The sequence below is a fragment of the Bacillus cereus genome (assembly GCF_015071065.1).
Classification (GTDB): domain Bacteria; phylum Bacillota; class Bacilli; order Bacillales; family Bacillaceae_G; genus Bacillus_A; species Bacillus_A cereus_BA.
Window position 1 is genome coordinate 922,743 of sequence record NZ_VOVA01000001.1, and the last position, 57,671, is coordinate 980,413.

Genomic DNA, 57,671 nt, shown 5'->3' on the forward strand with positions numbered 1-57,671 from the left:
TATTAGCAAAAATAGCACCTACCACACCTGAGGGCATCTTAATCGACCAATTCACACAACCTGATACATACTATAAATATTTAGCAAAACAAAAACAGGTACAACGTGAAAATGTTTATTTCGCTACAAAAGGTGAAAGTGTCCATTTAGCAGTAGCCGCCGCTTCCATTTTGGCTCGTTACTCATTCGTAAAACAATTTGACGAACTAAGCAAAAAAGCTGGTATGCCACTTCCAAAAGGTGCTGGTAAACAAGTTGATATCGCCGCTGCTAAATTAATTCAAAAGCTTGGTAAAGAACGATTACCTGAGTTTGTGAAACTGCATTTTGCTAATACGGAGAAGGCTTTTCGTTTATTAAAAAAATAACTACTTTTTAGTATCGACAGGATTTGTATGAACTAAACAAGGCGAAAAGAATTCAATTCTTTTCGCCTTTCATGGATGAAAAATGAGTAAATAGGATCTCACACGTTCCTATTTTCGTCGCATTCCTTCGGTATATCGATATATTTCAATTTCGGCCGATATCCGTTCATTTACTATTCACATAAAAAAGGGATCCCTTTTTTATGTTTAACTTCGCTTCTGCTTCTTATTTGATGAAGGTACTTTATGAGAACCCGTTTCATGCGCAGTTGTTCCTTGTCCTTCCACCTCTGGAGAACCTAGGCTTGATCTAGAATGATTTGTTTTCACTTTTTTACTCATTGCACTCACCCCCAAGATTACTTTTTACTTAAGGGTAAAAAACTATTCAACATAATACTCTGAACAGACACTCGCTACTCTTTTACTCTCGTGTCTGTTTTTCACTAATGTCCCATAGACGTTTTGCGGCACCCTTATCCAAGGCGGCTTCAGACACTTTTCCTATTTGCTTATCGGCATAGTAACAGCCACTATGGTCAATGAATCCGTTTGATTCTGCTAGCCATATTAAAGTTTCAGCACCTTCCTCGGGCGTACGAGAAAAAGGTTTCATTGCTGCCATAGTTAAGCGAGAAACGAGACCATTGTCCTGGTTGAAATTCGTAGCCACTAGCCCCGGATCAAAGCTATAAGCACTAACACCCGTCCCCTCCAACCGCTGTGCCAATTCAGCGGTGAATAAAATGTTAGCTAGTTTTGTTTGCGCATAACGCATTGTAGGACCACCCATGAACTTCTTAACACCGCGATACAGTTGTTCTGCATCTAGATCACCGAAATCAATTCCCTTTTTAGCCATTTTGTGACCGTGAGATGCGGTAGTAATGACACGAGCAGGAGCACTTTCCTTTAAACGCTCCAATAGTAAATTAGTAAGTAGGAATGGACCTAAATGGTTGACCGCCCAAGTCATCTCCAAACCGTCCTCCGTAAGCTGCCTTGTTTGAAATAAAGCACCCGCATTATTCACTAATATATCTATTTTAGGACACCTTTCTAAAATATCAGCAGCTACCCGGCGTATAGATTGTTGGGAAGCCATATCAGCTAAAAATAGATCTATCACCGCATCCCCATTCGTTACATCCTTAATTTGAGTCATAGCATCATTCGCTTTTGCTTCGTTGCGTGCAATAATTCCTAGTTTGGCGCCGCGTTCTGCAAATGCCTTAGCTGCCGCTAATCCAATACCACTTGTTGCACCAGTGATTACTACATACTTGTCATGCAATGTCCACTTTGTATGACTTGGAATTTCCCCCATTGTACCAAAACCCCTTCCCTATAAATGTCGCATTCGTTTTACTTATATATGAAGTAGGAAGGGAACTATGAACAACATCTTTTCCAATCGTGAAATACTTTATAAAATTCGGGTTGTAGTTACACCCTCTTCCAATAAAAAAAGCGAGAGCAGTTGCTCTCGCTTTTTTTATCTTAAAACTCCGAAGAACCTGGAGTTCTTGGGAATGGAATTACGTCACGGATGTTAGCCATACCAGTGATGTACATTAGGAAGCGCTCGAAACCTAGGCCGAATCCAGCGTGTTTTGTACCGCCGTATTTTCTAAGTTCTAAGTACCACCAGTAGTCTTCTTCGTTCATACCTAATTCTTTAATTCTGTCTACTAAAACGTCCATTCTTTCTTCACGTTGGCTACCACCGATTAATTCACCGATACCAGGAACTAGAAGATCAGTAGCAGCTACTGTTTTACCATCTTCGTTCATACGCATGTAGAATGCTTTAATGTCTTTCGGATAGTCAGTTACGAATACAGGGCGTTTGAAGATTTCTTCTGATAAGTATCTTTCGTGCTCTGTTTGTAAGTCAATACCCCATTCTACTGGGTATTTGAATTCAGCACCTGATTCTTGAAGTACTTTAATTGCTTCTGTATAAGTGATGCGACCGAAGTCAGAGTTGATTACGTTGTTCATGCGCTCTAGAACTGTTTTATCAACGAAACTGTTGAAGAAGTCCATTTCTTCTGGTGCATGCTCTAATACATATTTCATTGCATATTTCAGCATATCTTCTGTAAGATCCATTACATCGCCTAATTCAGCAAATGCAATCTCAGGCTCAACCATCCAGAACTCAGCTGCGTGGCGAGTTGTGTTTGAGTTTTCCGCACGGAATGTAGGTCCGAATGTGTAAACATCACGGAACGCTAATGCATAAGCTTCAGCATTCAGCTGTCCACTTACTGTTAAGTTTGTTTCTTTACCGAAGAAGTCTTTTGATTCGTCAACTTGTCCATCTTCACCTTTTGATACGTTGTTTAAATCTTGCGTTGTTACGCGGAACATTTCGCCTGCACCTTCTGTATCACTACCAGTGATGATTGGTGTGTGAACATGTACGAATCCACGCTCTTGGAAGAACTGGTGAATCGCAAATGCTGCGATAGAACGTACACGGAACGTTGCAGAGAATGCATTTGTTCTTGGACGTAAGTGAGCGATTGTACGTAAGTATTCAAACGTGTGACGCTTCTTTTGAAGTGGGTAATCAGAATCTGATAAGCCCTCGATATCAATTTTTTCTGCTTTAATTTCAAATGGTTGCTTCGCTCCAGGCGTTGCAATTACTTTACCTTCTACTTTAACTGAAGAGCTAAGTGGAAGCTTTGCAATTTCTTTGAAGTTCTCTAATTCTGTATCGAAAACGATTTGAACACCTTTGAAGAAGCTACCGTCGTTTAATTCGATGAAACCAAATGCTTTTGAATCACGTAAGTTACGAATCCAACCTGATACTTGTACTGTTTGATCTGCGTATTTATCTGTATCTCTATACAGACTTTTTACTAATGTGTTTTCCATAGTAAAATTCTCCTTTACTCATATATTTAAATACAAAAAAACCTTTCATCCATAAAGGGACGAAAGGTTAAACTTCGCGGTACCACCCAATTTGTCATAAAGACCAACTTTAACTCGTATGTAATACATACTTCCCGGTTTGTAACAGGCCGGATTCCCGTCTAAGTCTACTCTTGAATACAAGTTTCAATTTCGGTTAGCAACTCCAAGGTGTTCTTCACATATACCGCCTCATCAGGCTCTCACCGCCCCTGACTCGCTTTGGATTATAGTATATACTACTTTTCCTTATCATCGTCTTTCGTTTTGTTAAACTAAAATTAATGTACTACATTCGAGGGAAAGATGCAAGATGCCTTGATATATATCGGCGATTTTTATAATTTATCGACCACAACTTCAAATTTATCAGCGATTCGACATAAAATATCGACTTACCGGCATCTTTCAACAACCATTGTAATAAAAAAACTGCCGGGAAAATTCCGGCAGCTGTTTTTATTACTTACGTAACTCCGCACCAAATTTCTCTTCTACCGCTGTTAATACACGGCTATGTGCTTCTGTTACTTCTTCGTCTGTTAATGTACGTTCTGCATCGAAGTAGTTCATAGAGAATGCAAGTGATTTCTTACCTTCTTCCATTTTCTCACCTTCGTATAAGTCGAATAGTGTTACTTCTTTTAGAAGTTCTCCGCCAGCTTCAGCAATTACTTGCTTCATTTCACCAGCTTTTGTTTCTGTTGTTACTACAACAGCCATATCACGTGTCATAGATGGGAAACGTGGAATTGCTAAGTAGTAAGTTTCCTCAGCGTCTGCACCGAATACTTTTGCAAGAGATAATTCGAATACGAATGTATTTTTCACATCTAATTGTTTTTCTGTTTCCGGATGCAATTGACCGATGAATCCGATCGCTTCACCATCTAATACGATGTCAGCTGTACGGCCTGGATGCATACCTTCACGTTTTGCTGGTGCATATGTGATTTGGTTTGAAACGCCAAGTACGTCGAATAATCCTTCTAATACACCTTTAACAACGAAGAAGTCTACAACTTTCTTCTCACCTTGCCATGCATGGTGAAGAGCAAGACCTGTCATAACACCCGCAAGATGTTGTTCTTCTTTCGGAAGTTCTCCTGCTTCTGTTGGTAAGAAGATAGAACCTACTTCATATAAAGCAACGCTGTCGTTTTTACGTGCAACATTGTATGAAACTGCCTCTAACAATTGTGGCACTAAGCTTAAACGAAGTTGGCTACGCTCTTCACTCATTGGAAGCGCAAGATTTACAGGAGCTTTTTCGTTTGGCTCAATCATATATTGTTTCGCTTTGTCAGCGCTTGTTAATGAATATGTGATTGCTTCATATAAGCCAGCACCTTCTAGGAAGCGACGTACTTTACGACGTTTCGTTTGTGCTGATGTTAATTTACCACGTGTCATCGTTCCAGAAGGTAATGTAACTGGAATGTGATCATAACCATACAGACGACCTACTTCTTCTACTAAGTCTTCTGAAATTGTAATATCAGGACGACGTGCTGGTACATTCACATGGAATGTTCCTTCTACTTCTGTGAATGGGAATTTCAAGTTTGTGAACATTGTACCCATTTCACTCGCAGAAATATTTGTACCTAATACACGGTTTACTTTTTCAGCAGTAACAGATACTGTACGCTCTTGTACTTGTAAGTTATCAGCTTCTACTACACCTTCAAGTGCTTCTCCGCCAGCGTATTTCGCCATTAAAGCAGCTGCATGTTGAATTGCTTCGAATGTACGTGTTGGGTCGATTCCTTTTTCAAAACGTGCACTTGATTCACTACGAAGACCTAAGTCTTTTGATGTACGGCGCACTGTTTGACCTGCAAAGTATGCAGACTCAATTAGAACGTTTACTGTATCGCTATCAACTTCAGAATCCGCTCCACCCATTACACCAGCAACAGCTAACGCTTTTTCACCGTTTGTAATAACAAGGTGATGGCTTTGTAGCGTACGTTCTTGATCATCTAATGTTTGAATCTTTTCGTCTTCTTTAGCTAGACGAACAACGATTTCTTTTGAACCTAATTTATCGTAATCGAATGCATGTAACGGCTGACCGTATTCCATTAAGATGTAGTTTGTAATATCAACTACGTTGCTAATTGGACGAACGCCAGCTGCCATAAGGCGAGTTTGCATCCACATTGGTGATGGACCAATCTTTACGTTCTTCACCATTTTCGCAATATATAATGGATTTTCTTCTTTCGCTTCTACACTTACAGAAATGTAATCAGATGTTTTTTCTTCTGTTTCTTGTAAGTTGATAGCTGGAAGTTTTACTTCACGACCATAAATAGCAGCGACTTCATATGCAACACCTAACATGTTTAAGCAATCTGCACGGTTTGGTGTTAAACCAAGCTCAAGTACTTCATCATGTAAATTTAAAATTTCAAGTGCATCTGCACCGACTTCAGCATCACTTGGGAAGATGAAGATACCGTCTGCATATTCTTTCGCAACGAATTTCCCATCAATACCAAGCTCTTGAAGAGCACAAACCATACCGTGAGAAGCTTCCCCGCGTAGTTTTGCTTTTTTAATTTTGAAGTTACCAGGAAGTACAGCGCCAACTTTTGCAACTGGTACTTTTAAACCTTTTGCAATGTTAGCAGCACCACAAATAATTTGAACTGGCTCTTCTTCACCAATGTCGATTAAGCATTTGTTTAATTTATCAGCTTCTGGGTGTTTTTCACATTCTAATACGTGACCAACTACAACACCTTTTACACCTTTATTTAATAATTCAACACCTTCTACTTCAATACCACTTTTCGTGATTTTGTCTGCTAGTTCTTGTGCTGTTACATCTTTAATATCTACATACTCTTGTAACCAACGATATGATACGAACATATTTATCCTCTCCTTCCCTTACGCTCGTTTGAATTGTTGTAAGAAACGTACATCATTTGTATAGAAATGACGAATGTCATCTACGCCGTATTTCAACATTGCGATACGCTCTGCGCCCATACCGAATGCGAAACCTTGATATTCTTTTGAATCATAACCAGCCATTTCAAGTACGTTCGGATGAACCATACCTGCGCCTAAAATTTCAATCCAGCCAGTCCCTTTACAAGTACCGCAACCTTTACCGTGACACATCATACAAGAAATATCCATCTCTACAGATGGCTCTGTGAATGGGAAGAAACTTGGACGAAGACGGATTTCACGATCTTCACCGAACATCTTCTTCACGAATACTTGCAGTGTACCTTTTAAATCACTCATGCGAATGTTTTTATCAATTACAAGACCTTCAATTTGCATGAATTGGTGTGAATGCGTCGCATCATCGTCATCGCGGCGATACACTTTACCAGGACAAATAATTTTAATCGGTCCTTTTTCTTTATTCTTTTCCATCGTACGTGCTTGCACAGAAGATGTATGTGTACGTAGTAACGTTTCTTCTGTAATGTAGAATGTATCTTGCATATCACGCGCTGGGTGATCTTTCGGTAAGTTTAATGCTTCGAAGTTGTAGTAGTCTTTTTCTACTTCTGTTCCTTCAGCTACTTCATAACCCATACCGATGAATACATCTTCAATTTGTTCAACAACTGCTGTTAATGGATGATGGCAACCTGTTTCAACAGGACGACCCGGCAGTGTAACATCAATTGTTTCAGTAGCTAATTTCGCTTCAATTACTGCTTTTTCTAAGTTGCCAATTTTGTCTTCTAGACGAGTTTGAATCGCTTCACGTACTTCATTTACTAATGCTCCCATACGTGGACGCTCTTCTGCTGATAATTTTCCCATGCCGCGTAATACTTCTGTAATTGGACCTTTTTTTCCTAAATACGCTACGCGTACGTCGTTTAAGCCCTTTAGCTCTTTCGCTTCTTCAATAAGCTCTAACGCTTTTTGCTTTAGCTCTTTTAAACGTGCTTCCATTTGGAATCCTCCTAATTTTTAAAATAAAAAAACCTCGCTCCCAAAAAGGGACGAGGTAAATTCGCGGTACCACCCTAAATTGACAGAACAAGTCTGCCCACTCATTAGTTATAACGATCAATTCTGACCGGAACGCCTTTACATATAAATGGTCCTGGCGCCAACTCCAGAGGTGAATTCACTTCCATCTACCATAAGAATGCTTTCAGTCTACGGCACTCTCTCCCTATATGGCGATTTTGTAAGCTACTCTTCTCTATCAACGTTTTTCGTTATTTAACTTTTATTGTATGTTCATTACAAACATATACTTCAACTTATTATAAGAAGTTTTTTATTTGTTCGCAACTGGGCTTTGTAAATAATACGTTAAAATCCCTGCTGCAACCGCAACATTTAATGATTCTGCCCCGCCGTAAATCGGAATATACAAGTTTTGATCACTTTTCGCAAGAATTTCTTGGCGTACGCCGCTTCCTTCATTTCCTACAATTAATGCAAAACTTCCTATCGGTGTTACTTCACCAAATGGAACTCCATTTTCAAGAGCTGTTCCATATACAGGGACGTTATTTTCTTTTAACTTGTCTACCCATTCTTCTAAGTTCCCTTTTACAACCGGTAAGTGGAAAATAGAACCTTGTGTAGATCGTAGTACTTTACTATTATAAACATCAACGCACCCTTCTCCAAGCACAACGGCATGAATACCAGCTGCATCAGCTGTACGAATAATCGTTCCCAAATTACCTGGGTCTTGAAGGCCGTCTAATAAAAGAAATTTCCCATCAGTAAGAGCTACTTCTTTCTCATGTTTCTCACAAACAGCAAATACACCTTGTGTTGTTTCTGTTTCGCGAAGTACTTTTACAATTGCTTCAGGCACGATATACATTTCAACATCATTAACTGTCCAATCTTTCGGAAGATCTGTCTGATTTGAAACGATAAGTTCTGTTACAACTCCTGCCTTTAAAGCTTCCTCTACTAAGTGGAACCCTTCAACAAAAAATAACCCTTGCTTATCGCGTTCTTTTTTCGTTTGCAGCTTTTTCCACTGCTTCACACGCGGATTTTGTACTGAATCAATGTTTTTCATAATATGTATTTCCCTCTCTTCTTGTCTTATCATTATAGCCTATTTTTCATACATATTTACATAAAAAAGAACAAAAACTAACGTCAGTTTCAATTCTGAAGAAGAGGTGAAAGTGATGAGTTTTAATCTACGCGGCGCTGTATTAGCGAATGTAACTGGAAATTCACAAGATCAATTACAAGAGACAATTGTCGATGCAATTCAAAGCGGTGAAGAAAAAATGCTTCCAGGCCTTGGCGTTTTATTCGAAGTCATTTGGAAAAATGCTGATGAAAATGAAAAACACGAAATGTTAGGAACACTGGAGCAAGGATTAAAAAAATAATCAATAAAAAATCACCTTAGAAAAAAACTAAGGTGATTTTTTTATGCACATAAAGTGAAACTATAATCAGTGGGGTTTTTGTTCATCCCCCACTGATTATTAGCCTTCACCAATCGGGCGTTTACGGGCAGTTAATCTCCCACCTAACTTCTTTGCTCCAGCCGAATTTTGAGGTGGGAGTTTTACTGCCCGTTAATGCGGGATAAAAATTTTATTCCCCTAAATATTTCTACTTTACTAACGTTGTATGATGGAGTACAATGTTCAAAATACATTTAAACCGATCGTTTTTCTTTAAATACATCAATAGATAAAAGGAGTGAATGTTTTATGCGTCCTATTACGCTTGAACAAATTTTTAAACATCACATTACACAAAAATATGTAAACCGTTCTGGAATGGTCCACGCGATTGCTGTCGCTTATCATGCGTTTCATTTAGCTAAAAAGCATCACGCCTCAGTCGATGCTGCGACAAAGGCTGGTTTCCTTCATGATATCGGACATCACACATGGTACAGTGAGGGAGAATGGGACTATGACTTGTATAAAAAGAATGATATACATGCGATTAAAGGAGCAGAAAGAGCTCATAAATTGCTTATTAGATTAGGAGAACATCCGAAACTAGCAAAAGAAATTTCTGTTGCAATTCTTCTGCACACTGATTCTTTCCTACTAGAACAAACGCTTGAAAGAACACCTCTACAAAACGTTATTAAGTGGGCGGATGAAGCCGACGAAGAGCCAGGCGGAGCGCACCATTATAGAACGATTTCTTATGAAAAAGCACTAAAAGCAATGCAGCAATTAGACCGATTGGTAGAGCGTGAATTACAAATAGAGCAATCGAAATCGAATAACAAGGCAAAACATAGTTACCAATGAGAAAGAGGCATCACTACAGAGTGATACCTCTTTTATTATTTTATAACAACTTCAAAATCTTCTTCTGTTAACACTTTTCGATAAACCGTTTTCTTGTCTCCTTCTTCACCAGAAGTTATGACTGGAGTCAATATAATTTTCGTTACGCTGTCCTCTAGCTTTTCAAAACGCCAATAACTATTTTCCGCTAATGTATGACCTGAAACTGGTTTTAACTCTTTTCCATCTTGATCTTTTGCGGTAAATGTCACATCTAACTTTGTTCCATTCATCATTTTATAATTTAACTTCGTAGATACAGGAGAAACTTTTAAATCTTCCACTTCTATCTTTTGACCATTTTCCAGCTTAAAATGTTTATGGATTGGGATTGTTTTCGTTTCAGCTTTTAATTTGTCTCCAGATGCTTTGAACGAAAAGCCCCATTCTCCTTTTATTGGAGTTTTATTATTTAACGGCGTAAGTCTTCTATATACAACTTGTATATCTAGATCTCCGTCCAGATCCATTGGATTCATTTGTGTATCTTTCAAATCTGTAGTAGTAAAAAAGGTGTATGTATAATCGTTTACTTTTTGATTATCTCCACCCCCACTACCATTTAACTCTTTTCCATTTATATAAATATTGGGGTTCGGTAAAAAAATGTCTCCTAGATTAACACCGCTAGACTTAAACGTACTATTAACAATAATCTGTTCTTCATCTATCATCACTTCATCTAATCTTACTTCTACACCATTATCATAAACTGTTTGTCCAATTGTCGTTTTATACTCTTTTAACGGTTCTCCCCTACTATTCACATAGTCCTCCATTTTACTACCGATTAACGGTATATCTGCAATCATCCCTCTCATATCTACCGTCATCGTGATGATAAATAACGCCGCAGCCGATGTTACAATAGCTATATTACGCTTCTTATGTCCTTTTTTCTTTTTTAATCGTTTACTAATTCTCTTCTTCATTATCTTTTTCTCTATATCACTTAATGTAACTTCCCTATACTCATTTTCATCAATCACTACTTCATTTAACATTTCATACGGATCTTTCACTTTCCTCACCTCTTTTCTTAATTATTTCATACGGTTATGTAAAAATAATGCCCGTAACTTCTTTCGACCTCTCGATAGACGATTGTATATAAAAGAAGTTTTCACCCCCATTTTTTCTGCAATGTCTTCTACACTATCTTCTTCAACGTAATGCTTCATAAAGATTTCTTTATCTTTCTTCTTTAAATGACCTAATATATGTTCCATATCGTTACTAATTTCATTTTTAGAAGTATCAGTCGGCACTGCCATTTCACCTATTTGATCTAATCCTTTTTCGTTTACTGCCCTTGCATATTTCCTCGCATAATCGATAGATTTATATTTTGTAATAGCTGCAATCCAATTTTTTAATGTATTTTTCTCTTCATCATACTTTTCAATATGATTCCAAATCGCCAATAACACATCATCCATACACTCTTCTTGCACATCTTCAAAAGAAGCTAAATGCTTCTGTGTAATACTTTTTATAAGTCCGCCGTACTGGTCGATAATAAAGTATAATGCTTTTTCGTTCCTTTTCCTTAACTGCTTGGCGACGTTCTCTTCTGTAATTTTCATATGCTCCCTCCTCTCTAACGTGCTCTACACTTATTAATTCGTATCGTTACTATTCATTTCTATCAAATTATATATATTTATTAATAATATCCAAAATAAACCTTATGTAGTAAAATATAACTCATTACATAGAAGGAGATTATATATTGAGCTTACTTTGGATTGTTTATATGCCACTTCTTGTTTTATGCGGATTTTTCGGTGGTATTTTTTTAATTATCACTAGCATTAAACATCGTAAATTATTTGTTGGTTTAATGGGGCTACTCAGCTTCTCCTTTGTCACGCTACCTTTTGTTTTTTGGGGCATGGGGGTTAATGCCGATACAATCCTTCCTATTCCAACTGTTCTATACTGGACATTGTTTTCTTTAACTGGATTATTAGCAGGGGTAAGTGGATTACAAGTAAAAATTAAAAGTATACGTAATATGGGGTTTATTATTTTTATTGCAGGAATATTAGGGGTTATCTTCTGGGAACTCATGTCTGTAGGGGATTCATTCTATATCTAACTGAATCGTTTTATAACATGCAAAAAAAAGCAGGGAAATTAATTCCCTGCTTTTCTATTTGGTTTATTGCCTGATGGTAAGAAGAACGATAACACCCAAGCAATACCTGCGAGTATCGTTGCAATTAAGAAGGCATCGTTAATACCGTTAATTGCAGATAGCTTTGAAATTTGTCCGAATAATAGTTGCGTGCTCATCGCATCTCCTGCTTGAGCTGATCCAGCTAATGCCGCTAAGCTTTGGCCCATACCGTGTACTTTATCAACTAAAATCGGGTTTGACGTTGTTAACATATTGCCGTAATCCGCTACGTGAGCAGTAGTTTGTTGCGTCATAAGCGTGATTAATATCGCTGTTCCAATTGAACCAGCTACTTGTCTTGACGTATTTTGCGTTGCTGTACCGTGAGAAATTAATTTCATCGGTAACGCGTTCATACCAGCTGTCATAATTGGCATCATAATAAATGACATACCAATTGAACGTATAATATAATCCGTCATAATAACGCTATACGGTGTATCCATCGATAACGTTGTAAATTTATATGTCGCAAATGTTGTAATGGCTAATCCGACAATTGCTAACGGACGAATTCCATACTTATCAAATAGTTTACCTGCAACTGGTCCCATAATCCCCATAATTAATGATCCTGGAAGTAATAATAAACCTGATTCCATCGGTGTAAAACCGCGAATGTTTTGCAAGTATACTGGAAGTAATAACATACCTCCGAATAATGCCATCGTTACGATTGCGTTTATTACTAATGTGAAAGTGAACGTTGGATATTTAAACACTTGCAAATCAAGCATTTTATTTTCCGTTGTTAACTCTCTCCAAATAAATACAGCTAAACCAATGACACCGATAATAAGTGTTATAACAACTTCTGCACTAGTCCAGCCATTATTTCCAGCTTCACTAAATCCGTACAGTAAGCTACCTAGTCCAATACTTGAACTAATAACACCGAATACATCTAACTTTGTTTTAGACACTGGCTGAGCTAGTGTAAAGAATTTTAAAGATAAGAACGTAATAATTAAACCGATAACAAACATCCCATAGAACATTAAGTTCCAGCTATAGTTTTCAATTACCCAACCTGTTACAGTTGGTCCGATAGCTGGTGCTAAAATCATCGCCACCCCAAGTAACCCCATAGCTGCTCCGCGTTTATTAGGCGGGAATAATGTCATGAATATATTCATACCGACTGGCATTAAAATACCTGCACCAACCGCTTGAATAACGCGGCCCGTCATCATCATTGTGAAGTTTCCTGATGTAGCACAAATGATAGATCCTACAGTGAAGAATAACATTGCTGCTATGAATAATTTACGATACGTAAACCGTGAAACTAAAAATGCACTAATTGGTACTAAAATTCCGTTTACAAGCATGAAGCCTGTAATTAACCATTGTGCTGTTGAAGTTGATACGTTAAATTCGTTCATTAATGGAGGCAATGCAACATTAATGATCGTTTGGTTTAAAATAGAAACGAACATACCGAGAATTAATACAGCTACAACTGCCTTTACATTCACATTCTCTACCGGCAATTGTCTCTTCAGCATTTCTTTTTCCTGTTTTACTTGCTCTTGCTTCCCTGTTTCTAATTCCACTACGTTAGAAGCTTCTGTTTCTTGTTCAAGTTCTTTCTCTACTGTTTCTGCTTGACTTACTTCTATCTTACTTACGGCTGGGACTTGTTCTTCTCCCACATTCGTTTTTTTCTTTCGTAAAAGACGATTTATAAGGAAGAAGACGATTATACAAAATAGTGCATATCCTACAATTGCAATTGAGGACATCTCATCTCCCCCTTACTTATGAATACGAACTGACACATTCATTCCAGGAACAATATTTACTGATTTACTATGATCTAAAGAAATTTTAACTGGCACAACTTGCTTTACTTTCGTATAGTTCGCTGTTGCGTTACTTGATGGTAACATCGAGAATGTATTCGCTGTTGTTAATCCAACTTGTTCTACTTTCCCTGTTAACGTTGTATCTGGGTATGCGTCTACATACACATCTACTGTTTGACCTTTTTGAACATCATCAATATTTGTTTCTTCAATATTTGCCGTTACCCATAAATTGTTCATATCAAATGCATAAGCAATCGGGCTACCTGCTCCAACGAATGCATTAGTTGTTGCATTTGATTGTACAACTGTTGCATTTTGCGGAATTGTTACATCTACTGTTTGCTCACCATTTGCTCCTGCTACAGTAACCGCACCTACTTTATCGTTCTCATTGTAGTTTTTTCCGACTTCAGCTTTCCAGTCCGTTAATTTACCTGCTACTGGCGATGCAATCGGGATTACTTTCCCGTCAATCTTTGCATTTTCTGTCTTTAAATAATTTTCTGTTTGATTATAGTAGTAATAACCGCCAATGCCGCCGCCAACTAATACAATTAATGTGATAATGTTAATAATGACCATTCTTCGAAACTGATTCATTGCATTCCTCTCCTTATATCGCATATAATTTTTTTCTAAACTATTTACATCCTTATTGTTTACATTGTTTAATTGTTAATTATATTAACCTTTAAACAAAAAAAGCACACCTTTTACGATGCAAACTATGCTTTGTCTGCATCCTAGCGGTGCTGATTTCTAAAGGACTATCGTTTATAATTATAAATAATTATCCCGAATCTACAACCAACAATTTAAATCTATATGTTGTTTAAACAACATTAGACTATACATGTGTTGTTTAAGTTGAAAAAATTAAACGAGGTGAAGTAACAATGTCTATTAAAAATACAAATGATCCACGTGTAAAACGAACGAGACAACTCATACAGGATGCTTTTGTCGCTTTAGTAGGCGAAAAGGGCTTTGAAAATGTAACTGTGCAACATATCGCGGAACGTGCTCCTGTAAATCGTGCTACATTTTATAGCCATTACCATGACAAATATGATTTATTAGAAAAAAGCATAGAAGAAATGTTAGAAAAACTAGCTGAAGTAATTAAACCACAAAAACGAAATAAAGAAGATTTTCAGCTCACATTTGACTCACCACATCCAACCTTTTTAGCTTTGTTTGAACATATAGCAGAAAATGTGAACTTCTATAACGTTATGCTTGGTGATAAAGCCGCTGGAAATTACTCTTATAAAATGATGAAAACAGTCCAAACACATTTAACATTAAGCTTATCTATTTCACAGCCGGATGATGAAGAACTCATGGTTCCTCGTGACATTCTTATTAGTTATGTTACAGGGGCTCACATCGGAATGATTATGTCATGGTTAAAAAGAGGCATGATTTATACCCCGCATTTCATGGCAATGCAATTAACTCGCTTAATTATTTTAGGAGCCCATACTGCAGCAGGATTAGAAAGACCGTTTTAAAAATGGAAAAAGCGAAGGAAATTACCCTTCGCTTTTTTCTATTAATTAAATGTAATGTTATGTACAGCCTCTTTATCAAGACGTTTAATAACTTCTACAATTAACTTCACTGCGTTTTCATAATCATCACGATGTAACATCGCTGCATGAGAATGAATGTAGCGTGTCGCAATCGTAATTGCCATAGACGGAATACCGTTTACAGAAATGTGAATTGCTCCTGCATCCGTTCCCCCGCCCGCTACAGAATCATACTGATATGGAATTTGTAATTCATCAGCAACATCAACTACGAAATCACGTAAACCTGTATGACCAATAACAGAAGCATCATATAGAATAATCTGCGGTCCATCGCCCATTTTACTTTGCGCTTCTTTTGCCGTTACACCTGGTGTATCCCCAGCAATACCTACATCTACAGCGAATGCGATATCTGGCTTAATATAGTTTGCAGATGTTTTCGCACCACGAAGACCAACTTCTTCTTGTACAGTACCAACGCCGTATACAACATTTGGATGCTTTTCATCTTTTAATTGTTTTAATACGTCAATTGCAATTGCACAACCAATTCGGTTATCCCATGCTTTTGCAAGTAACATCTTTTCATTCTTCATCACTTGGAATTCAAAGTACGGTACGACCTGATCTCCTGGTCGTATGCCCCACTCCATCGCTTCTTCTTGGCTAGAAGCACCAATATCGATGAACATGTCTTTAATTTCAACTGGTTTTTTACGAGCTTCTGGAGGTAAAATGTGCGGTGGTTTTGAACCAATTACACCTGTTACATCTCCTTTACGCGTTACAATCGTTACACGCTGCGCAAGCATAACTTGCGACCACCAGCCACCAATCGTTTGGAAACGCAGGAAGCCTTTGTCATCAATTTGCGTAATCATAAAGCCAACTTCATCTAAATGACCTGCAACCATAATTTTCGGGCCGTTTTCTTCCCCAACTTTTTTCGCAACTAAACTTCCTAAATTATCAGTAGAAAGTTCATCTGCAAACGGCTCAATATATTTCTTCATTACTTCACGTGGTTCGCGCTCGTTACCCGCAATACCGCGTGCGTCTGTTAATTCTTTTAGCATTGTCAATGTCTCGTCTAATTTTATCATTGCCAACACCCTCCTTTTTCTTCAGTCACTTTATTATACAAAAGGAAATTGAAATATTCAAAAATTAAATTAGTATCCTTGTGTTTGACGCTGATGATTTACTTCATTTTTATCTAAATATGCCTTTTCAATCTCTTCTTGTTCAAATTCAAGCGCTTGTCCAAGGCGAAGATAGCTTGTAAATAGTTCAATATAGTTCGTAATAGAAGGTTGATCTGTAAAACGAATTACTTTCGCATATGTGTCTAAGAAAATTTCCACTTGTGTTTTATTCGTTTGCGCACATTTATAGAATAAGAAGTTTTTATCAATTCCTAAATCGATTCCGATTGATAAAATAAAATGTAAACCATCTACGTATTCTTCTAATATTACTTCACGTTCTGACGCTGGTTTATTGCTCCAATATTTAAAACAACGTGTTTCATTTGCAAGTTCTCCAATTTCTACAAGAAGAGCTAACATTTTTTCTTTTAACAATTTCTTCGGTTGTAAGTCATGTTCTTTCACAATACGGTCATCTAATTCTTTTTGTAATTTAAATAGTTGTAGTAAGTCCATTCTATTGTCCTCCTCCAACATCGCATTTTCCGCAACAATGTTGTTTCATCTCAAAGTTCATTATTATTTTTCATTTCTTATTAACAAGTCAGCTACCTACATCTTTATAAAGATAGCTTGTCCTTAATTTGCAAATACGTTTCAATCATCACTCATAGATTGTTCACTTGATGAAAGCTCCATATCATCTTTCCATTATAGCAGTGTCGTTTCTGCTAGGAAAGATACACTTCTTCACGAATGAGTTCAAATAAAAAAAGTCAGGAGGATTCTCCTGACTTTATATATATATTCTTTTATATCGCTATAGCTTTTATATTGATTTTGTCATATCGATAACGACACGTCCGTTACTCTTTCCTACTTTCATGTAAAAAAGCATCCTCGTTATCGTTACAAAAGCTCTTACAAGCACATCTTAATATACTAGAGAGAAATAACTCATTTAATTGTGACGACACTAAGCGGGAAATTTCACAAGTTATTGAATCGTTATAATGAATACAAATAAAAAAACCTTAGAAGACAGATCTTCTAAGGTTTTAAACAATTAGTTAATGTTGTTTTTTGCAACTGTTGCTAATTCAGCGAAAGCTTTTTCGTCATGAACAGCTAAGTCAGCAAGCATCTTGCGGTTAACTTCGATGCCAGCATTTTTTAAACCGTGCATTAAGCGGCTGTAAGAAAGACCATTCATACGAGCTGCTGCGTTGATACGTGTAATCCATAATTTACGGAAGTCACGTTTCTTTTGACGACGGTCACGGAATGCATACATTAGAGATTTCATAACCTGTTGGTTAGCAACCTTAAATAATGTACTCTTAGAACCGTAGTAACCTTTTGCTAATTTTATAACTTTTTTACGACGTTGACGAGTAACTGTACCACCTTTTACTCTTGGCATAATATTACCTCCTAGTTTGTTCTATATATCAGCCGAACTTATTTTAAGTTGTCAAGCATTTGACGAATGCGTTTGAAGTCACCAGCGCTAACTACACCAGCTTTACGTAGTTTACGTTTAGCTTTTGTAGATTTGTTAGCGAATAAATGGCTTGTGTAAGCGTGAGAACGCTTCAGTTTACCAGATCCAGTCTTTTTGAAACGCTTTGCAGCGCCGCGATGAGTTTTTTGTTTAGGCATAGGTATTTCCTCCTCTATCTATTACTTATCGTTTTTCGGTGCTAAAACTAAGAACATACTGCGTCCTTCCATTTTAGGCTTAGATTCAATTGTACTAACTTCAGCACAAGCTTCTGAGAAGCGATCTAAAACACGTTGACCGATTTCTTTATGAGTAATGGCACGTCCTTTAAAGCGAATTGACGCTTTAACCTTGTCGCCTTTCTCTAAAAACTTGACAGCATTACGAAGTTTTGTGTTAAAGTCATGTTCATCAATTGTTGGACTTAAACGAACTTCTTTCATGCTAATTACTTTTTGATTTTTGCGCTGTTCTTTTTCTTTCTTCTGTTGCTCAAAGCGGAATTTACCGTAGTCCATAATGCGGCATACTGGCGGTTTCGCATTTGGAGCAACCAATACTAAATCAAGATTAAGACCTGCAGCTAAGTCTAAAGCGTCATTACGAGACTTGATTCCAAGTTGATCGCCGTTTGCGCCAACTAAGCGTACTTCACGTGCACGAATTTGCTCGTTAATCATCATATCCTTGCTAATAGTAAGCCACCTCCAAGGTTTTCTTAGAATACGTTTTGCAATTGTAGAACCCGAACAAAAAAAGTGCGGGCACACGGCACCCACACTTGTAATATCTTTAGTAAGAAATACATTTACCTGCTAACTGCGAATGCGTCCATCAGGTGAGAAGCGGGTGCTTCTACTTGTCAAAACCATATTCTATTATCCTTGATGAGTTTATCATAGGACATGACGTCTGTCAAGAAGACGCGATGTGTTTTACTAACAACAAGAAATATTGTAACAAACAACCAGCATACTTGCAATACTTTTTTATGATAAGTATTGTTTGGTTATTTTTTCTAGATTTTCTTTTTTATAATACATAAAAAAGCCGCGGTATACCGCGGCTTTTTCTTATCGTTTTCCTTCTACTTTAATCATGTCAACAAACGCATCTAATGCGATTGTTTCTGATTTTTGTTCACCATACTTACGTACGTTAACGCCATTTTCAGTAACTTCATTGTCACCTACTACAAGCATGTACGGAATCTTTTGCATTTGTGCTTCACGGATTTTGTAACCAATTTTCTCTTCACGAGTGTCTAATTCAACACGGATACCAGCACGTCGTAATTCATCTTGTACTTTCTTCGCATAGTCTAAATGTACTTGCGGAGAAACTGGAATTACTTGCGCCTGAACTGGAGCTAACCAAGTTGGGAATGCGCCTTTGTATTCTTCAATTAAGAAAGCTACGAAACGTTCCATAGTTGATACAACACCACGGTGAATTACAACTGGACGATGTTGTTTACCGTCTTCACCAACGTAAGTTAATTCAAAGCGTTCTGGAAGTAAGAAGTCTAATTGTACAGTTGAAAGTGTTTCATCTTTTCCAAGAGCAGTACGAACTTGAACGTCAAGTTTTGGGCCATAGAATGCCGCTTCACCTTCAGCTTCATAGTAATCAAGACCCATTTCATCCATAGCTTCTTTTAACATACCTTGTGCTTTTTCCCACATCTCATCATCAGCATAATACTTTTTAGTATCTGCTGGGTCACGATAAGATAGACGGAATGAATAATTTTCTAAACCGAAATCTTTGTACACTTCTAAAGTTAAGTTAACAACACGTTTTAACTCTTCTTTAATTTGATCTGGACGAACGAAAATGTGCGCATCGTTTAAAGTCATTCCGCGTACACGTTGTAATCCAGATAATGCTCCAGACATTTCATAGCGGTGCATTGTTCCAAGTTCCGCAATACGGATTGGTAATTCACGGTAGCTGTGAATATCATTTTTATAAACCATCATATGGTGAGGGCAGTTCATTGGACGAAGAACTAACTCTTCATTATCCATTTCCATTGATGGGAACATGCCATCACGGTAATGGTTCCAGTGACCAGAAGTTTCATAAAGCTCTCTACTTCCTAATACTGGAGTGTATACGTGATCATAGCCTAAGCTTGCTTCTTTATCAACGATGTAACGCTCGATAATACGGCGAATTGTTGCACCTTTTGGTAACCAAAGTGGTAAACCTTGTCCTACTTTTTGGCTATTAGTAAATAGTTTTAACTCTTTACCTAATTTACGGTGATCGCGCTCTTTTGCTTCTTCAAGCATACGTAAGTGCTCATCTAATTCTGCTTTCTTAACGAATCCAGTACCGTAAATACGTTGTAACATTTTATTATTGCTATCACCGCGCCAGTAAGCACCTGCAACGCTTAATAATTTAAACACTTTAATCTTCCCTGTAGATGGAAGGTGAACACCGCGGCAAAGGTCGAAGAATTCGCCTTGCTCATAGATTGAAATAACTGCATCTTCTGGAAGATCGTTAATTAAATCTAATTTTAACTCATCGCCGATTTCTTCAAAGCGACGAAGTGCTTCTGCACGTGGTACTTCATGACGAACGATTTCTAAGTTCTCGTTCACGATTTTTTGCATTTCTTTTTCGATTTTCTTGAAGTCTTCAACTGTAATTGCTTCTTCCATATCAATATCGTAGTAGAAGCCATTTTCGATTACTGGACCAATGCCAAGCTCAAGCTTAACATCTTTATATAAACGTTTTAACGCTTGCGCTAAAAGGTGGGCTGTTGAGTGGCGTAAAATGTATAAGCCATCTTCAGAATCTAATGTAATAATAGAAACTGCACCATCTTCTTCGATTGGTGTAACAAGATCGATCATCTCATCGTTTAATTTTCCAGCCACAGCTTTTTTCTTTAAGCCTGGGCTAATAGAAGCTGCGATTTCTTCAGTTGTTACGCCTTTTGGAAACTCCTTCACAGCTCCATCAGGGAAAGTAATTTTAACTACATCTGCCATCACTGGTCACTCCTCTTTTTTTCAAAATAAAAAACACTCATCCCATAAAAAGGGACGAGTGTTGAATTCGTGGTTCCACCCTTGTTCCAATTAACATTATTGTTAATTGCTCAAGTTCAACATAACGGTGTTGTCCGTTAGCAATTACTAGAAAAACGTTCACTGCTAAAGTTTAGAGGTGGTAAGTAATTATCCCGTACTAGGAAGCTCACACCCTAAGGCTTCCCTCTCTGAAAATCGTAGAAAACTACCCATGTCCTCATCATAACATTTCGATATATTTCATTTATGTAGGTAATTATATGCTCAAAAACTTAGAAAATCAAGGGCGTTACCTTTATTTTTTAAATTTTTCACGTTGCGCTCAAATTCATGTAATCCATGTAGTTGCACTCGTTCCTGAAATACATTTCGCAATGTAATAATCATATTATGATCTTGTTCTTTCGTATATAAATAAATCTTTTTCGGCGAAATAGAAAGAAGTGGTGCAATTACTTTCGTATCGATATATACATCCTGGTTCTTTAATAATTCTTCATCTATATATTGAACCAATTTCTCCTGTTTTAAACGTCTACCTTTATCATCATAGAAAATAAAACTTTCATCAAAAATAAGATGTACACAGGACAAACGTGATTTCCGGCTACTTACTTGTTGGCGAAGTGTCTCAATGAACATTTGATATTCCTGCTCCATCTTATACTCATCAATTGCAACTTCAGCAAGCTTAGCTACCATTTCCCTATATGTACGAAGACGAAAACGAACGTATGATGAAAACGAGAATGAGAGCGGATCACAAAGCCAATCATTCAAAGACGACGCAATATAAGATTCAAATTTTTGACGTGTTAAATCACGAGCTACTCCTTTTCTTCTTTCCTTTAAAATCTCATGTGCCATATGCAATATTTGATGGCACTCTTCTTGTTCTTCATAAAAAAACTTTTCCTTTAAAATGGTATGAATCCATTCATTTTGTTTCACATTCATAATGAAATATAGTAATACTGGCAATAAAATCTTTTCAATATAATTCGATTCACATAATGGTATATGAATAACAACCTTTTGTTCGTTTAAATATACACTTGTTTCCTTATATAAGGATTCCGTTCTTTTCGTTAGTTGTCTGTATACGTGTACAGCATCATTTTTTTCTTCGAAGCAAATTTCAATCACTTTTGTCCCCCCTTTTATCCCTGCTCTAAAGGATTGCATCTATACGTTACAAATCCTATAAGAGTCCGATCTATGGAAGTTCACTCTTAGTAGAAACCTATCTCCCATCGTTAGAACATCCACTCGATATGGCTTGCTAATTTTATATATATTAAGGGAGGGAGAAAAAAATGATACAAGCTACTCTGAAAAAATGTTTAAAATAAAAAGAGCAAGCTTCTCAGCTTGCTCTTTACTTATGACGACGGTTCTTTCCACCAATAGAAATCGGCTTCGCTAAATATTGAATTCGTTCCATAATACGGGCTGCTTTCATCTCTTCTGCTTCACCGCGCTGTGTATATGTTAAATGATGTTCTAACTGTTTGAAATCAAAGTTAGACGTAAAGAACGTCGGTAAATTTTCTAACATACGGAATTGCAAGATTGCACCGAGAACATCGTCACGTACAAAACTTGACATTGCTTCCGCTCCGATATCATCTAACATTAATACTTGTACGCGTTTTACCGCATCAATCTTTTCCCCAATCGTATTATTTTGAATCGAACTTTTAATTTCACGTAAAAATTCCGGGAAGTATACAATCATCGAACTTATTTTCTTTAGAGCAAGCTCATTTGCAATCGCCCCTAAAAGATATGTTTTCCCTACACCAAATTTACCGTAAAGATATAAGCCCTGCACTTTTTTCCCCGGTTCATATGCACGTAAAAATTCATTCGCTGCACCAATCGCCTCAATACGTGCATCTAAACCTGAAGGGTCTAAGTTTTCCATAGATGCCTGTAAAATATCATTTGGCATATACACACTTTGAACGAGTTTTTCATGTTTTTTTCTCTCATCATACGCTACTTTTCTTACGCAGCGATCATATTGAATATCAATCATCTTACCTTGAATGACAAGCTTCGGCTCATATCCTTGCAGCATATTTTTACATGACCCTAAATTTGGACAATCAGCGCACCCTACACTTTGTCCAATGTATTCATATAACTTCACAAGACTTCGTTCAATCATCGAAGTCGTTACTTCACCTTTATGTTCGTCTATAAATTCTTTCACACGTGGGTGCGCCATTACTTCTGCTTTTAACACTTCATATCTATTTTTAAAATTTTTATTTTCCATTAACTTCGCAAACGAATTTTGAATATGCTCCATTTCCTCACCTCAAAGAGCGTTCATTCTCTTCTATTAATCACGCTTATATTTTTTCAATACTTCTTCTAATCGTTTTCGTTCATCATCTAACGTACTTGCCTTTTTTTCCACACTTATGTCATTTTTCACAGTTTCTTCCGCTTGTTCTTTCGGTTCTTCTTTAAGCCAATCAGGCACCATTTCTTTACGCACCGTTCTCTTAGCTGTTCGGCCTTTCTTCTTCGTCTCAGCCCACTCTTGATATTGACGATTCTCTTCTTTCGCTAGCGCCATCGCTTCGCCTACTGTACCGACCTTTTTTCGCGCCCAATGTCCAGCAATCTTCTCGACATACGTTTTAGCAAGCTTCATATCTGAGCGTAGCATAACGTAATAAATAAGTACATTCACAACCCCTGGCGTTAATTTTTGGTTTATCATTACATCCTCAACGATTTGCAAGTCCGCTTTCGTCGCCTCTGCACCGCCTGAAATCTCTTTCAATAGTTGTTTTGGCGAGATTTCCTCTAACTGCTTCATTAGCATCTCTTCTTGCGTAGATGGCTCTTTCTCTTTCATTGTACGAGCAGCATGAGGTTGCACCCTTTCACTTAATACAGGTAGTGCTTGACCATTTTCAAATTGATACCAATCGCGTGCTCCCTTCCGAAGCCTTTCGATATCAATAGTTTGTATCTCTGTCACTGCGCCAAGAACGATATTTTGCATCGATAACGCATCCACACCGTACACATAAGCGATTGTAATGACACATTCTCGCACTTGATCTGTAATCGCCTTTTTAGGAACAAGCGCTGATAGTCCGTCTACAAATAAAGAGAAATCAAAGAAATCATTCCAAACTTTCGGGGCATCCCCATTCTCGTTATTTGGCATAGTTGTCGTTTTCGGGATACGCAGTTCTTCTTGCGCATGTTCAAACTGACCTGGGTTAAACGAATCAAATACATCGTTGAAGGAGCGCGTAACATTTTCATAAGAAGCAAAATCGAATTCTTCTTCTAAGAAATATTGCTTTACTTGATTGTATTTTGTCCGACTCAAGCGATTATATAAAAAGATACTTAAAACAATATCATCAAAAAACTGCTTCGGAGATAAAGGTGGTTGCAATTCATATATAAACATTCGAATATCTTTTTCTTTCTTAATATATACATTTAAAAGACCAATCGCTTCTAACTTTACTCGTTCCCCATATATTTCAGGAAGTTGCATTTGCATAGTCACCATAAGGGAGTGATGTGTATTCTCTTTTCCAAACACACGATCTTGCTCTAACTCTCCCCATAGTGTCATGTATAAGCTAAAAGCTCTACTACCTATTAACGGCTGATACAACATCGTTAATACTTTCCGGTCGTAATTATGTAACAACCCTTTCGCACTTACTTTATAACGATCAATCGGCAATAGCTCCATCCATGACTGTTTTTCCATTCTTGCTTTTCCTTTCTCTCATCCAATCTAACCTATATTTCACTCGTTCTATCTTTATTATATAATTTATTAGCGAAAAAGAGCTATTAGCTTCCGCTTCTAGCTCTCTTATCTCGTTTACTTACAGTATATAAAGAGATTCCTTCTACTCTCTCTCTTTTTGCAGTATATCTTTTAATTCTTCAATAAATACATTTAAATCTTTAAATTGACGATACACAGAAGCAAAACGTACGTAAGCAACATCATCAATATCACGAAGTTCCTCCATAACAATTTCACCAATCATATCACTTTTCACTTCTGATATACCTAAGTTACGAAGTTCACGCTCCACACTTTGTGTTACTTCCTCTAACTGCCTTAAAGATACAGGTCTTTTTTCACACGCTTTAATTAAACCGCGTAAAATTTTCTCTTTATTAAACTCTTCTCGTGTTCCTTCTTTTTTAACAACGATAAGAGGTGATTCTTCCACTCTTTCAAATGTCGTAAAGCGACTTAAACAACTTTCACACTCTCTTCTTCTCCGAATAGAGCGCCCCTCGTCTACCGGACGCGAATCTAACACTCTTGTTCCATTATGAAAACAGGATGGACAACGCAATTCATTCACTCCTTTACAATATAATCTTTATTTTTTCGCTACTCGCCTACATGTGAAAATATATATACATTATTATATAACTCATTCTTCTACACTGACCACTCTAAGTTCATACATATCATGATCTCATTTTATATAAACTAAAAAAGAGGTGCATTATACACCTCTTTACATTTTAAATCAATTATGTTCTTTTTTAAAGAGCTTTTGTTTCTCTCTGCTTAATTTCGAAGCTACCAGTGCCTCGAGGAAGCTCGATGCTCTCACGCGTTTTCGCGTTTAAACCTTCTGCAATATATTCTGCAGCAACATTTGGATCAATACGATCCCCACAAGTATAAACATCAATACTTGCGTAACCGTGCTCCGGGAAGCTATGAATTGTTAAATGTGATTCCGAGATAATTACTACTCCACTTACACCTTGTGGTGCAAATTTATGAAAAGCAACCTCACGTACTTCAGCACCAGCTCTTAGTGCTGCATCCACAAATAATTGTTCAATATACGGCATGTCATTAAGCTTGTCGAAATCGCAATCCCAAAGTTCAGCGATCACGTGACGACCCATCGTATCCATAGTATCCATTCTACAGTTCCCCCTTGTAAATTTATTCTAACTGTTCGAATTGAAAACTAATTTGCAATTTGGCTTGCTCCACTACCACGGGGGAAAGTTAGTCCAGAGAGGTCCTAACCCTTTAAGTAGTGACTACGTACCTCAGCTCTTAAGTTTACGAGTGTTAGTATACTTTGTTTATTTTCATTTTGCAACACCAGTTTTTTCGATTTTCTGTCATAATTTCCTCTTTACTTTTCCCTTAAAAAAATAAATGATTCACAAATACAGTAATCACAACGTTTTTTGGTCTGTCCACTATTTGAAAATATACTCCTATAATTTTTTCCCTTTTCAGAAAAAAATAAAAAAAGAGGGCAAATATTCAATTGCCCTCCCTCTATTTCACTTAAATATGTTGTACATTTTCTTGTTTTGCTAATTCATCTACAACTAACGTTACAAGATCTACAACACGACGAGAGTAGCCCCACTCGTTATCATACCAAGCAAGTACTTTCACTTTACGCTCACCCATTACCATTGTAGATAAACCATCAATAATAGCTGAGTGTGTATTTGTATTAAAGTCGATAGACACTAAAGGCTCTTCGCTGAATTCTACAATTCCTTTTAACGCACCGTTTGCAACAGTTTTGAATGCTTCATTAATATCTTCAACTGTTACATCACGTTTTACGTCTACTACTAAATCAACAAGAGACACGTTTGGTGTTGGTACACGAAGTGCCATACCATGAAGTTTTCCGTTTAAGTGTGGAAGAACTTTTGCAAGCGCTTTCGCAGCACCCGTCGTTGTCGGAATGATAGACTGTCCGCAAGCACGCGCTCTTCTTAAATCTTTATGTGGGTTATCAATATTTTTTTGGTCATTTGTATAAGCGTGAACAGTTGTCATTAAACCGTTTTCAATTCCGAACTGCTCATCTAACACCTTTACAACAGGCGCTAAACAGTTTGTTGTACAAGATGCATTTGAAATAACGGTATGTTTTGTAATATCTAATTGGTCTTCGTTCACACCAACTACAATTGTTACATCTTCATTTTTACCAGGCGCTGTTAAAATAACTTTTTTCGCTCCAGCTTCAACATGAAGAATTGCTTTTTCTTTCGCGTTAAATTTACCAGTTGCTTCAATTACAACTTCAACACCTAGATCTTTCCAAGGCAATTCCTTTGGATCACGGTTGTTTAAAAGGCGAATCATTTTCCCATCTACTAATAAGTGATCTTCAAATGCTTCCACTGTTCCGTCAAACTTACCATGTACTGTATCATATTTAATTAAATGTGCTAACGTTTCGGACGGATAGCTTGCGTTGATTGCTACAATTTCGAATGCGCTTTCTTTTATTGCTTGACGAAACACCATTCTCCCAATACGTCCAAATCCATTAATTGCCACACGAGTCATAATATGTTATCCCCCTTGAATGCGTTATACTATTTATCTCCAATCCCAATAATAGTATAACACAAAAAGGAGATATGTCACTAAGCATTTTCATTAATTTCACAATTTTTTAATCAATAATGTTCCATTCTTTCAAAATAGCCGTTAATTGTGTTTTCGTTTCAACAATTGTACCATCATTATAAATTACTTTATCCGCCCTCGTTACTTTTTCTTCTAGTGACATTTGAGATTGTATACGCGCCGTTGCTTCTTCTTCTGAAAAATTATTCCGTTTCATTAAACGTTCTAATTGCGTATGCGGTGTAACCGCTACAACTAAAACACGATCAACAAGATTTGTTAATTTACTTTCAAACAAAAGAGGGATATCTAACACAACCGCTTGCATACCTTCTTTTATGTACATCGTCTTTTGCGCATTCATTTCCTCACGCACTGCAGGGTGAACGATTTTGTTTAACTGCAATCGTTTTTCTTCATTATAAAAAACGACACTCCCAAGCTTCGGTCGATCAAGCTCTCCATCTTTTTGTAACACTTCCGTTCCGAACACCTCTACAATTTTGTTATATGCTGGTTTTCCTCGTTCTACAACTTCTCGCGCAATAATATCTGCATCAATAACCGGTATACTCATTTCACGAAACATTTCTGATACCGTACTTTTTCCGCTTGCAATGCCTCCTGTTAATCCAATTACTACTGTCATAATAATCCTCCTCATAATAAAAGGCGCGAAACTAATGTTCCACGCCCATACTTACATTTTCCAAATTCCAATAATAATGAGTAATACCCCAGGCAGGAATGTAAATTTTTGTAACCATTTCATATTCGATAAAACCGTACCAAGCTTCATTCCAATAAATAAAAATAAAGAACTCATAACCGCGACTAATATCGCCATCATCGCAGGTGCATAACCTAATAAAGATGCACCAATTCCAGCACCAAACGAATCCACAGAAAGAGCGATACCGAGAAGTAGTGCTTCTCCTGCAGAGATCGTTCCTGATTTATCAAAATCCGCAACAGTCGGCTTCCGCAAAATTTGAATCACTAACCCTAGCGAGGCAATTTCTAGTTTCCAAACCTTCTCTTCTTGCTTCGGTTCTTCTTTTTTATCACTTCGAAAAAATTGATATAATACCCAAATACCTATTCCAATAAGAACAACCCCACCGATACGCGTTGCGATAACAGGTGAAAATATTTTCGCGATCATATGTCCAATTCCCATGGAAACGAGCATGACAGCTGCTGAACAGGTCCCGATAATTATAATTGATTTTAGTGGAATTCTTACACTCCTTAATCCGTATGTTAGCCCTACACTACAGCTATCTAAGCTTAATGTAAAAGCTAATAAAATAAGAGATAAATAAAGGTACATCGGTAAGCTCCTCCCTTATACATAGCTCTGCTCTATGTATATGACAAATGCCTATCCGATGTTATCCCTTTTCTATATTCTAGGTTGGCAAATTGGGCAGTAATGTGTTCCCCGGCCGCCAACAACTGTTTTTTCTAATATCGTACCACAAGTCACACACGGTTCTCCTTTTTTTCCATATACATTTAGAAGTTCCTGGAACGAACCAATTTGTCCTTGCGAATTAATATACGTTCTAATTGTACTTCCGCCACGCTTAACCGCTTCGCCCAGCGTTGTAACAATCGCCTCGTAAATTCTTTCTACTTCTTCTTCTGTTAAAGATGCAGCTTCTCGTTCTGGATGAATTTGCGAACGGAATAATACTTCATCTACATATATATTTCCAAGCCCTACTAAAAGACGCTGATCTAATAATACGACTTTTATTTTGCGATTTGTCTTTTGCAATCTTTCTTGTAAGTACTGCGGTGTCAATTCAGCATCAAATGGCTCTGGTCCTAAATCAGCAAGAGGCATTTGAGCAAACTCTTCACCTTTCTTAAAGAGATGCATCGTACCAAACTTTCTCACATCTTTATAATGCAATTCAGTTCCATCTGTAAATAAGAAACGCACGTGTGTATGTTTATCAATCAGCTCATCCTCTTGATGAAGTAAAAACTTACCTTCCATACGCAAATGTGAAACAATTACATAATTCGTTACATATAAAAGCAAAAACTTACCTCTCCGCTTTATATTCTCGATCATCTCGCCTCTTAGCATATCTTTAAAGATTTCTGCATCGTCCGGTCGTTTCACTATTTTTGGATAGGTGACAATTACATCTTCAATCACTTTTCCCGTTACTAGATTTTCAAGTGTACGTCTAACATTTTCAACCTCTGGTAATTCCGGCATTTTATCACTTCCTTATTTCGCGTCGTACCAAGTTGGACCGTAAGAATAATCAACTTTTAACGGAACTGCTAGTTCAATTGCATGCTCCATTACTTCAGGTACAAGCTTCTCTAGTTTTTCCAATTCTTCTTTTGGCGCTTCAAATATCAATTCATCGTGTACTTGCAGAAGAAGACGCGCTTCTAATCCCTCTTCTTCTAAACGATCCGCCATAATAATCATAGCCTTTTTAATAATATCAGCCGCACTACCTTGAATTGGTGTATTCATTGCGGTACGCTCAGCAAAGCTACGCAAATTAAAATTACGGCTCGTAATTTCTGGAATGTAACGACGGCGATTTAATAACGTTGAAACATACCCTTTTTGCTTCGCATCTTTTACAATGTCAGCCATATATTCTTGTACTCCAGGGAAGCTTTCTAAATACCTTTCAATAAATTCCCCTGCCGCTTTTCTCGTGATTCCTAAGTTTTGTGAAAGACCGTAATCACTAATACCGTATACAATGCCGAAGTTTACAGCTTTTGCTTGTCGTCTCATATTAGATGTCACTTCATCTTTTCCAACACCGAATACATCCATAGCTGTTTTCGTATGAATATCCATGTCATGTTGGAACGCTTCAACTAAACCTTTATCTTTTGCAATGTGAGCAAGCACACGAAGTTCAATTTGTGAATAATCGGCTGCGTACATAATCCATCCTTCTTCTGAAGGAATAAACGCCTGACGAATCTTCCTTCCCTCTTCTAAGCGAATCGGGATATTTTGCAAGTTTGGTTCCGTTGAACTTAGTCGTCCCGTTTGCGTTAACACTTGGTTAAAGCGAGTGTGAATTTTAGATGAATCGTCATGTACAACTTTTAATAACCCTTCAATATATGTAGAGTTTAGTTTCCCTAATTGACGGTAGTGTAAAATCTTCGGAATGATTGCATGATGATCCATAAGCTTATCTAGTACATCAGCAGACGTAGAATAACCTGTTTTCGTCTTTTTAATAACAGGTAAATTTAAGTTTTCAAACAGAATAACCCCAAGCTGCTTCGGTGAATTAATATTAAATTCCGTTTCTGCAAGCTCATAAATCTCTTGTTCCATCTCCTTTAATCTACCCGCAAGCTCTTCTCCCATATTACGAAGACGCTCCGTATCAACTGTAACACCTTTCACTTCCATGTCAGCTAATACACGAGCAAGAGGTAATTCTAACTCTGTAAATAGTTCATATTGCTCATTCTTTTCTAATTCTTCCTCGAATGTTTGCTTCACATCATATAATACATGCACTTTACGAGCTACATGCTCAGCTACTACCTCTTGCTCCGGAACAGCACGCTTCGCACCTTTCCCGTAAACTTCTTCGTCAGATTTTACCGCATGTGTTTCTTTCATTTTCGCAACAGCACGGAAATCTTTATCGGTATCAGCTGGATCAAGTAAATAGGCGGCAATTAATAAATCAAAGTCAATCCCTTGAATATCTACACCATTCCACTTGAGAGCAACGATAGCACGCTTCGCATCAAATGTATGTTTTCTCATTTCTCCATTTGCAAGCCACTCTTTAAAAGCATCTGATTTAAGGGCAACATCGGCCGGAATGAAGTAACAGCCATTTTCATTTTGAATACCAAAACCTTGAATATCGGCTTTATGATAGTTATCTTCTTGCACTTCAACAATAAGCGCACTATCTTGCTGAAGCATTTCTTCTGTAACTTCTTCTACAATATCAAATGTAATATCATCTAATTCAGCTGGAGCCGTTTCCTCCGGCGTAACACCTAATTTATTTAAAAGGGATGTAAATCCTAAATTCTCGAACATCGGAATCAAATCGCTTGGTTCATACCCTTTATATGCCATATCATCTACATGCACAGTAATCGGTGCATCTGTAATAATAGTCGCAAGTTCTTTACTCATAAGAGCTTGTTCTTTATTCGCTTCTAACTTTTCTTTTAATTTCTTTCCACTCACTTGATCTAAGTTTTCATATACTGCTTCTACCGTTTCAAATTGCGTTAATAATTTAATGGCTGTCTTCTCACCAACACCTGGTACACCTGGAATGTTATCCGATTGGTCTCCCATTAAACCTTTCATATCGATAATTTGCTTTGGTGATAAGCTATATTTCTCAAATAAAGCTTCTTTCGTATATTCATCTACTTCCGTAATCCCTTTGCGAGGAATACATACAAGTGTATTATCTGAAACAAGTTGCAGTAAATCTTTATCTCCTGAAATAACTTTAACATGAAACCCTTGCTCACTCGCTTCTTTCGCTAACGTCCCCATAATGTCATCCGCTTCATAATTTTCCAGCTCATAACGCGGTACATTGAATGCATCAAGCATCTCACGAATAAACGGGAATTGCTCTGATAACTCAGGTGGAGTCTTTTGACGCCCTCCCTTATAATCACTATACGTTTTATGACGGAATGTTGTTTTCCCCGCATCAAACGCCACAAGCATATGCGTCGGTTTTTCTTCCTCTAATATTCTCATTAACATCATCGTAAAACCATAAATTGCGTTCGTATGTATACCTTTGTCGTTATTTAAAAGCGGTAGTGCAAAGAAAGCACGATACGCGATATTATTACCATCTACTAATACGACTTTTTTTTCCAAGCTACAAACCTCCCATACAAATTTGAAACAATTTTTCCACAGAAAAAAAACCGTTCCTATCCTCTCTCTATATTAACATGACTAATAGAGAGAAGAAAAATAACGGTTTTTTTCTATCATATATAAACAGACTTACATTGACATAAAGGGAAGTGACGAGAATAGCATAACTACTCTCGTCCAAAATTACTCCTTGGATGAAGGGGTTTTCATCTATTATATTAACAGAGCTTTATTAATATTTAATTAAGCCAATGTTAATATATTGTAAATATCCTTCATCCTATTTTTCAGTAGCTGATTTTGGTAAAACAACTGTAAATGTTGTTCCTTCTCCAACCTCACTATCCACCGTAATCGTACCTTGATGTGCTTCAACTAAATGCTTTACAATTGATAAACCAAGACCCGTTCCACCCGTATTTCTACTTCTCGCTTTATCAACTCGATAAAAACGTTCAAATATACGCGGGATTTCTTCTTTACTAATACCAATTCCAGTATCCGACACCTTTATATACGCATTATATTTATCCTCTACTAATTCAACTGAAACAACGCCTCCAGCCGGCGTATATACGATTGCATTATTAATTAAATTAATAAAGATTTGTTTTAAGCGGCTCGGATCTCCAATAACGGAAACTCGTTTCAATACATTCACTTGTAAAGAGATTTCTTTTTCACCCGCTTTATTATCAAGCACCATATGAATGTCTTCAAGAAGTCCCTTCATATCAACGGTCCCCATACTCAATTTAAACCCTTGTTGCTCAATCTTTGATAAATCTAATAAATCTTCAATTAAGCCTTGCATGCGTTCACTTTCTTTTAAAATAATGTGTAAGAAATGTTCGCAGAATTTTTTATTATCCATCGCTCCATCCAAGAGCGTTTCTGAAAAACCTTTAATAGAAGTAATCGGTGTCTTTAGTTCATGAGAAACATTCGCTAAAAAGTCTTTTCTCATTTGTTCTAATTTCTTTAGCTCAGTAATGTCATGGAATACAAGGACAATCCCTTTCCATTCATGGTTCGTCCCAATAATCGGTGCTCCATATACTTCGAAATGCTTTCGCTCAATTCCAAGCGGCAATAACATTTGTTTACGAACTTTTACTTCTGTCATAAAAATTTCTTCCACAAGCTCTATAATTTCTGTATGATGAAACGATTCATAATATAAACGATCTAAATATTCTTCATCTGTTACGTGGAAAGTCTCCTTATATGAACGGTTTACAAGGTTTATATAACCGCGGCTATCAATTAAAATCATTCCGCTTCCCATATTTTCAATTAACGTATGCAGACGATCTTGTTGCATTTCTTGTTCAAGTGTCATCTCTTGTAAATTACGAGCTAAAATATTAATCGCTTTACTCAGCATTCCTGTTTCATCCGAATGACTTTCATAAGCGCGTGCTTTATAATTACCCTTTGCTAATTCAATCGCAACTTTCGTAACTGATTCAATCGGCCTAATATATTGCCCTGTAATTTTCATACCTAAGAATACAACTACAAGACACGCGATGACAAATCCGATAATTAATAATCCCCACGTTTTTTGATGAACGTCTTTCAAAGGTTCAATTGTACTTTTCACCAAAATGTACCCTTGTTTCCCTGCTACATCTTGAACGAACACCGCATGATAAAATTCATTATTCTGATCCGTTTCTTTCGTAATGACTTTATTTCTTTGTTTCGCTGTTTCGGAAGAAAGTTCTTTAATCATCTCTTGACTAAATGCAGATGGTTGCCCTCCGCTGTATTGTACTTTCTTTTTTTCATCAACAAATATAATAGAAGCTGGTATTTTTTCTTCTAACTTTTCAAATATGTAAGGCTTTTTTAAAACAGCATCAAACCCTTGTTCTTCTGCTAATACCGCAACATACTGTGTCTCTTTTACCATTCTCTCTTTAGCATGATCTATATAGTAGTTTTCAAATACAGTTTCTAATAATACACCTAGTCCAACTAAAATAAAAACGATAAGAGAGACAAATGTAAAAAGAAGCCTGGAACGAAATTTATTCATCCCCTTTTGGCTCCTCTAATTTATAACCTAAACCACGTATCGTTTTAATGTACGTCGGTTTTTTCGTATTTTGTTCAATTTTATCGCGCAAATGGCTAATATGGACATCAACAATTCTTGTATCACCGGCAAAATCATAATTCCATACAGCACTCAATAATTGGTCACGAGTTAATACACGACTTTTATTTTTCGCAAGATAAACAAGTAACTCAAATTCTTTCGGTGTTAATTCCAGTTTCCTTCCTTGGAAGTACGCTTCATAAAACTCCGGTAAAATTTTAAGCTCTGCAATTTTGATGCTCTCTTCATCTGGCGATTCTGAAACTTGTTCTTCCTGCTGTAATTTCGTACGACGCAAAATCGCCTTCACACGAGCAACAACTTCCCTTGGGCTAAACGGCTTCGTCATATAATCGTCAGCCCCAAGCTCAAGACCTAGCACCTTATCAAATTCATCATCTTTTGCTGTTAGCATTAAAATCGGCGTCATAACACGCTGCAATCGTAATTCTTTACAAACTTCCATACCATCCATTTTTGGAAGCATTAAATCTAATATAATTAAATCTGGGCGTTCTGTAGTCGCTTTTTGAAGCGCCATTTCTCCATCCATTGCTGTAATAACTTCAAACCCAGCTTGTTGTAAATTAAATTCAATTAAAGTTAAGATAAATTCCTCATCATCAACTACTAAAATACGATTGTTCATTCTTTTCCTCCAAGTTATAGACTTGAAACCTTCTTCATCCTAGTATTTTCCCCGTTATTCTCATCATACTAGAAAACAAGGTCTCCCTCAATATAATTGTCTATTCATGGAGCTCGTTTGTGTAAAATTGAGAAAATAGAAGCAATTATGACTCCCCTTCAGCTACACAGGATTTTGCCAAACTTTATAGATTGCTCTCTCTTTTTTAAAGCTCACTTCCGTATGAACTATAAAATCTCGATTTTGCGCTAGGAAAAACGAAAGAGCATACGCTATTTTATAATCTGGTGTTTCATATCCATCAAATACTCTCCCGTACATTTCATTCGCGATTGAATCGGCCCACACTTCAGCTTCTCTTATCGTTTCAAAAATAATGTCTTCCCTTTCCCATTTCACAGTTATATCACCCTTTCCAAACAAAAAATAGCGCTAGCATACCCTTAATAAGAATATGACTAGCGCTATTTTTATATCATTCTAACTTTCATTTTTTAAAAATTATCTAACGCTTTTTCCATAATGGAAACAGATTTAAAAGGTGGTGTTACTGTTAATGAACCTTTTACAACAGTTTCTCCTTTTTCATCATGAGCAAATACAAGCATATCAATTGTATGTTCCTCCTCTGAAACAGCCACAACTTCAAAGTGGATTTGTAACGTTTCATAATGGTGAACATGTTTCACGAACGTAAGGTCCTTCCTAGTAATATGACTACCTGGACCTGGTAAATATTTCGTAACCGCCGTTGTAATCAGCCCCGTTAGCATAATACTTGGTACAATCGGCTTTTCATACGGAGTTTGGGATGCGTAATCATGCTGAATATATAATGGATTGGCATCATTCGTTAACCCTAAATACAATAACAAATCTTTATCCTCAATTTTTTCAGTGATAGATAATTTCTCTCCTACTGTAATTTCATCCATTCTACGACCAATTTGAACTTTTTTCTTTAACATGTTACAACCCCCTCCGATTTTTTCACCTTATTATCCTACTAAAAGCGATACCTTATCTGAAAATTACTATGATGAGGGCAATGTATAGTATAGGTCTATAGTTTCATTATAGGATACACCGAATGATAGCGTTTTCATATTATTTCAAAAAAACAATTTAGTAAATAGTAGAAAAAGATTCGGGGCCCCGAATCTTTTTCCACTTATATTTAATTATTAAACAAGAACTTTCATAACGTTACGTACAGATTCTACAGAGCGATCTAACGCTTCTTTTTCATCTTCAAGAAGTTCTAATTCAATAATTTTTTCAATTCCGTTACCACCTAGAATTACTGGTACCCCTAAGTAAAGGTCACTATAACCATACTCACCTTCAAGGTATGCAATAGCAGGTAATACACGGCGTTGATCTTTCAAGATTGCTTCTGTCATTTCAACCAAAGAAGCTGCTGGCGCATAATATGCACTACCGTTTCCTAATAAGCCTACAATCTCACCGCCACCTTTACGTGTACGTTCTACGATTGCTTCTAAACGCTCTTTTGGAATTAATGTTTCTAACGGAATGCCACCTGCATAGGAATAGCGTACAAGAGGTACCATATCGTCACCATGTCCACCAAGAACAAATCCTGTAATGTCTTTCACAGAAAGGTTTAATTCTTGTGAAATGAATGTACGGAAACGAGCTGTATCCAATACGCCCGATTGACCGATAACACGCTCTTTCGGGAATCCTGCTTCTTTAAATACAGAATATGTCATTGCGTCAACTGGATTTGTTAATACAACAATAATCGCATTTGGTGAATGTTTTGCAATGTCGCGCGTAATACTTTTCATAATTTTAGAGTTTGTTGCTACTAAGTCATCACGGCTCATACCAGGCTTACGCGCAATACCTGCTGTAATAACGACAACGTCAGAATCAGCAGTATCTGCGTAATCAGATGTACCAATAATGTTAGCATCAAAACCTTGTACTGGGCTCGCTTCTAACATATCTAACGCTTTCCCTTTTGTTGGATTTTCCAGCTGTGGAATGTCCACTAATACAACATCTGCAAGTTCTTTTTGTGCTAATAAGAATGCTGTTGTTGCTCCTGTAAATCCTGCACCGATGACTGAAACTTTCTTGCGTTTGATTGTCATAATTTACCCCCCGCTTTAATTATGCGTTTTTGATTATCGCTACATCCATGTTTTTAATAAGTTCATTAGCAAACTCAGAACATTTCACTTCTGTTGCACCTTCCATTAAGCGTGCGAAATCATAAGTTACTACTTTTGATTCAATTGTTTTCTCAACTGAAGCAGTTACTAAATTCGCAGCTTCGTTCCATCCTAAGTGCTCTAATAATAATACACCAGAAAGAAGAACAGAAGATGGATTTACTTTATCTAAACCTGCATATTTTGGAGCTGTACCGTGTGTAGCTTCAAAGATAGCATGTCCAGTCACATAGTTAATATTTGCACCAGGTGCAATACCAATTCCACCTACTTGTGCAGCAAGTGCATCCGAGATGTAGTCTCCATTTAAGTTCATTGTTGCAACAACATCGAACTCACGTGGACGAGTTAAAATTTGTTGTAAGAAGATGTCTGCAATAGAATCTTTTACGATGATTTTTCCAGCAGATTCTGCTTCTGCCATCGCCTTATTCGCTGCATCTTTACCATCTTTTTCAACGATACGATCATATTCAGCCCAAGTAAATACTTTGTCGCCAAATTCTTGTTCCGCTACTTCGTAACCCCAGTTTTTGAAAGCACCTTCTGTAAACTTCATAATGTTTCCTTTATGAACTAGTGTAACAGAAGAGCGTTTTTCGTTAATTGCATATTGAATTGCAGCGCGAACAAGACGCTTTGTCCCTTCCTCTGAAATTGGTTTAATACCAATCCCTGATGTTTCCGGGAAACGAATTTTATTAACGCCCATTGCTTCTTTTAAGAATGCAAGAACTTTTTCCGCTTCTGGAGAACCTTGTGCATATTCAATACCAGCGTAAATGTCTTCTGTATTTTCACGGAAAATAACCATATCAGTATCTTCCGGACGTTTTACAGGTGAAGGAACACCTTCAAAGTAACGAACTGGACGTAGACATACATATAAATCTAATTCTTGACGAAGCGCAACGTTTAGTGAACGAATACCACCGCCAACTGGAGTTGTAAGTGGACCTTTAATTGCGATTAAATATTCACGAATTAAATTTAAAGTCTCTTCTGGTAACCACTCGCCTGTTTGGTTGAATGCTTTTTCCCCTGCAAGCACTTCTTTCCAAACGATTTTCTTCTCACCATCATATGCTTTCTCAACTGCTGCTTCTATTACGCGAGATGCTGCAGCCCAAATATCAGGACCAATTCCATCTCCTTCGATAAATGGAATAATCGGATTGTTTGGTACATTCATAACACCATTAGTTACAGTAATTTTTTCACCTGTCGTCAATGTGATAACCCCCATGTTTGAAATTTCATATGTATGAAACTGAGGGAGTAACCCCCCAGTTCAAACCGTTAGTCAAATTAAAATATTCTAATCATTATATCTTTCCAAAAAAATCAGACTTTTGAAAGCGTATTTTCACTATCAAAATAGTGTTTTTCACTTATCGTTGCGCAATCGGAACATACACTTGATGCGTAGGTCCATCATAATCAGCACGCGGACGGATTAAACGGTTGTTTTCATATTGTTCTAGAATATGAGCTAACCAGCCTGACATACGGCTAATCGCAAAGATAGGTGTAAATAAGTCATGGTCGACTCCTAAACAATGGTATACAGAAGCTGAATAGAAATCAACATTTGGTGGAAGACCTTTTTCTTTTGTTACAATGTCTTCAATTTTGATAGACATATTATACCATTTGTCTTCTCCTAAAAGCACGCATAATCTCTTAGACATTTCGCGTAAGTGTTTCGCGCGTGGATCACCATGCTCATATACGCGGTGGCCAAAGCCCATGATTTTTACTTTATTTTGAAGAGCATTATGAATATATGATTCTACATTTTCTTCTTCGCCAATTTCAGTTAACATCTTCATTACATTTTCATTCGCCCCGCCGTGAAGAGGACCTTTTAATGCACCGATTGCTGCTGTAATACCAGAATACACATCTGAAAGTGTAGCTACGCAAACACGTGCAGTAAATGTAGAAGCGTTTAACTCATGATCTGCATGAAGTACAAGTGCCTTATCAAAAGCCTCAATCTCAACTTCATTTGGCTCACGATCATTTAACATGTACAAGAAGTTTGCAGCTAATGATAAATCTTTTCTTGGCTCAACAACATCTAAACCTTTGCGAATTCTTGCATAAGCCGCAATTAAAGTTCCGACTTGAGCCTGTAATTTAACCGCTTTCAAATAATTAGACTTTCCATCCATTATTTCAGCGCTCTCATCATATAATGATAGCATGGAAATCGCAGTTCGTAAAACCGACATCGGGTGCGCGATTTTTAAATCTACTTGTTTTAAATATGTTAAAATCTCACCTGGTACTTTATAGTATTCAGATACAGTGCCACTAAATTCCGCTAGTTCTTTTTCGTTAGGAAGCTTGCGGTGCCATAATAAGTACACTACTTCTTCGAACGTAGCATTCTCAGCTAAATCATCAATATTATACCCAACATAAGTTAATGTATCATCAATAATAGAGCTCACAGATGATGTTGTTGCTACTACCCCTTCTAAACCTCGAATAACAGTCATGACATTCTCTCCTTTTCCTGAAAATTCTCCCAACCTTGCTCCTTATATCTATTTGCTCCCCTTATAAATTATGAACGCTCGTTCACTCTTTAGGCAAGCAAAATGCACGTTCATGCAAATTTATTGCGATGTTCCCCTCTTATTGTCCATTACTTACATGGAAAGCATGAGCGTGAATGTCTCCCCGAATCCTCACGCTCAGAACAACAAGCTAGTGAGGAAAATGAATTCCGAAGAGTTTATGATAAAACCAACATAAAACAATATCATTATAAAATTGTTTTATGTTGGTTTTATTTTATCTGGTGTAAAGTCTCTGCTGTTATGTAACTTTTCAAAGTTTCTAATCCTATTATAAACAATTATCTGACTTTTGTGAACAGAAAGAATTCAAAAATTTTATATTACTATAAAATTTCTTATTTAAACATTTGTATAATACTCATAACTGCATAGGCAATTCCAGCCCCAATTAATGGACCTACAGCGACTCCATTAAATAAAGCTACAGCTATAATTGTCCCAAAAACAAGTGCGGTTGTAATATGAGGATCAGTCGTTAATAATTGCACCCCACCTTTCGCCAATAAAGCAACCGCTACTCCTGAAGCTAAAGCAATCCATGCATAGTATGATTTCGCCGCTTCTCCAAGTTGTTTAAACCCAATTTCTCCCGTCGCAATTGGGACGAGCACCGCAATTGTAATAACCGTCACACCGAGGTTAATTCCTTTCGTTTGTAAATAAGGAAAGACTTTATCGCCTAAAAACGTAAACTTCAATAAAAATAACACTCCAACAGCTACAGTAAGCGATTGGTTTTTAGCAATTAGTCCTATAATAAGTAGTATGAATAAAAATAACGTTGACTGACTAATCATGATTCCACTTCCTTTCTGAAAATAATGAACTTGTTTCCAAACTAAAATACCTTTAAACCTATCGTTATACATGCTATATCGATGTATATTCGTCAATTATAATAAAGAAACAAATTGATTTTCATATACATTTCAAAATTACAAACAAGACTTTGACCAGAAAAAATAAAGCACGCGTATACATTTAAAAGCGGATGTCTCTCCTTTCTTTTATAATAAGAAACAGGTAAAATAAAAAGGAGAGAAAATGAAGTTTTTACCATATAGTAGAAGCATCACCAACAAGCTTCTGTAGTCATTAATCCGCTGCAAAAGCAGGCTAAATCCATCATTCCACTATAACATAAAGTGAAACTTTGATCAGTGGGGGGCTTTGTTCATCTCCCACTGATTATTAGCCCTCAGCAATCGGGCGTTTACGGGCAGTTTATCTCCCACCTAACTTCTTTGCTCCAGCCGAATTTTTGGGTGGGAGTTTTACTGCCCGCCAATAGCGGGATAAAGTGAAACTTTGATCAGTGAATCTCATCACTAGTTATAAGTTGAACGAATTAGGATAATCCAAATCGGAATGGGAGGTATACATCTTTGAACCGAAACTTACTATATATGATATTACGACTCATATTCGTCATTGTAGCAACGGTAGCTGGGTTCTATGCCTTACTTTACATGTCAGGCCTTATTTACCCTTTTATTATTGCTTTTGCATTCGCTTATTTAATTAATCCTGTCGTCAATTTCCTTAATCAAAAACTACAATTTCCTCGTGCGTTATCGGTACTCGTTAGCTTAATTCTCGTATTCGGGGCTATCGTTGGACTTGTTACATACCTTGTAACTGAAGCAATATCTGCCACAACATACTTACTACAAATTGTTACAGTGAAGTTTCCAGATATCGTTGCATTCGCCCAAGAATTTGCACTTAATCATATTATGCCTCTCTATGATGATTTAATCTCTAAATTTAATCATCTCGGTGAACCACAACGATACACTATTACACAAAACATTCAAAACTTAGGCACCGAAGCAACGACACAAATGAAAGAACTTTTAACCGCCATTATAAGTGGATTAACAAATTTCATTAGTGCATTACCAACAACTTTAACTGTCCTTGTATTCGTCTTATTAGCCACCTTCTTCATTAGTTACGATTGGCACCGTCTTGCTCATAAAGTAAGAAAACTTCTACCCAATCGTGTGCATGGATACGGAAAAACTATTTTTGTCGATTTAAGAAAAGCTTTATTCGGTTTTGTTAAAGCGCAACTTACACTCGTATCTATGACAACTATCATTGTACTAATCGGCCTTTTAATATTACGCGTGCCATACGCAATTACTATCGCGATTATTACAGGGGTTGTAGATCTACTCCCGTATTTAGGAACTGGAGCCGTCTTCGTTCCTTGGGTTATATACGTATTTTTCACAGGCGATACTGCATTCGCCATCGGTCTTCTCATCCTATACATCGTCGTGATTGTCCAAAGACAAATCATGGAGCCAAAAGTACTTTCATCTAATATTGGACTCGATCCATTAGCGACACTCATCGCTCTATTTGTCGGCTTTAAGCTCTTTGGTTTTTTAGGATTAATCATCGGTCCAGTCATATTAGTACTACTTAATACATTACACAAAGCTCATGTATTCCACGACTTATGGAAATTCATTAAGGGTTCACCATCAAAATAATATTTTCTAATTCATACACAACAAAAAATCAACTATAATCAGTGGGAATTCCCCACTGATTATTCACTGTACTTTTTTGTACTACCTACATCCAAAAGAGAATTTCCTAAAAAAGGATAATCCTCTTATTTTTTTGCATAAAAACGCATATTTTAGGACATAAATACATTTTTATACTACTTATTCTATAATTATTAATTACATTTATTACTTTTTATGTAAATGAATAAATATACAAATCAAGGCAGGTTAACCCTTTAATCAGTAATTTTTCTTCTCCTATCTAACTTCTGCTCACTAGTCGAATCTTACTACAAGCAAGAACACCACCCTAATGTAACACTTTTAATTCACAAGAACCCTCTGCATCCTACCGTTTAATAACTAGCAAAAATCCACTCCCAACAAGAAGCCAACAACTGACTATAAATAGCAAACAAAAAAATAACGCGTAGATCACTATAATCTACGCGTTATTTCTGAACAATAATAGTAGTTCTCTTTCTAAATTTCCAATCAATCCACTTCATAACAACCGGCTTCAATAAAGCCCTCGTTACAGGAACAACAAAGATAAAACCTATTATATCCGTCACATATCCAGGCAGTACTAAAAGAATACCTCCTATGAATATAAAAATACCATCTAGAACCGTATCACCCGGCATTTCTCCTCTATTTAACCTAAATTGAATCTCTCTAAGCACTTTAAACCCTTGTCGTTTCGCCAAATATACACCCACAATACCCGTAAATACAATCATAGCGAACGTAGACCATAAACCTATTACATGACTCGATCCTATCAATACCGTAATCTCAATCGCCGGTATTACAATCAGTAAGAATAGCAACCACTTCACAACTCCACACTCCTTCACATTTCATTCAAAAGGTTTGAATGCATCATTTTACAAACCCCTTATAAGCCCCTTAGAACGCTCATACAAGCTTTACAAAGGACGAATAACCCTCTTTTCACTAAACATTATAACAAACGTTTTTCAAAGTAATTTCAGGCATTTAAAGCTATCTCTATCCTTTTTTGTGTAAAAAAAAGAGAAGGACTCCGATCCTTCTCTCCGTATTACTTCTTATAGCACTTCCGCATGTCCATTATAAACAATTCCGCGTGCTGCATCAACTGTTACTTCTTGGCCACTTTTTAAAGTTGTTGTTACGCCGTTTACACCAACGATAACAGGAATACCGATTGATACACCTACAACAGCTGCATGGCTTGTTAAGCCACCTTCTTCTACAACTAGAGCAGCAGCTTTTTCAATTGCAGGAATCATATCTTTATCAGTGCTTGTTGTAACAAGGATATCACCTTTGTTTACGTTCGCTACAGCTTCAGCAGCTGTTTTCGCTACAACTACTTTACCTTTTGCAGCTTTACGACCGATTCCTTGTCCTTTAGCAACTTCTTCACCAACAACGTGGATTTTCATTAAGTTTGTTGTACCAGTTTCAGCAACTGGAACACCAGCAGTGATTACTACAGTATCTCCAAGTCCGATTAGCCCCGCATCCATACCTGTTTGAATTGCTGTATCTAACATTTCGTCAGTAGAAGCTGCACGCTTCCCAGCCATAAACGCTTGTACACCCCAAACAAGTGCAAGACGACGTCCTACTTGCTCGTCAGATGTTACAGCTACGATTGGAGATTTCGGACGGTATTTAGAGATCATTTTCGCAGTATGTCCACTTTCTGTTGGAGCTACGATTGCAGCTACATCAAGAGCAAGTGCTGTGTGCGCAACAGATTGGCTAATTGCATCTGTAATTGTTGGAGTGAACTCTTTAATACGTTTTTTGAACATATCTTCATATTGCAATGATTTCTCAACACGCACTGCAATGTTTGCCATCATCGTTACCGATTCAACTGGGTATTGACCCGCAGCAGTTTCACCTGAAAGCATGATTGCATCTGTACCATCGAAGATTGCGTTTGCTACGTCACTTGCTTCCGCACGAGTTGGACGCGGGTTACGTTGCATAGAATCTAACATTTGAGTTGCAGTAATAACTGGTTTGCCTAATACGTTACATTTTTTGATTAGACGCTTTTGCACTAATGGTACTTCTTCTGGTGGAATTTCTACACCCATATCACCACGAGCAACCATTAAACCGTCAGAAACTTCTAAGATTGAATCGATGTTGTCGATACCTTCTTGGTTTTCGATTTTTGGTACGATTTGGATGTATTGAGCGTTATGCCCTTCTAATAATTCACGAATTTCTAATACATCAGATGCTTTACGTACGAAAGATGCTGCGATGAAATCAACTTTTTGCTCGATACCGAAAACGATATCTTGTACGTCTTTTTCAGTGATACCAGGAAGCTTAATGCTTACGTTTGGTACGTTAACACCTTTTTTATTTTTTACAGTTCCGCTGTTTAATACTTTTGTACGGATGTTTCCGTCAGCTTTCTCGATTACTTCTAGTTCGATAAGACCGTCATCGATTAGAATACGAGAACCTGGATCAACATCATCATAAAGACCAGCATAAGATACTGAGAACTTCTCTGCAGTTCCTAATACTTGTTCAGTAGAAAGAATTACTTCTGCACCTGTTACAAGCTCAGCTTGTCCGTCTACGAAGTCATGTGTACGGATTTCTGGACCTTTTGTATCAAGTAAGATACCAACTGTTTTACCAGTTTTCTTTGAAGCTTCACGAATGTTTTTAATACGAGCTCCATGCTCTTCATGGCTACCATGAGAGAAGTTTAAACGAGCAACGTTCATACCCGCTTCCATTAATTGCTCTAATTTCTCAATACTTTCACTAGCAGGACCTATAGTACATACAATTTTAGTTTTACGCATATTGCACCTCCGAAAATTATGAAACCGTTCCCAAATACAAGGCATTAAGCCGATTAGATAGATAATTCTTTAGATAATTGATACATATCTTTATCGATTGTATGCTTTTGAGCTAACGCTTCGATAATGTCATGATCAACAAGTTTATTATTTTGAATACCAACACAACGTCCGCCATTACCAGCAATTAACAATTCAACTGCTCTTGCGCCAAGACGACTAGCTAATACACGGTCTTGTGCACTTGGTGATCCACCACGTTGTACGTGACCTAATACAGTTACACGAGTATCAAAGCTTGTTGCTTCTTCAATGTGCCTACCGATGTCAATTGCACTTCCAACACCTTCAGCTACAACGATAATACTGTGTTTTTTCCCACGTTCACTACCGCGTTTCAGACGAGCGATAACATCTTCCATGTCATACTTTTCTTCTGGAATTAAGATCGTTTCTGCACCATCAGCTAAACCAGCCCATAATGCGATATCTCCAGCGTGACGTCCCATTACTTCGATAACATATGTACGTTCATGAGATGTGGCTGTATCACGGATTTTATCAATTGCATCAATAACAGTATTTAAAGCTGTATCGAAACCAATTGTGAAGTCTGTTCCAGGGATATCATTGTCGATTGTACCTGGTACACCTACACATGGGAATCCTTGCTCAGTTAATTTTTTTGCGCCTTGGTAAGAACCATCTCCACCAATAACAACAAGTCCTTCAATACCATGTTTCTTTAATTGCTCGATTCCTTTTAGTCGTACTTCTGGGTCTTTAAACTCAGGACATCTTGCTGTATATAATTTTGTACCACCACGGTGGATAATATCGCCAACAGAACCAAGTTCTAATTTTTCAATATGACCAGAAATTAAACCAGCGTATCCATGGTAAATACCATATACTTCAATATCATGGAAAATCGCTTTACGAACAACTGCACGAATGGCAGCATTCATACCAGGTGAATCTCCACCACTTGTTAATACACCAATACGTTTCATTTGTACTCACCTCATAAAGATTATTTGCCTTATAATAAAATAACACGAAAAAATATAAAAACACAATGGAGAAGATGTGTCTTTTCATAATAAAAACGTGCATTCGCGAAGAGGAACGCACGCTTTTCTTATTTTATCCCAATGGAAGCGTTTGAAAACGAAACTTGCCCAATTTTCATATATTTTTCATAACGTTTTTCGATTAATTCATCTTTCGAAATTCCGCTTAATTGTTCAAAAGTTTTCTTAAGCATTAAATCTATATTTTCTGATTGTTTCAAAACATTACGATGCGCTCCGCCTTTTGCCTCTGGAATAATTTCGTCAATTACACCTAATTCTTTCAAATCTAATGCTGTAATTTTCATCGCTTCTGCAGCTTCTTTTGCTTTACCAGCATCTTTCCAAAGAATCGCCGCCGCACCCTCTGGTGTAATAACAGAATAAGTGGAATTTTCCAGCATATGAATGTAATCTCCTACTCCAAGACCTAACGCACCACCGCTACCACCTTCACCAATAACGATACAAATAACAGGTACAGTTAAACCCGCCATTTCAAATAAATTACGGGCAATTGCCTCACTTTGTCCACGTTCTTCAGCTGCTTTACCAGGATAAGCTCCCTTCGTATCGATGAAACAAATAATGGGACGATTAAACTTTTCCGCTTGTTTCATTAGACGCAGTGCTTTTCGATATCCTTCTGGATGAGGCATCCCAAAATTACGACGAATATTTTCTTTCGTATCTTTTCCGCGTTGGTGCCCAATTACAGTTACAGGCATCCCCTTATATTTCGCAATGCCGCCGACAATCGCTGCATCGTCGCCAAATAGGCGATCTCCATGACATTCAAAAAAATTAGTAAATAAGTGCTCAATATAATCGAGCGTTGTCGGTCGTTCTGCATGACGAGCAATTTGAACACGGTCCCATACTTTCATATTGCCGTATATATCTTCCTCTAGTTTTTCTAGCTTGTCTTCCAAAATACGAATCTCCTCACTGAAGTCCATATGGCTGTTTTTCGTATAGTCTTTCAGTTCACGAATCTTATTTCTTAGCTCAACAACTGGTTTCTCAAATTCTAGCTCTGCCATACAGCCATTTCCCCTCCTTGATGAACTTCTAAAATCTTACGGAGTGTTTCTCTCATATCATCACGATGCACCACCGCATCTAATTGACCGTGCTCTAGTAAAAATTCTGCCGTTTGGAAATCTTCCGGTAGTTTCTCACGCACTGTTTGTTCAATTACACGCCTACCAGCAAATCCGATAAGTGCACCTGGCTCTGCAAGATTGTAATCACCAAGTGAAGCGAAACTCGCTGAAACCCCGCCCGTCGTTGGGTGAGTCATAACAGAAATAAATAACCCTCCTGCATTACTATGCTTTTTCAAAGCTACGCTTGTTTTCGCCATTTGCATTAAACTTAATATACCTTCTTGCATACGAGCACCACCCGACGCAGTAAAGATAATAAATGGAACTTGTAAGTCGTATGCCTTTTCAACCGCACGAGCAATTTTTTCTCCCACAACAGAGCCCATGCTGCCCATTCGAAAACGAGAATCCATTACTGCAACAACAACAAGCATGTCATCAATTGTTCCTTCACCAGTTACAACCGCTTCATTCAATTCAGTCTTCTTGCGATCGTTTTCTAGTTTCTCTTCATACCCTGGAAACTCAAGTGGATTTAATGAAACCATCTCTTTGTCATACTCACGAAATGAACCTTCGTCCAATATACTATCAAGGCGTTCCCATGCATTCATCGGATGATGATATCCACAATTCACGCATACTTTTAAATTTTTAAGAAGTTCTTTCGTATACATGATTTTTTTACATTTCGGACATTTTGTCATAACGCCATCTGGTACATCTTTTCGTACTTGTTCTGAAGGTATTGCAGCGTACTTTTTCTTTTTCACGAATAAATCTCTTAGCACAATTTGACCCCCTTCATTGAGAGCTAAGGTTAGCGTAAGAAGAAAATGGGGCTAACACCAAAGTTTGATGTTAGCCTTATCTTCTCAATCTGTCTAATAACCTCTCTCTTTACGTTTAACTTTAACTGCTATGCAGTAGAATGTTTGTCATAACGTGTCATGGTCATTTCGACAAAGTTTATACATTACGAGTGAAACTGTATATTCTCTACTAATTCATCGTAAATTTTTAACGCATCATTTTCTTGCTTCACTTCCAAAGTAGCATAAAGCTTTCTATACATTTCGATAGAATCTCCTGAAACTTCACAAGAAAGAGTTGCAACGTAATCATTTACGATCATCCAAATGCGATATAGTAAATAATTATCGAATTGTTCAATAAGTGTTTTAAAGAACGTTTGATGAAGCATTAGAATTGAACTTTCATTTCCTTCAAGCACTTGGTGTAATTTACTTAGTACTTTAGAAAATGTTTCTTTCGGTAAATTACATACAATTCGAATCATATCTTTCTCAAGCAATTGTTTTGTTTGTAATAAATCACGAATTGTTTTCTCATCTTGTAGTAGAAACGGAGCAATTAATTGTACAAGACCGTTATCGTAAAAGTTTCGAATAAACGTCCCCTCACCACGTCTCGTTTCAATTAATCCTACCAGTTCTAAAGCACGTAATGCTTCTCTTACAGAGGAACGTCCAACATTTAAGCGTGAACTTAACTCACGCTCAGATGGCAAACGATCCCCTGCTACTAAACAATCCTCTTCCATAATGGAACGGATTTTTTTTACAATTTCGAGATATACTTTTGTATTTGATGATGTCAATGGAAATTCCTCGCTTATTCTTTACCAATCAGCGCTAATTGTTTTGTTTTCTCAGCGACTTCGTTTGGATCTACTTGACGGCGAGCTACTCCTGTCTCCATTGCTGCTTTCGCAACGTAAGCCGCTACTTGAGGCGCTACACGCGCGTCAAATGGTGCTGGAATGATATGATCTGCACTCAACTCATCCTCTGATACAAGCTCTGCAATGGCTTGTACAGCTGCCATCTTCATTTCTTCATTAATTTGTGTCGCATGTACATCAAGTGCACCGCGGAAAATACCTGGGAACGCTAGTACATTATTTACTTGGTTCGGGAAGTCAGAACGACCTGTTCCAACAACAGCTGCGCCCGCTGCTTTTGCCAATTCTGGCATAATTTCTGGAACAGGATTCGCCATTGCAAAAATAATTGCATCGTCATTCATTGTACGAACCATCTCTTCAGTTAATGCACCTGCTGCAGATACACCAATGAATACGTCCGCACCTTGTAAAACGTCAGCTAAAGAACCTTCTATACGATTCTTATTTGTATATTTTGCAACTTCATCTTTCACCGGATTCATACCGACAGGACGACCTTCATAGATTGCACCTTTACGGTCACACATAATAACGTCACGTACACCATAGCGGTATAAAAGTTTAATGATTGCAATACCTGCTGCACCTGCACCATTTGCGACAACTTTAATGTCTGACATTTTCTTTCCAACTAATTTCAGCGCGTTCACAAGGCCTGCTACTGTTACGATAGCTGTTCCGTGTTGATCATCATGGAATATTGGAATGTTTGTCTCTTTTTTCAAACGTTCTTCAATAACGAAGCAGTTTGGTGCTGCGATATCTTCTAAGTTTACGCCGCCAAAAGTTGGCTCCATTAATTTTACAGTTTCAACAATTTTATCTACATCGTTTGTATTTAAGGCAATCGGGAATGCATCTACACCAGCAAAGCTCTTGAATAATACAGCTTTACCTTCCATTACTGGAAGAGATGCTTCAGGTCCAATGTTACCAAGACCAAGTACAGCCGTTCCATCTGTCACAACTGCTACCATATTTCCCTTCATTGTATATTCATATACCTTACTTTTATCGTCATAAATTTCTTTACAAGGCTCTGCAACCCCTGGAGAATATGCAAGACTTAAATCTTTTGCATTTTCTACTTTTACTTTTGATACAGTTTCTAATTTTCCTTGATGCACTTTATGCATGTGAAGTGCTTCTTCACGAAGTGTTGACAAACTATCCACTCTCCTCAAATTATTCTAGCTGGTATCAATTTCTCCAAGTGGTCTGACCACGAACACTACTACTATAATAATCGAAGTGTAGGGAAATTGTCCATTATATTTTCACAACGACATTTTCGTCACCGACAATTTCACGAAGTGCTCCTAGACATTCTTCACTTGGATGAATCGATAAACTTCGAGATAATTGTACCATTTTATGTTCCTTTTCATAATAAATTAGTACTTTCGTAAAACCTGAATAATCAAACAATATTTTCGTAACTTGATTTACAAGCTTTTTTTCATATTGAGACGGCAATTTCACGTAAACAGATGCTTCTTTCATTTCTTCATAAACATCCATTTCTTCTAGCGGATATAGTCCATTCACAATCCATTGCAACTTATGATTTCTTTGCTCGATCGTACCATCAACTAAAACAATTGCACCTTCTTGTAACCTGTCCGAAAAATGTATATACGTTTCTGGAAAAATAACGGCTTCCATTTCATCATTTTGATCACAGAATGTAATAAACGCCATCTTTTGCAACTTTTTCGTACGAATAACTTTCACACTTGTTATATATACGATCGCTCTTTGTACTTTTTTCTTATGTCGCATCGCCTGAGCAAGAGATGGGATTTCTAATTCTTTTCCTAACTCCGCATACTGCGCTGTCGGATAGCTAGATAAATAAAAACCGAGTGCTTCCTTCTCTTTATTTAACTGTTCAATAAAGGATAGCTCTTCTCCTTGTACGTATTTTGATTTCGGAACAGCATCCCCTAAATCAAAATCACGTGCAAGATTTGCATACTCCAACGCTCCTTTAAGACTTTTCCATAACGTTGTCCTCGAGACACCAAAATCGTCAAAACACCCAGACCAGACGAACGCTTCTAAATTTCGCTCTGTTACAAATTTTGATGGCATACGAAGACAAAACTCAAATAAATCTTCGAACATTTTTTTCTCTCGTTCTTCGAGTAACGCCGTCACGGTAGCCATTCCTATATTCCGAATCGAAAGTAAACTATATCGAATCGCATTCCCTTCTATTTGGAAGTTGTAACCACTTCTCTGAAGAGACGGCGGTAAAACGTGAAAACCTTTCCGCTTTGTTTCTCGTACATACTGCACAATCTTATCTTCATTTCCAATTGCACTTGATAATAACGCAGTCATAAATTCCAGCGTATAATTTGCTTTTAAATATGCAAGCTGATATCCGATCATACTGTAAGCTACAGCGTGACTTCGGTTAAAACCGTAATTCGCAAATCTTACAATTAAATCGTAAATTTGTTCTGAAGATGTCTCGTCGTATCCGTTTTCCAAACAACCTTGAACAAAATGCTTACGTTCTTGATCTAAAATATCACGATTTTTTTTACTCACTGCACGGCGCAGCAAATCCGCTTCTCCAAGCGAAAATCCAGCTAACTTCGATGCGATTTGCATAATTTGTTCTTGGTATACAATTACGCCATATGTTCTTTCTAAAATCGGCTTTAAATCCGGATGTAAATATTCAATTCGTCTTTTCCCATGCTTCGATTCAATAAAGGTTGGAATTTGTTCCATCGGTCCTGGTCTGTATAACGAGTTAACAGCGACTATGTCTTCAAATTCATTCGGTTTTAACCCACGAAGTACATTTCGCATACCACCTGATTCAAGCTGGAATACACCTGTTGTATCCCCTCTTCCTAACAATTGAAACGTCTTTTCATCTTGCAGAGGTAAATTTCTTATATCAATTTGTTTCCCAGTTTTTTCAACAATAAACTTTATAATATTTTCAAGTAACGTTAAATTACGTAAGCCTAAAAAGTCCATCTTGAGCAACCCAAGTTCTTCTAATGCATCAGCTGGATATTGCGTAACATAAACATCGTTATGCCCTTCTTGAATCGCTACACTTCCCGTTAACGGTTCTTGGCTCATAATAACGCCAGCTGCATGAATAGACGTATGACGCGGTAATCCCTCTACACGTTTTGCAATTTCAAACACACGCTCATGTAACAGATTCCCTTGTATAAACTCACGGAGCGATTGCGATTCCTCATATGCATCTTTTAACGTTATACCAAGCTTTGATGGGATAAGTTTTGAAAATATGTCAATATCTCTTGGCGGGAGCCCCATTACACGAGCAATGTCTCTAATTGCGGCTTTCGCTGCAAGAGTTCCGAACGTTACAATTTGAGCAACACGAAGCTGACCATATTTATCTTTCACATACCGAATCATCTCATCACGTCTTATATCTGGAAAATCAATATCAATATCTGGAAGTGTCACACGTTCAGGGTTTAAAAACCTTTCAAATAATAATTCATATTCAATCGGATCAATATCTGTAATTTTCAATACGTAAGAAACGAGTGAACCAGCTGCCGATCCACGGCCTGGCCCAGTTAAAATATGATTTTCATGTGCATATTTCATAAAATCCCATACGATGAGGAAATAGTCGCTAAATCCCATACGAGAAATAACATTTAATTCATGATCCAAACGTCTTATATGCGCTTCTTTCGGCATGCCATATCGTTTTTGCAAGCCCTCTTCACAAACACGGCGCAAGTACATATCACTCGTCTCGTTAGATGGAACAGGAAACTTCGGTAGTTGATTTACATGGAAAGGAATTTCTACTTGGCAACGTTCCGCGATTGTTATTGTATTTTGAACCGCTTCCTCAGCATGAGAAAATAGTGCTCCCATTTCATCCGATGACTTTAAATAATACTGATCCGTTTTCATTCTCGGTCTATCTGGATCAGTCATTTTCGTTCCGCCTTCAACAGATAATAAACATTCATGAACAAGTGCATCGCTTTGATTAATATAGCGAACATCATTTGTTGCAACGACTGGAACGTTTACCTTATTAATAAATTCAGGCAGTTTTTCTTGCAAAAGCAGTTCATCTTGAATCGCATGATGCTGCAAACTTATATAAAAATTGCTGAACATATTTTGATACGTATGAACTACTTCTTCAGCCTGACTCTCTTTGTCTTCTAATAATAGCTGTTCAATCTCTCCGTCTTTCCCTGGTGAAATTGCAATTAATCCTTTCGCATAATGAGCAAGCCACTTCTTCGGGATACCTTCTTTTGACTTCGTCATAATGCTGCTAGAAATCTTTAATAAATTTTGATAGCCTATCTCATTCTCAGCAAGTAAGACGAGCGGATAAGACCTTTCTTCTTCTTCACTAAAAATAGAAGCTGTTAAGCCGATAATAGGCTGTATACCATTTTTCTTGCATGCTTTATAAAACGGAATAACTCCATACATAACATTTTCATCTGTAATGGCCAGCGATGAAAATCCAAGCTCTTTCGCCCGAATGACAAGCTCATCAATTTTACAAGCACTTTTTAATAAACTAAAAACGGTTTGACATTGTAAATGCACAAACTTCACTGTTGTACCCTCTCTTTACCTATGTGACTACTTTTATTATAGGTGATGAGGAAAGCGGAAATCAAAACATACTTCTCATACTTTGTCCATATATATGAAGAAGAAAGGGGAATGACGATGGATGTAAGAGAACATACTTTTTTCTCTCTGCTTATTATTAGTTACTTTATTGCCTTTGGAGTTATACTTGGTGGTTCATTAATTGGCGGATTTGGTGCATTTCTCATCGGAAAACCAGCTCTAACTTATATTAGTCAATTTGCCCAAAATTTAAGAATTTGGGCACTCGTTGCAGCAATTGGCGGAACGTTCGATACCTTTTATAGCTTTGAAAGAAGCTTCTTTGGCGGAGATATGAAAGATATCGTAAAACAAATTCTCCTTATTTTTTTCGCAACTGGTGGTATGCAAACTGGTCTTATTATTATTAAATGGCTTACACAGGATCATGTATGAGAGTACCCAGTGCCAATACAGACAAAAGGTGGTATTTAGTTTTAGCTGGCGCTGCTGTTGGAGGAGTATTGAGCTGGTTTGTTTTTTTGTACATATACGGTGTTTTTCAAGAAGAACAAGCTAGTAAAATAGCAGAACAAAAAGAAATCATCGAAAAGCAAGAAGCAAAACTCCACGTCCTTCTCGAAGATCAAGAGAAATTGAACACGGAAAATAAACGGCTCTTAACAATTCAAGAAATCAAAATAAAAATTATAAATCGAAAAAAATACGATTTAGACAACCTTACACTTGAAAACATGACCACTTCTATCCATAATGATCTCCAGCATCTTTTAACGAAAAACATTCAAAGCATCGCAAAAAATAAAGACTTACTCAAAAAAGTAATCGAAAATAAAACGTACAAACATTACGATCGTATATACCGATTTAAAGTAGACACAGTCTCTTTTGATACCGTACTTGAAATTAGTATTGATATAGAGAAAGAAAAATAAAAAAAGGAGGGCTTCAGCGCCTCTCCTTCTCTTTCGTTCAACATACAACTTCTTATTTACACAGCTCACGTAAATCAGCAAACAGGCGATCCGCTTCTTCCCAAGAAGATGCTTTTGCACCAGAAGCCATCGGATGTCCTCCGCCATTATATTGCATTGCTAATTTATTAATAACTGGTCCTTTTGAACGAAGACGAACACGAATAACATCATCTTCCTCTAAAAATAGAACCCATGCCTTTAATCCATCAATATTACCAAGCGCTCCGACAACACCAGACGCTTCGGTAGAAAGTACATCAAACTCTTCTAGTACCTCTTTCGTTAATTTAATGTACGCTACGCCTTCTTCTACCATCGTGAAGTTTTGTAAAATATAACCGTTTAAACGAGCGATCTTTTCTTTCGTTTTATACATTTCATTGTATAAATCCGTAAATTTAACGTCCATTTCAACAAGCTCACTTACGTAACGAAGTGTTTTCGCTGTTGTATTTGGGAATAAGAAACGACCTGTATCTCCAACAATACCCGCTAAAATAAGGCGAGCTGCTTCCTTTGAAATCGTTAATCCTTTATCTTTTCCATAACTGTAAAATTCATAAATCATTTCACTTGTAGAACTAGCTGTCGTATCCACCCACGTAATATCTCCGTACGGGTCTTCATTCGGATGATGATCAATTTTAATTAACATCTTTCCTTTTGCATAACGCTGATCACAAACACGCTCTTGATTTGCTGTATCACAAACGATAACAAGTGCATCTTCATATACACTATCTTCAATATCATCCATTACTCGTAAAAACGATAAAGAAGGCTCGTTGTACCCAACCATATAAATATTCTTCTCTGGAAACGATTCTTGCAGAATTGTACCAAGTCCGCACTGAGAACCTAACGCATCTGGATCCGGACGTACATGACGATGAATAATAATTGTATCAAACTCTTTAATTGCTCCTAAAATTTGCTCATGCATATGTATAATCTCCTTTTTATTCAACTTCTTCACTTTATCCCGCATTAACGTGTAGTAAGACTCCCACCTCAAAAGTATTAAAAACAATGGGGCAAAATTAATTTGGAGCCCGGATGCACGAAAAAGCCCGATTGGTGAGGGCTAATAATTAGTGCGTGGGATCTCCCCACACTAATTAAAGTTTCACTTTATCCCCCATTATAACGGAAAACATTTCATACATGCGAACAATTGCTTTATAATAAAAAATAGAAAGTTTAGATTTTTCTTTTTTCTAAATTGTTATTTGTATACCAATCGATGGGAGCGTGTATTATGCCAGTATTCGTCTTTTGTATTATCATCTCATTTGTGTTGTACCTCTTCTACAAAACAAAATTCTTTCGTACAAACCGTCCAATGGAGAAAGGTTGGCTCTCAGGAAAATCCGCAATAGCACTCGGCTTATTCGTCCTATTCTTTGGGATAAACCAATTTTTTTTAGAACTTTCAACTGCCCGCATTATCGTTGGTGTTTTATTTATTTTACTTGGCAGCGCGAGTACCTTTAATGGATTCCGCCAATATAAACATTTTCTACCATTAGCAGTCAAAGAAGCCGAATCTTATAAAACAACGTAAAAAAGCATCAACATTGTGATGCTTTTTTACGTCCCTTAATCTTCAAAATCATATACGCAACAAACGCAGACGGTATATTAAATAGATTGCCTTGCACGTGAAAATGTAATTGCTCTTCTTCAAAAGACATCTGTTTGTATAGTTCTTGCTGAGATAATCCTGTTCGTTTCTTTTTTTCATTTAATCCTTGTAAGTATAAGTATTGAATTGGTATCATCACAAGGAAATAAAAGAGTGCGATACCACCAAAAAAGAGTACTCCTGATGACATATAGCATACCACCTTCCGACATCTATTTTCTTATAATACAGTTATAACATAGTATAAACTCTAATTAAATCAATATTCTGTTTTTTAACTGTATAATTACTTCATCACATATATATCCTGCTACTCCTTTGCTTTTCCGCTAAAACCCTTCCACATCTTTAGCAATAGCTTCAAAACCCAATAAAACAAAAAAGATGGAACAAACCAAAGCGATTTGTTCCATCTTTTTATTTATCGATCAATTGCACCATAAGTAATGCTTTCCCAACAACATTACCTTCATGATGCACTTCTACATCAACCTTACCAAATTTACGCCCAATTTCTAATACTTTCGGATGAACTGATACAACATTATCAATTTGAACTGGCTTTACGAAATAAATGGTTAAGTTTTCAACAATTAAATCGCTCTTCTTCTGCGCACGAATGACGCGGTTTGTTGCTTCTGTCACAATTGTTGTGAATACACCGTAAGATAACGTCCCAATTGAATTCGTCATTTGTGGCGTCACTGAAAATTGATACAAATGCTCATTTTTTGCTTCTTTCGGCGTCATAAATTGATTCGTTACAATGTCATCAATTGTTTCCCCAACTTGCGGTTGGCGCTGAATCATTTGCAGCGCCTGAAGTACATCTTGACGACTAATGATTCCTTGCAATTTATTTCCATCCTCCACAACAGGAAGCAATTCAATACCTTCCCACACCATCATACGTGCTGCAGCTGCGACAGAAATCTTTCCATTTACCGTAATAGGATGTTTCGTCATCACTTTATCAATCGGTGTATCTTTCGCAACACCAATCATATCTTTTGAAGTTACGATACCTAACACCTTTTTATTTTCATCAACAATTGGATAACGTCCATGCATCGTCTCTTCATTATACGCATGCCATTGCTGGACTGTATCATTTGGCTTTAAATATAACGTTTCTTCAATTGGCGTCAAAATATCTTCAACGAGTACAATTTCTTTCTTAATAAGTTGATCATAAATTGCACGGTTAATTAACGTTGCGACCGTAAATGTATCATAACTACTCGAAATAATTGGCAACTTCAATTCGTCTGCTAATTTTTTCACATGCTCTTCTGTATCAAATCCACCTGTGATTAATACGGCAGCCCCTGTTTCTAATGCTAATTGATGTGCATTCGTACGGTTCCCAATAATAAGCAAGTTCCCAGCTTCTGTATAGCGCATCATCGCTTCTAATTTCATAGCCCCAATAACGAATTTATTTAACGTTTTATGTAGTCCTTCTCTGCCCCCAAGTACTTGACCCTCGACAATGTTA

54 protein-coding genes and 4 other annotated features (2 of these 58 cut by a window edge) are annotated in these 57,671 nt (G+C 37.2%); of the genes, 9 read left to right on the top strand and 45 right to left on the bottom strand.

All coding sequences use genetic code 11. From position 1 onward, the window contains the following. Nucleotides 1-368, top strand: the 3' portion of a protein-coding gene (gene rnhC, locus FT637_RS04835) for a ribonuclease HIII (protein ID WP_193645522.1). Its footprint begins 571 nt before the window's first position; only the last 368 of its 939 coding nucleotides appear in the window; the start codon falls outside the window, past its left edge; the stop codon is at nt 366-368. A gap of 207 nt (nt 369-575) precedes the next feature. On the opposite strand, the gene FT637_RS04840 is transcribed toward rnhC, so the two are convergent. The 6 genes from FT637_RS04840 to FT637_RS04865 form a co-directional block, all read right to left on the bottom strand. Further along, entirely contained in the window at nt 576-710 is a 135-nt protein-coding gene (locus tag FT637_RS04840) for a YuzL family protein (protein ID WP_193645329.1), read from the bottom strand. A gap of 82 nt (nt 711-792) precedes the next feature. Then, a complete protein-coding gene (locus tag FT637_RS04845; RefSeq protein WP_193645330.1) occupies nt 793-1,695 on the bottom strand; it encodes an SDR family oxidoreductase in 903 nt (300 codons plus the stop codon). 173 nt (nt 1,696-1,868) lie between these two features. After that, nucleotides 1,869-3,260, bottom strand: a complete 1,392-nt coding sequence (asnS, locus tag FT637_RS04850; protein WP_193645331.1) for an asparagine--tRNA ligase — start codon at nt 3,258-3,260, stop codon at nt 1,869-1,871. A 52-nt stretch (nt 3,261-3,312) separates the two neighbouring features. After that, nucleotides 3,313-3,564 (bottom strand) — a binding site (T-box leader). A gap of 197 nt (nt 3,565-3,761) precedes the next feature. Next, nucleotides 3,762-6,182 carry a phenylalanine--tRNA ligase subunit beta gene (gene pheT, locus FT637_RS04855; RefSeq protein ID WP_193645332.1) on the bottom strand — a complete coding sequence of 807 codons (2,421 nt, stop codon included), beginning with the start codon at nt 6,180-6,182 and terminating at the stop codon, nt 3,762-3,764. Between the two features lie 18 nt (nt 6,183-6,200). Next, on the bottom strand, nt 6,201-7,235 hold the full coding sequence (gene pheS, locus FT637_RS04860) for a phenylalanine--tRNA ligase subunit alpha (RefSeq protein ID WP_002015457.1): 1,035 nt from the start codon (nt 7,233-7,235) through the stop codon (nt 6,201-6,203). Nucleotides 7,236-7,278: 43 nt separating this feature from the next. Further along, nucleotides 7,279-7,507: a binding site (T-box leader), on the bottom strand. Nucleotides 7,508-7,569: 62 nt separating this feature from the next. Next, a complete protein-coding gene (locus FT637_RS04865; protein ID WP_193645333.1) occupies nt 7,570-8,367 on the bottom strand; it encodes a TrmH family RNA methyltransferase in 798 nt (265 codons plus the stop codon). A gap of 82 nt (nt 8,368-8,449) precedes the next feature. On the opposite strand from FT637_RS04865, the gene sspI reads away from it, so the two are divergent. Continuing rightward, nucleotides 8,450-8,659 carry a small acid-soluble spore protein SspI gene (gene sspI, locus FT637_RS04870; RefSeq protein WP_193645334.1) on the top strand — a complete coding sequence of 70 codons (210 nt, stop codon included), beginning with the start codon at nt 8,450-8,452 and terminating at the stop codon, nt 8,657-8,659. A 330-nt stretch (nt 8,660-8,989) separates the two neighbouring features. Continuing rightward, complete coding sequence (locus FT637_RS04875) at nt 8,990-9,547, top strand: HD domain-containing protein (RefSeq protein WP_193645335.1); 558 nt, start codon at nt 8,990-8,992, stop codon at nt 9,545-9,547. A 35-nt stretch (nt 9,548-9,582) separates the two neighbouring features. On the opposite strand, the gene FT637_RS04880 is transcribed toward FT637_RS04875, so the two are convergent. Both FT637_RS04880 and FT637_RS04885 read right to left on the bottom strand, forming a co-directional pair. Then, a complete protein-coding gene (locus FT637_RS04880) occupies nt 9,583-10,608 on the bottom strand; it encodes a DUF4179 domain-containing protein (RefSeq protein ID WP_193645336.1) in 1,026 nt (341 codons plus the stop codon). 21 nt (nt 10,609-10,629) lie between these two features. Then, nucleotides 10,630-11,172 carry a sigma-70 family RNA polymerase sigma factor gene (locus tag FT637_RS04885; protein WP_193645337.1) on the bottom strand — a complete coding sequence of 181 codons (543 nt, stop codon included), beginning with the start codon at nt 11,170-11,172 and terminating at the stop codon, nt 10,630-10,632. Between the two features lie 143 nt (nt 11,173-11,315). Here FT637_RS04885 and FT637_RS04890 point away from each other — a divergent pair, with 143 nt between their 5' ends. Beyond that, nucleotides 11,316-11,687, top strand: a complete 372-nt coding sequence (locus tag FT637_RS04890) for a DNA-binding protein (RefSeq protein WP_193645523.1) — start codon at nt 11,316-11,318, stop codon at nt 11,685-11,687. 38 nt (nt 11,688-11,725) lie between these two features. Here FT637_RS04890 and FT637_RS04895 read toward each other — a convergent pair whose 3' ends face one another. Then, a complete protein-coding gene (locus FT637_RS04895) occupies nt 11,726-13,513 on the bottom strand; it encodes a DHA2 family efflux MFS transporter permease subunit (protein WP_193645338.1) in 1,788 nt (595 codons plus the stop codon). A gap of 12 nt (nt 13,514-13,525) precedes the next feature. Then, entirely contained in the window at nt 13,526-14,179 is a 654-nt protein-coding gene (locus tag FT637_RS04900) for an HlyD family secretion protein (protein ID WP_193645339.1), read from the bottom strand. Nucleotides 14,180-14,475: 296 nt separating this feature from the next. Here FT637_RS04900 and FT637_RS04905 point away from each other — a divergent pair, with 296 nt between their 5' ends. After that, the gene (locus FT637_RS04905; protein ID WP_002067422.1) at nt 14,476-15,093 is read left to right on the top strand and encodes a TetR/AcrR family transcriptional regulator; all 618 of its coding nucleotides are present in this window, start codon (nt 14,476-14,478) and stop codon (nt 15,091-15,093) included. A 41-nt stretch (nt 15,094-15,134) separates the two neighbouring features. On the opposite strand, the gene FT637_RS04910 is transcribed toward FT637_RS04905, so the two are convergent. The 24 genes from FT637_RS04910 to FT637_RS05025 form a co-directional block, all read right to left on the bottom strand. Beyond that, nucleotides 15,135-16,220 (bottom strand): M42 family metallopeptidase, encoded by a 1,086-nt coding sequence (locus tag FT637_RS04910; protein ID WP_193645340.1) that lies wholly within the window; start codon nt 16,218-16,220, stop codon nt 15,135-15,137. A 69-nt stretch (nt 16,221-16,289) separates the two neighbouring features. Beyond that, nucleotides 16,290-16,781 (bottom strand): dUTP diphosphatase, encoded by a 492-nt coding sequence (locus FT637_RS04915; protein WP_000365057.1) that lies wholly within the window; start codon nt 16,779-16,781, stop codon nt 16,290-16,292. Nucleotides 16,782-17,331: 550 nt separating this feature from the next. Continuing rightward, nucleotides 17,332-17,688 carry a 50S ribosomal protein L20 gene (gene rplT / locus FT637_RS04920; protein ID WP_001138364.1) on the bottom strand — a complete coding sequence of 119 codons (357 nt, stop codon included), beginning with the start codon at nt 17,686-17,688 and terminating at the stop codon, nt 17,332-17,334. 38 nt (nt 17,689-17,726) lie between these two features. Beyond that, nucleotides 17,727-17,927 carry a 50S ribosomal protein L35 gene (gene rpmI, locus FT637_RS04925; RefSeq protein ID WP_001125945.1) on the bottom strand — a complete coding sequence of 67 codons (201 nt, stop codon included), beginning with the start codon at nt 17,925-17,927 and terminating at the stop codon, nt 17,727-17,729. A 21-nt stretch (nt 17,928-17,948) separates the two neighbouring features. Then, a complete protein-coding gene (gene infC / locus FT637_RS04930; protein ID WP_002015470.1) occupies nt 17,949-18,452 on the bottom strand; it encodes a translation initiation factor IF-3 in 504 nt (167 codons plus the stop codon). 63 nt (nt 18,453-18,515) lie between these two features. Continuing rightward, nucleotides 18,516-18,636, bottom strand: a sequence feature (ribosomal protein L20 leader region). Between the two features lie 206 nt (nt 18,637-18,842). After that, complete coding sequence (thrS, locus tag FT637_RS04935) at nt 18,843-20,780, bottom strand: threonine--tRNA ligase (RefSeq protein WP_002034275.1); 1,938 nt, start codon at nt 20,778-20,780, stop codon at nt 18,843-18,845. Between the two features lie 47 nt (nt 20,781-20,827). After that, nucleotides 20,828-21,055, bottom strand: a binding site (T-box leader). A gap of 31 nt (nt 21,056-21,086) precedes the next feature. Then, the gene (gene ytxC / locus FT637_RS04940) at nt 21,087-21,968 is read right to left on the bottom strand and encodes a putative sporulation protein YtxC (protein ID WP_193645341.1); all 882 of its coding nucleotides are present in this window, start codon (nt 21,966-21,968) and stop codon (nt 21,087-21,089) included. Nucleotides 21,969-22,200: 232 nt separating this feature from the next. Next, nucleotides 22,201-23,139: a primosomal protein DnaI gene (gene dnaI / locus FT637_RS04945; RefSeq protein WP_193645342.1), complete on the bottom strand. Its 939-nt coding sequence runs from the start codon at nt 23,137-23,139 to the stop codon at nt 22,201-22,203. Nucleotides 23,140-23,172: 33 nt separating this feature from the next. After that, on the bottom strand, nt 23,173-24,579 hold the full coding sequence (locus FT637_RS04950) for a replication initiation and membrane attachment family protein (RefSeq protein ID WP_193645343.1): 1,407 nt from the start codon (nt 24,577-24,579) through the stop codon (nt 23,173-23,175). 145 nt (nt 24,580-24,724) lie between these two features. Continuing rightward, nucleotides 24,725-25,186 (bottom strand): transcriptional regulator NrdR, encoded by a 462-nt coding sequence (nrdR, locus tag FT637_RS04955; protein ID WP_001203686.1) that lies wholly within the window; start codon nt 25,184-25,186, stop codon nt 24,725-24,727. A 196-nt stretch (nt 25,187-25,382) separates the two neighbouring features. Further along, nucleotides 25,383-25,766, bottom strand: a complete 384-nt coding sequence (speD, locus tag FT637_RS04960) for an adenosylmethionine decarboxylase (RefSeq protein WP_002003660.1) — start codon at nt 25,764-25,766, stop codon at nt 25,383-25,385. Nucleotides 25,767-26,154: 388 nt separating this feature from the next. After that, complete coding sequence (locus FT637_RS04965) at nt 26,155-27,183, bottom strand: glyceraldehyde-3-phosphate dehydrogenase (protein WP_193645344.1); 1,029 nt, start codon at nt 27,181-27,183, stop codon at nt 26,155-26,157. A 109-nt stretch (nt 27,184-27,292) separates the two neighbouring features. Then, nucleotides 27,293-27,895 carry a dephospho-CoA kinase gene (gene coaE, locus FT637_RS04970; protein ID WP_193645345.1) on the bottom strand — a complete coding sequence of 201 codons (603 nt, stop codon included), beginning with the start codon at nt 27,893-27,895 and terminating at the stop codon, nt 27,293-27,295. 51 nt (nt 27,896-27,946) lie between these two features. Next, on the bottom strand, nt 27,947-28,579 hold the full coding sequence (gene ytaF / locus FT637_RS04975; RefSeq protein ID WP_193645346.1) for a sporulation membrane protein YtaF: 633 nt from the start codon (nt 28,577-28,579) through the stop codon (nt 27,947-27,949). 72 nt (nt 28,580-28,651) lie between these two features. Next, a complete protein-coding gene (mutM, locus tag FT637_RS04980; RefSeq protein ID WP_193645347.1) occupies nt 28,652-29,482 on the bottom strand; it encodes a DNA-formamidopyrimidine glycosylase in 831 nt (276 codons plus the stop codon). Nucleotides 29,483-29,494: 12 nt separating this feature from the next. Further along, a complete protein-coding gene (polA, locus tag FT637_RS04985) occupies nt 29,495-32,128 on the bottom strand; it encodes a DNA polymerase I (RefSeq protein ID WP_193645348.1) in 2,634 nt (877 codons plus the stop codon). A gap of 283 nt (nt 32,129-32,411) precedes the next feature. Then, on the bottom strand, nt 32,412-34,175 hold the full coding sequence (gene phoR / locus FT637_RS04990; protein WP_193645349.1) for a sensory box histidine kinase PhoR: 1,764 nt from the start codon (nt 34,173-34,175) through the stop codon (nt 32,412-32,414). After that, nucleotides 34,168-34,887 (bottom strand): two-component system response regulator PhoP, encoded by a 720-nt coding sequence (phoP, locus tag FT637_RS04995; protein WP_193645350.1) that lies wholly within the window; start codon nt 34,885-34,887, stop codon nt 34,168-34,170. The genes phoR and phoP overlap by 8 nt, the downstream gene beginning before the upstream one ends. 162 nt (nt 34,888-35,049) lie before the next feature. Further along, entirely contained in the window at nt 35,050-35,286 is a 237-nt protein-coding gene (locus FT637_RS05000) for a hypothetical protein (protein ID WP_193645351.1), read from the bottom strand. A gap of 95 nt (nt 35,287-35,381) precedes the next feature. Then, nucleotides 35,382-35,855, bottom strand: a complete 474-nt coding sequence (locus FT637_RS05005; protein WP_002015489.1) for a MaoC/PaaZ C-terminal domain-containing protein — start codon at nt 35,853-35,855, stop codon at nt 35,382-35,384. Between the two features lie 216 nt (nt 35,856-36,071). After that, complete coding sequence (gene mdh, locus FT637_RS05010) at nt 36,072-37,010, bottom strand: malate dehydrogenase (RefSeq protein WP_070145081.1); 939 nt, start codon at nt 37,008-37,010, stop codon at nt 36,072-36,074. A gap of 19 nt (nt 37,011-37,029) precedes the next feature. Next, nucleotides 37,030-38,322 carry an NADP-dependent isocitrate dehydrogenase gene (gene icd / locus FT637_RS05015; RefSeq protein WP_002122975.1) on the bottom strand — a complete coding sequence of 431 codons (1,293 nt, stop codon included), beginning with the start codon at nt 38,320-38,322 and terminating at the stop codon, nt 37,030-37,032. A gap of 160 nt (nt 38,323-38,482) precedes the next feature. After that, nucleotides 38,483-39,631, bottom strand: coding sequence for a citrate synthase (citZ, locus tag FT637_RS05020; RefSeq protein WP_002160260.1), 1,149 nt, complete (start codon nt 39,629-39,631; stop codon nt 38,483-38,485). A gap of 386 nt (nt 39,632-40,017) precedes the next feature. Continuing rightward, entirely contained in the window at nt 40,018-40,479 is a 462-nt protein-coding gene (locus FT637_RS05025) for a DUF441 domain-containing protein (protein WP_002112200.1), read from the bottom strand. A gap of 588 nt (nt 40,480-41,067) precedes the next feature. Here FT637_RS05025 and ytvI point away from each other — a divergent pair. Beyond that, the gene (gene ytvI, locus FT637_RS05030; protein WP_193645352.1) at nt 41,068-42,186 is read left to right on the top strand and encodes a sporulation integral membrane protein YtvI; all 1,119 of its coding nucleotides are present in this window, start codon (nt 41,068-41,070) and stop codon (nt 42,184-42,186) included. 473 nt (nt 42,187-42,659) lie between these two features. Here the strand turns inward: ytvI and FT637_RS05035 are convergent, their stop codons facing one another. The 8 genes from FT637_RS05035 to dnaE all read right to left on the bottom strand — a co-directional run bounded on the left by FT637_RS05035 (nt 42,660) and on the right by dnaE (nt 53,530). Beyond that, nucleotides 42,660-43,049 carry an FxsA family protein gene (locus FT637_RS05035; RefSeq protein WP_193645353.1) on the bottom strand — a complete coding sequence of 130 codons (390 nt, stop codon included), beginning with the start codon at nt 43,047-43,049 and terminating at the stop codon, nt 42,660-42,662. A gap of 231 nt (nt 43,050-43,280) precedes the next feature. Further along, on the bottom strand, nt 43,281-45,038 hold the full coding sequence (pyk, locus tag FT637_RS05040; RefSeq protein WP_193645354.1) for a pyruvate kinase: 1,758 nt from the start codon (nt 45,036-45,038) through the stop codon (nt 43,281-43,283). 53 nt (nt 45,039-45,091) lie between these two features. Next, on the bottom strand, nt 45,092-46,051 hold the full coding sequence (gene pfkA / locus FT637_RS05045; RefSeq protein WP_193645355.1) for a 6-phosphofructokinase: 960 nt from the start codon (nt 46,049-46,051) through the stop codon (nt 45,092-45,094). Nucleotides 46,052-46,179: 128 nt separating this feature from the next. After that, nucleotides 46,180-47,154 (bottom strand): acetyl-CoA carboxylase carboxyl transferase subunit alpha, encoded by a 975-nt coding sequence (gene accA, locus FT637_RS05050; RefSeq protein WP_193645356.1) that lies wholly within the window; start codon nt 47,152-47,154, stop codon nt 46,180-46,182. Beyond that, nucleotides 47,142-48,011: an acetyl-CoA carboxylase, carboxyltransferase subunit beta gene (gene accD / locus FT637_RS05055; RefSeq protein WP_193645357.1), complete on the bottom strand. Its 870-nt coding sequence runs from the start codon at nt 48,009-48,011 to the stop codon at nt 47,142-47,144. The genes accA and accD overlap by 13 nt, the downstream gene beginning before the upstream one ends. A gap of 185 nt (nt 48,012-48,196) precedes the next feature. Next, complete coding sequence (locus tag FT637_RS05060; RefSeq protein ID WP_193645358.1) at nt 48,197-48,841, bottom strand: FadR/GntR family transcriptional regulator; 645 nt, start codon at nt 48,839-48,841, stop codon at nt 48,197-48,199. A 14-nt stretch (nt 48,842-48,855) separates the two neighbouring features. Further along, the gene (locus FT637_RS05065; RefSeq protein WP_164881566.1) at nt 48,856-50,064 is read right to left on the bottom strand and encodes an NADP-dependent malic enzyme; all 1,209 of its coding nucleotides are present in this window, start codon (nt 50,062-50,064) and stop codon (nt 48,856-48,858) included. Nucleotides 50,065-50,197: 133 nt separating this feature from the next. Then, a complete protein-coding gene (dnaE, locus tag FT637_RS05070) occupies nt 50,198-53,530 on the bottom strand; it encodes a DNA polymerase III subunit alpha (protein WP_193645359.1) in 3,333 nt (1,110 codons plus the stop codon). A 42-nt stretch (nt 53,531-53,572) separates the two neighbouring features. On the opposite strand from dnaE, the gene FT637_RS05075 reads away from it, so the two are divergent. Both FT637_RS05075 and ytrI read left to right on the top strand, forming a co-directional pair. Continuing rightward, on the top strand, nt 53,573-53,986 hold the full coding sequence (locus FT637_RS05075) for a YtrH family sporulation protein (protein WP_193645360.1): 414 nt from the start codon (nt 53,573-53,575) through the stop codon (nt 53,984-53,986). Beyond that, on the top strand, nt 53,983-54,486 hold the full coding sequence (gene ytrI / locus FT637_RS05080) for a sporulation membrane protein YtrI (RefSeq protein ID WP_193645361.1): 504 nt from the start codon (nt 53,983-53,985) through the stop codon (nt 54,484-54,486). The genes FT637_RS05075 and ytrI overlap by 4 nt, the downstream gene beginning before the upstream one ends. Before the next feature lie 52 nt (nt 54,487-54,538). On the opposite strand, the gene FT637_RS05085 is transcribed toward ytrI, so the two are convergent. Beyond that, nucleotides 54,539-55,471: a DHH family phosphoesterase gene (locus FT637_RS05085; RefSeq protein WP_227493666.1), complete on the bottom strand. Its 933-nt coding sequence runs from the start codon at nt 55,469-55,471 to the stop codon at nt 54,539-54,541. 315 nt (nt 55,472-55,786) lie between these two features. Here FT637_RS05085 and FT637_RS05090 point away from each other — a divergent pair, with 315 nt between their 5' ends. After that, the gene (locus FT637_RS05090) at nt 55,787-56,092 is read left to right on the top strand and encodes a YtpI family protein (RefSeq protein ID WP_193645363.1); all 306 of its coding nucleotides are present in this window, start codon (nt 55,787-55,789) and stop codon (nt 56,090-56,092) included. Between the two features lie 7 nt (nt 56,093-56,099). On the opposite strand, the gene FT637_RS05095 is transcribed toward FT637_RS05090, so the two are convergent. Both FT637_RS05095 and FT637_RS05100 read right to left on the bottom strand, forming a co-directional pair. Continuing rightward, entirely contained in the window at nt 56,100-56,363 is a 264-nt protein-coding gene (locus tag FT637_RS05095; RefSeq protein ID WP_193645364.1) for a DUF3949 domain-containing protein, read from the bottom strand. 227 nt (nt 56,364-56,590) lie between these two features. After that, a protein-coding gene (locus tag FT637_RS05100; protein ID WP_193645365.1) for a DRTGG domain-containing protein crosses the window boundary here: on the bottom strand, nt 56,591-57,671 show its 3' portion. It continues 233 nt past the right edge of the window; the window shows 1,081 of its 1,314 coding nt (coding positions 234-1,314); its start codon lies off the right edge, out of view — the gene reads right to left on this strand; its stop codon occupies nt 56,591-56,593.

Coding starts and splice junctions, on each gene's coding strand:
- FT637_RS04840 (WP_193645329.1), bottom strand. CDS start 710: ATGAGTAAAAAAGTGAAAACAAATCATTCTAGATCAAGCCTAGGTTCT.
- FT637_RS04845 (WP_193645330.1), bottom strand. CDS start 1,695: ATGGGGGAAATTCCAAGTCATACAAAGTGGACATTGCATGACAAGTAT.
- asnS (WP_193645331.1), bottom strand. CDS start 3,260: ATGGAAAACACATTAGTAAAAAGTCTGTATAGAGATACAGATAAATAC.
- pheT (WP_193645332.1), bottom strand. CDS start 6,182: ATGTTCGTATCATATCGTTGGTTACAAGAGTATGTAGATATTAAAGAT.
- pheS (WP_002015457.1), bottom strand. CDS start 7,235: ATGGAAGCACGTTTAAAAGAGCTAAAGCAAAAAGCGTTAGAGCTTATT.
- FT637_RS04865 (WP_193645333.1), bottom strand. CDS start 8,367: ATGATAAGACAAGAAGAGAGGGAAATACATATTATGAAAAACATTGAT.
- sspI (WP_193645334.1), top strand. CDS start 8,450: ATGAGTTTTAATCTACGCGGCGCTGTATTAGCGAATGTAACTGGAAAT.
- FT637_RS04875 (WP_193645335.1), top strand. CDS start 8,990: ATGCGTCCTATTACGCTTGAACAAATTTTTAAACATCACATTACACAA.
- FT637_RS04885 (WP_193645337.1), bottom strand. CDS start 11,172: ATGAAAATTACAGAAGAGAACGTCGCCAAGCAGTTAAGGAAAAGGAAC.
- FT637_RS04895 (WP_193645338.1), bottom strand. CDS start 13,513: ATGTCCTCAATTGCAATTGTAGGATATGCACTATTTTGTATAATCGTC.
- FT637_RS04900 (WP_193645339.1), bottom strand. CDS start 14,179: ATGAATCAGTTTCGAAGAATGGTCATTATTAACATTATCACATTAATT.
- FT637_RS04905 (WP_002067422.1), top strand. CDS start 14,476: ATGTCTATTAAAAATACAAATGATCCACGTGTAAAACGAACGAGACAA.
- FT637_RS04910 (WP_193645340.1), bottom strand. CDS start 16,220: ATGATAAAATTAGACGAGACATTGACAATGCTAAAAGAATTAACAGAC.
- FT637_RS04915 (WP_000365057.1), bottom strand. CDS start 16,781: ATGGACTTACTACAACTATTTAAATTACAAAAAGAATTAGATGACCGT.
- rplT (WP_001138364.1), bottom strand. CDS start 17,688: ATGCCAAGAGTAAAAGGTGGTACAGTTACTCGTCAACGTCGTAAAAAA.
- rpmI (WP_001125945.1), bottom strand. CDS start 17,927: ATGCCTAAACAAAAAACTCATCGCGGCGCTGCAAAGCGTTTCAAAAAG.
- infC (WP_002015470.1), bottom strand. CDS start 18,452: ATGATGATTAACGAGCAAATTCGTGCACGTGAAGTACGCTTAGTTGGC.
- thrS (WP_002034275.1), bottom strand. CDS start 20,780: ATGGCAGATGTAGTTAAAATTACTTTCCCTGATGGAGCTGTGAAGGAG.
- dnaI (WP_193645342.1), bottom strand. CDS start 23,139: ATGGAGCATATTCAAAATTCGTTTGCGAAGTTAATGGAAAATAAAAAT.
- FT637_RS04950 (WP_193645343.1), bottom strand. CDS start 24,579: ATGGAAAAACAGTCATGGATGGAGCTATTGCCGATTGATCGTTATAAA.
- speD (WP_002003660.1), bottom strand. CDS start 25,766: ATGGATACGATGGGTCGTCACGTGATCGCTGAACTTTGGGATTGCGAT.
- FT637_RS04965 (WP_193645344.1), bottom strand. CDS start 27,183: ATGACTCGTGTGGCAATTAATGGATTTGGACGTATTGGGAGAATGGTG.
- coaE (WP_193645345.1), bottom strand. CDS start 27,895: ATGACAGTAGTAATTGGATTAACAGGAGGCATTGCAAGCGGAAAAAGT.
- ytaF (WP_193645346.1), bottom strand. CDS start 28,579: ATGTACCTTTATTTATCTCTTATTTTATTAGCTTTTACATTAAGCTTA.
- mutM (WP_193645347.1), bottom strand. CDS start 29,482: ATGCCGGAATTACCAGAGGTTGAAAATGTTAGACGTACACTTGAAAAT.
- phoR (WP_193645349.1), bottom strand. CDS start 34,175: ATGAATAAATTTCGTTCCAGGCTTCTTTTTACATTTGTCTCTCTTATC.
- phoP (WP_193645350.1), bottom strand. CDS start 34,887: ATGAACAATCGTATTTTAGTAGTTGATGATGAGGAATTTATCTTAACT.
- FT637_RS05005 (WP_002015489.1), bottom strand. CDS start 35,855: ATGTTAAAGAAAAAAGTTCAAATTGGTCGTAGAATGGATGAAATTACA.
- mdh (WP_070145081.1), bottom strand. CDS start 37,010: ATGACAATCAAACGCAAGAAAGTTTCAGTCATCGGTGCAGGATTTACA.
- FT637_RS05025 (WP_002112200.1), bottom strand. CDS start 40,479: ATGATTAGTCAGTCAACGTTATTTTTATTCATACTACTTATTATAGGA.
- pyk (WP_193645354.1), bottom strand. CDS start 45,038: ATGCGTAAAACTAAAATTGTATGTACTATAGGTCCTGCTAGTGAAAGT.
- pfkA (WP_193645355.1), bottom strand. CDS start 46,051: ATGAAACGTATTGGTGTATTAACAAGTGGTGGAGATTCACCTGGTATG.
- accA (WP_193645356.1), bottom strand. CDS start 47,154: ATGGCAGAGCTAGAATTTGAGAAACCAGTTGTTGAGCTAAGAAATAAG.
- FT637_RS05065 (WP_164881566.1), bottom strand. CDS start 50,064: ATGCATAAAGTGCATCAAGGAAAATTAGAAACTGTATCAAAAGTAAAA.
- ytrI (WP_193645361.1), top strand. CDS start 53,983: ATGAGAGTACCCAGTGCCAATACAGACAAAAGGTGGTATTTAGTTTTA.
- FT637_RS05085 (WP_227493666.1), bottom strand. CDS start 55,471: ATGCATGAGCAAATTTTAGGAGCAATTAAAGAGTTTGATACAATTATT.
- FT637_RS05090 (WP_193645363.1), top strand. CDS start 55,787: ATGCCAGTATTCGTCTTTTGTATTATCATCTCATTTGTGTTGTACCTC.
- FT637_RS05095 (WP_193645364.1), bottom strand. CDS start 56,363: ATGTCATCAGGAGTACTCTTTTTTGGTGGTATCGCACTCTTTTATTTC.